This is a genomic window from Streptomyces sp. NPDC127129, assembly GCF_042671585.1.
Lineage (GTDB): Bacteria > Actinomycetota > Actinomycetes > Streptomycetales > Streptomycetaceae > Streptomyces.
In genome coordinates this window covers 281,611-338,361 of sequence record NZ_JBHXTV010000010.1, presented here as the reverse complement: position 1 = coordinate 338,361, position 56,751 = coordinate 281,611, and the positions used below count along the sequence as shown (strand labels likewise).

General features: G+C 73.4%; 46 protein-coding genes (2 of these 46 cut by a window edge). 23 read left to right on the top strand and 23 right to left on the bottom strand.

Features of this window, described 5'->3' with window-relative positions; genetic code table 11:
- On the top strand, positions 1 to 8,476 hold part of the coding region annotated (locus ACFVGW_RS21395; protein WP_385853116.1) for an SDR family NAD(P)-dependent oxidoreductase (this coding region is incomplete at its 5' end). The annotated region extends 3,634 nt beyond the left edge of the window; 8,476 of 12,110 annotated nt are visible.
- Positions 8,477 to 8,684: 208 nt separating this feature from the next.
- Positions 8,685 to 10,052 carry an MFS transporter gene (locus tag ACFVGW_RS21390; RefSeq protein ID WP_385853115.1) on the top strand — a complete coding sequence of 456 codons (1,368 nt, stop codon included), beginning with the start codon at positions 8,685 to 8,687 and terminating at the stop codon, positions 10,050 to 10,052.
- Positions 10,053 to 10,115: 63 nt separating this feature from the next.
- On the opposite strand, the gene ACFVGW_RS21385 is transcribed toward ACFVGW_RS21390, so the two are convergent.
- The 4 genes from ACFVGW_RS21385 to lnt form a co-directional block, all read right to left on the bottom strand.
- Positions 10,116 to 12,008 (bottom strand): helix-turn-helix domain-containing protein, encoded by a 1,893-nt coding sequence (locus tag ACFVGW_RS21385; RefSeq protein WP_385853114.1) that lies wholly within the window; start codon positions 12,006 to 12,008, stop codon positions 10,116 to 10,118.
- A 53-nt stretch (positions 12,009 to 12,061) separates the two neighbouring features.
- On the bottom strand, positions 12,062 to 12,928 hold the full coding sequence (locus tag ACFVGW_RS21380) for a 3-hydroxybutyrate dehydrogenase (protein WP_352187545.1): 867 nt from the start codon (positions 12,926 to 12,928) through the stop codon (positions 12,062 to 12,064).
- Between the two features lie 55 nt (positions 12,929 to 12,983).
- Positions 12,984 to 13,466, bottom strand: a complete 483-nt coding sequence (locus ACFVGW_RS21375) for an NUDIX domain-containing protein (RefSeq protein ID WP_385853113.1) — start codon at positions 13,464 to 13,466, stop codon at positions 12,984 to 12,986.
- 78 nt (positions 13,467 to 13,544) lie between these two features.
- A complete protein-coding gene (gene lnt, locus ACFVGW_RS21370; RefSeq protein WP_385853112.1) occupies positions 13,545 to 15,146 on the bottom strand; it encodes an apolipoprotein N-acyltransferase in 1,602 nt (533 codons plus the stop codon).
- A 229-nt stretch (positions 15,147 to 15,375) separates the two neighbouring features.
- Here lnt and ACFVGW_RS21365 point away from each other — a divergent pair, with 229 nt between their 5' ends.
- The gene (locus ACFVGW_RS21365) at positions 15,376 to 16,452 is read left to right on the top strand and encodes an O-antigen ligase family protein (RefSeq protein ID WP_385853111.1); all 1,077 of its coding nucleotides are present in this window, start codon (positions 15,376 to 15,378) and stop codon (positions 16,450 to 16,452) included.
- A gap of 73 nt (positions 16,453 to 16,525) precedes the next feature.
- On the opposite strand, the gene ACFVGW_RS21360 is transcribed toward ACFVGW_RS21365, so the two are convergent.
- Together ACFVGW_RS21360 and ACFVGW_RS21355 are read right to left on the bottom strand one after the other, a co-directional pair.
- Positions 16,526 to 17,113, bottom strand: a complete 588-nt coding sequence (locus ACFVGW_RS21360) for a hypothetical protein (RefSeq protein WP_385853110.1) — start codon at positions 17,111 to 17,113, stop codon at positions 16,526 to 16,528.
- A 61-nt stretch (positions 17,114 to 17,174) separates the two neighbouring features.
- Positions 17,175 to 17,960 carry a glutamate racemase gene (locus tag ACFVGW_RS21355; protein WP_385853109.1) on the bottom strand — a complete coding sequence of 262 codons (786 nt, stop codon included), beginning with the start codon at positions 17,958 to 17,960 and terminating at the stop codon, positions 17,175 to 17,177.
- A 58-nt stretch (positions 17,961 to 18,018) separates the two neighbouring features.
- Between ACFVGW_RS21355 and ACFVGW_RS21350 the strand changes: the two genes are divergently transcribed.
- Complete coding sequence (locus ACFVGW_RS21350) at positions 18,019 to 19,329, top strand: glycosyltransferase (protein ID WP_385853108.1); 1,311 nt, start codon at positions 18,019 to 18,021, stop codon at positions 19,327 to 19,329.
- Between the two features lie 49 nt (positions 19,330 to 19,378).
- Here ACFVGW_RS21350 and ACFVGW_RS21345 read toward each other — a convergent pair whose 3' ends face one another.
- Positions 19,379 to 20,686: a TerD family protein gene (locus tag ACFVGW_RS21345; protein WP_385853126.1), complete on the bottom strand. Its 1,308-nt coding sequence runs from the start codon at positions 20,684 to 20,686 to the stop codon at positions 19,379 to 19,381.
- Between the two features lie 264 nt (positions 20,687 to 20,950).
- Between ACFVGW_RS21345 and ACFVGW_RS21340 the strand changes: the two genes are divergently transcribed.
- The 4 genes from ACFVGW_RS21340 (at position 20,951) to ACFVGW_RS21325 (ending at position 25,551) form a co-directional block, all read left to right on the top strand.
- Complete coding sequence (locus tag ACFVGW_RS21340) at positions 20,951 to 21,421, top strand: DUF6643 family protein (protein ID WP_385853107.1); 471 nt, start codon at positions 20,951 to 20,953, stop codon at positions 21,419 to 21,421.
- Positions 21,422 to 21,457: 36 nt separating this feature from the next.
- Positions 21,458 to 22,282: an MOSC domain-containing protein gene (locus ACFVGW_RS21335; protein WP_385853106.1), complete on the top strand. Its 825-nt coding sequence runs from the start codon at positions 21,458 to 21,460 to the stop codon at positions 22,280 to 22,282.
- 164 nt (positions 22,283 to 22,446) lie between these two features.
- Entirely contained in the window at positions 22,447 to 23,055 is a 609-nt protein-coding gene (locus tag ACFVGW_RS21330; RefSeq protein ID WP_385853105.1) for a hypothetical protein, read from the top strand.
- Positions 23,056 to 23,136: 81 nt separating this feature from the next.
- Entirely contained in the window at positions 23,137 to 25,551 is a 2,415-nt protein-coding gene (locus tag ACFVGW_RS21325) for a right-handed parallel beta-helix repeat-containing protein (RefSeq protein WP_383223439.1), read from the top strand.
- Here the strand turns inward: ACFVGW_RS21325 and ACFVGW_RS21320 are convergent.
- A complete protein-coding gene (locus ACFVGW_RS21320) occupies positions 25,521 to 28,037 on the bottom strand; it encodes a hypothetical protein (protein ID WP_385853104.1) in 2,517 nt (838 codons plus the stop codon). The two genes, ACFVGW_RS21325 and ACFVGW_RS21320, sit on opposite strands and share 31 nt — an antisense overlap.
- Before the next feature lie 136 nt (positions 28,038 to 28,173).
- Between ACFVGW_RS21320 and ACFVGW_RS21315 the strand changes: the two genes are divergently transcribed.
- The 3 genes from ACFVGW_RS21315 to ACFVGW_RS21305 are packed head-to-tail and all read left to right on the top strand — an operon-like array spanning position 28,174 to position 30,115.
- A complete protein-coding gene (locus ACFVGW_RS21315) occupies positions 28,174 to 29,124 on the top strand; it encodes a DeoR/GlpR family DNA-binding transcription regulator (RefSeq protein WP_385853103.1) in 951 nt (316 codons plus the stop codon).
- A complete protein-coding gene (locus ACFVGW_RS21310; RefSeq protein ID WP_385853102.1) occupies positions 29,121 to 29,558 on the top strand; it encodes an SRPBCC family protein in 438 nt (145 codons plus the stop codon). Before ACFVGW_RS21315 ends, ACFVGW_RS21310 begins: the two co-directional genes overlap by 4 nt.
- Before the next feature lie 56 nt (positions 29,559 to 29,614).
- Positions 29,615 to 30,115 (top strand): SRPBCC family protein, encoded by a 501-nt coding sequence (locus tag ACFVGW_RS21305; protein WP_383288581.1) that lies wholly within the window; start codon positions 29,615 to 29,617, stop codon positions 30,113 to 30,115.
- On the opposite strand, the gene ACFVGW_RS21300 is transcribed toward ACFVGW_RS21305, so the two are convergent.
- Positions 30,075 to 31,211 (bottom strand): PLP-dependent cysteine synthase family protein, encoded by a 1,137-nt coding sequence (locus tag ACFVGW_RS21300; protein WP_385853101.1) that lies wholly within the window; start codon positions 31,209 to 31,211, stop codon positions 30,075 to 30,077. The two genes, ACFVGW_RS21305 and ACFVGW_RS21300, sit on opposite strands and share 41 nt — an antisense overlap.
- Positions 31,212 to 31,387: 176 nt before the next feature.
- Here ACFVGW_RS21300 and ACFVGW_RS21295 point away from each other — a divergent pair, with 176 nt between their 5' ends.
- Positions 31,388 to 31,747 (top strand): hypothetical protein, encoded by a 360-nt coding sequence (locus ACFVGW_RS21295; protein WP_383288575.1) that lies wholly within the window; start codon positions 31,388 to 31,390, stop codon positions 31,745 to 31,747.
- A gap of 206 nt (positions 31,748 to 31,953) precedes the next feature.
- Positions 31,954 to 32,553, top strand: a complete 600-nt coding sequence (locus tag ACFVGW_RS21290; RefSeq protein WP_383223450.1) for an ATP-binding protein — start codon at positions 31,954 to 31,956, stop codon at positions 32,551 to 32,553.
- Positions 32,554 to 32,670: 117 nt separating this feature from the next.
- Here the strand turns inward: ACFVGW_RS21290 and ACFVGW_RS21285 are convergent, their stop codons facing one another.
- Genes ACFVGW_RS21285 through ACFVGW_RS21275 form a run of 3 tightly spaced genes read right to left on the bottom strand, consistent with a single transcriptional unit; the run spans position 32,671 to position 36,295 of the window.
- A complete protein-coding gene (locus tag ACFVGW_RS21285; RefSeq protein ID WP_385853100.1) occupies positions 32,671 to 35,223 on the bottom strand; it encodes an ABC transporter permease in 2,553 nt (850 codons plus the stop codon).
- Entirely contained in the window at positions 35,220 to 36,017 is a 798-nt protein-coding gene (locus ACFVGW_RS21280; protein ID WP_385853099.1) for an ABC transporter ATP-binding protein, read from the bottom strand. Before ACFVGW_RS21280 ends, ACFVGW_RS21285 begins: the two co-directional genes overlap by 4 nt.
- A complete protein-coding gene (locus tag ACFVGW_RS21275; protein ID WP_385853098.1) occupies positions 36,014 to 36,295 on the bottom strand; it encodes an SHOCT domain-containing protein in 282 nt (93 codons plus the stop codon). Before ACFVGW_RS21275 ends, ACFVGW_RS21280 begins: the two co-directional genes overlap by 4 nt.
- 170 nt (positions 36,296 to 36,465) lie before the next feature.
- On the opposite strand from ACFVGW_RS21275, the gene ACFVGW_RS21270 reads away from it, so the two are divergent.
- Positions 36,466 to 37,029 (top strand): TetR/AcrR family transcriptional regulator, encoded by a 564-nt coding sequence (locus tag ACFVGW_RS21270; protein ID WP_385853097.1) that lies wholly within the window; start codon positions 36,466 to 36,468, stop codon positions 37,027 to 37,029.
- 65 nt (positions 37,030 to 37,094) lie between these two features.
- Complete coding sequence (locus tag ACFVGW_RS21265) at positions 37,095 to 37,679, top strand: DUF4865 family protein (protein WP_385853096.1); 585 nt, start codon at positions 37,095 to 37,097, stop codon at positions 37,677 to 37,679.
- A gap of 100 nt (positions 37,680 to 37,779) precedes the next feature.
- On the opposite strand, the gene ACFVGW_RS21260 is transcribed toward ACFVGW_RS21265, so the two are convergent.
- The gene (locus tag ACFVGW_RS21260; RefSeq protein WP_352187568.1) at positions 37,780 to 39,006 is read right to left on the bottom strand and encodes an ROK family protein; all 1,227 of its coding nucleotides are present in this window, start codon (positions 39,004 to 39,006) and stop codon (positions 37,780 to 37,782) included.
- A gap of 84 nt (positions 39,007 to 39,090) precedes the next feature.
- Between ACFVGW_RS21260 and ACFVGW_RS21255 the strand changes: the two genes are divergently transcribed.
- From ACFVGW_RS21255 to ACFVGW_RS21245, 3 genes are read left to right on the top strand one after another with little or no spacing between them, the layout of a single operon-like run.
- The gene (locus ACFVGW_RS21255; protein ID WP_385853095.1) at positions 39,091 to 39,732 is read left to right on the top strand and encodes an endonuclease; all 642 of its coding nucleotides are present in this window, start codon (positions 39,091 to 39,093) and stop codon (positions 39,730 to 39,732) included.
- A 32-nt stretch (positions 39,733 to 39,764) separates the two neighbouring features.
- On the top strand, positions 39,765 to 40,982 hold the full coding sequence (locus tag ACFVGW_RS21250) for an MFS transporter (protein WP_385853094.1): 1,218 nt from the start codon (positions 39,765 to 39,767) through the stop codon (positions 40,980 to 40,982).
- 47 nt (positions 40,983 to 41,029) lie between these two features.
- Positions 41,030 to 41,788 carry a maleylpyruvate isomerase family mycothiol-dependent enzyme gene (locus tag ACFVGW_RS21245; protein WP_385853125.1) on the top strand — a complete coding sequence of 253 codons (759 nt, stop codon included), beginning with the start codon at positions 41,030 to 41,032 and terminating at the stop codon, positions 41,786 to 41,788.
- 34 nt (positions 41,789 to 41,822) lie between these two features.
- Here the strand turns inward: ACFVGW_RS21245 and ACFVGW_RS21240 are convergent, their stop codons facing one another.
- From ACFVGW_RS21240 to ACFVGW_RS21230, 3 genes are all read right to left on the bottom strand, one after another.
- A complete protein-coding gene (locus ACFVGW_RS21240) occupies positions 41,823 to 42,488 on the bottom strand; it encodes a response regulator (RefSeq protein WP_385853093.1) in 666 nt (221 codons plus the stop codon).
- Positions 42,485 to 43,723: a sensor histidine kinase gene (locus ACFVGW_RS21235; protein ID WP_385853092.1), complete on the bottom strand. Its 1,239-nt coding sequence runs from the start codon at positions 43,721 to 43,723 to the stop codon at positions 42,485 to 42,487. The genes ACFVGW_RS21240 and ACFVGW_RS21235 overlap by 4 nt, the downstream gene beginning before the upstream one ends.
- A 99-nt stretch (positions 43,724 to 43,822) precedes the next feature.
- A complete protein-coding gene (locus ACFVGW_RS21230; protein ID WP_385853091.1) occupies positions 43,823 to 44,524 on the bottom strand; it encodes a TetR/AcrR family transcriptional regulator in 702 nt (233 codons plus the stop codon).
- A gap of 146 nt (positions 44,525 to 44,670) precedes the next feature.
- Between ACFVGW_RS21230 and ACFVGW_RS21225 the strand changes: the two genes are divergently transcribed.
- Positions 44,671 to 45,132 (top strand): nitroreductase family deazaflavin-dependent oxidoreductase, encoded by a 462-nt coding sequence (locus ACFVGW_RS21225; RefSeq protein WP_385853090.1) that lies wholly within the window; start codon positions 44,671 to 44,673, stop codon positions 45,130 to 45,132.
- On the opposite strand, the gene ACFVGW_RS21220 is transcribed toward ACFVGW_RS21225, so the two are convergent.
- Positions 45,116 to 46,591 carry a geranylgeranyl reductase family protein gene (locus ACFVGW_RS21220; RefSeq protein ID WP_385853089.1) on the bottom strand — a complete coding sequence of 492 codons (1,476 nt, stop codon included), beginning with the start codon at positions 46,589 to 46,591 and terminating at the stop codon, positions 45,116 to 45,118. The two genes, ACFVGW_RS21225 and ACFVGW_RS21220, sit on opposite strands and share 17 nt — an antisense overlap.
- Before the next feature lie 157 nt (positions 46,592 to 46,748).
- Here ACFVGW_RS21220 and ACFVGW_RS21215 point away from each other — a divergent pair, with 157 nt between their 5' ends.
- On the top strand, positions 46,749 to 48,113 hold the full coding sequence (locus tag ACFVGW_RS21215) for a dipeptidase (protein ID WP_385853088.1): 1,365 nt from the start codon (positions 46,749 to 46,751) through the stop codon (positions 48,111 to 48,113).
- A 69-nt stretch (positions 48,114 to 48,182) separates the two neighbouring features.
- Positions 48,183 to 48,863: an MBL fold metallo-hydrolase gene (locus ACFVGW_RS21210; RefSeq protein ID WP_385853087.1), complete on the top strand. Its 681-nt coding sequence runs from the start codon at positions 48,183 to 48,185 to the stop codon at positions 48,861 to 48,863.
- Between the two features lie 80 nt (positions 48,864 to 48,943).
- Here the strand turns inward: ACFVGW_RS21210 and ACFVGW_RS21205 are convergent, their stop codons facing one another.
- On the bottom strand, positions 48,944 to 49,981 hold the full coding sequence (locus ACFVGW_RS21205) for an NUDIX domain-containing protein (RefSeq protein ID WP_385853086.1): 1,038 nt from the start codon (positions 49,979 to 49,981) through the stop codon (positions 48,944 to 48,946).
- Positions 49,982 to 50,121: 140 nt separating this feature from the next.
- On the opposite strand from ACFVGW_RS21205, the gene ACFVGW_RS21200 reads away from it, so the two are divergent.
- Complete coding sequence (locus ACFVGW_RS21200; RefSeq protein WP_385853128.1) at positions 50,122 to 50,415, top strand: hypothetical protein; 294 nt, start codon at positions 50,122 to 50,124, stop codon at positions 50,413 to 50,415.
- A 165-nt stretch (positions 50,416 to 50,580) separates the two neighbouring features.
- On the opposite strand, the gene ACFVGW_RS21195 is transcribed toward ACFVGW_RS21200, so the two are convergent.
- Entirely contained in the window at positions 50,581 to 51,510 is a 930-nt protein-coding gene (locus tag ACFVGW_RS21195; protein WP_385853085.1) for an ROK family protein, read from the bottom strand.
- Between the two features lie 85 nt (positions 51,511 to 51,595).
- Here ACFVGW_RS21195 and ACFVGW_RS21190 point away from each other — a divergent pair, with 85 nt between their 5' ends.
- Positions 51,596 to 52,675, top strand: coding sequence for a LacI family DNA-binding transcriptional regulator (locus ACFVGW_RS21190; protein ID WP_385853084.1), 1,080 nt, complete (start codon positions 51,596 to 51,598; stop codon positions 52,673 to 52,675).
- Positions 52,676 to 52,863: 188 nt separating this feature from the next.
- On the opposite strand, the gene ACFVGW_RS21185 is transcribed toward ACFVGW_RS21190, so the two are convergent.
- From ACFVGW_RS21185 to ACFVGW_RS21170, 4 genes are all read right to left on the bottom strand, one after another.
- A complete protein-coding gene (locus tag ACFVGW_RS21185; protein ID WP_385853083.1) occupies positions 52,864 to 54,153 on the bottom strand; it encodes a DUF6986 family protein in 1,290 nt (429 codons plus the stop codon).
- Positions 54,154 to 54,305: 152 nt separating this feature from the next.
- Positions 54,306 to 55,268: an electron transfer flavoprotein subunit alpha/FixB family protein gene (locus ACFVGW_RS21180; RefSeq protein ID WP_383288530.1), complete on the bottom strand. Its 963-nt coding sequence runs from the start codon at positions 55,266 to 55,268 to the stop codon at positions 54,306 to 54,308.
- 56 nt (positions 55,269 to 55,324) lie between these two features.
- Positions 55,325 to 56,110: an electron transfer flavoprotein subunit beta/FixA family protein gene (locus ACFVGW_RS21175; RefSeq protein ID WP_352187582.1), complete on the bottom strand. Its 786-nt coding sequence runs from the start codon at positions 56,108 to 56,110 to the stop codon at positions 55,325 to 55,327.
- A 190-nt stretch (positions 56,111 to 56,300) separates the two neighbouring features.
- Positions 56,301 to 56,751, bottom strand: the 3' portion of a protein-coding gene (locus ACFVGW_RS21170) for a flavin reductase family protein (protein WP_383223495.1). Its footprint extends 65 nt past the window's final position; 451 of the gene's 516 nt are visible here — the last part of the coding sequence; the start codon falls outside the window, past its right edge — the gene reads right to left on this strand; it ends in the stop codon at positions 56,301 to 56,303.

Sequence of the window (56,751 nt, the reverse complement as noted above, 5' to 3'; positions counted from 1 at the left end):
CCTCCGCACGCTCGACAGCCAGGGCGTCACCACGTACGTCGAGGTCGGCCCCGACGCCGTCCTCACCTCGCTCACCCACCAGACGCTCGACGGAGCCACCGCGGTGGCGCTCATGCGCTCCGGCCGGCCGGAGGCGGAGACCGTGGCCGAGGGGGTCGCCCGCGCGCACACGGCGGGTGCGCCCCTGGACGCGGCGACGTTCTTCCCCGGCGAGGACCTCGTCGACCTGCCGACGTACGCGTTCGGCCGCGAGCACTTCTGGCTCGCCCCGCTTCCGCAGACCGACGCGCGCAGCCTGGGCCTCGACGCCGCCGGTCATCCCCTGCTCGCCACCGCCGTCGACCTCGCGGAACGCCAGGACACCGTGCTCGCGGGCCGTCTGTCGCTGCACGGTCAGCCGTGGCTGGCCGACCACACCATCGGCGACTCCGTCCTGCTTCCTGCGACGGCGTTCCTCGAACTGGCCGCCGCTGCCGGCGAGCACCTGGGGCTGCCCCGGGTGGAGGATCTCACCCTGGAGGCGCCCCTCGTCCTCACCCGGGGCGAGGCGGTCCGCGTCCAGGTGACCGTCGGCGCGGCCGAGGACCGCGGTATGCGTCCCGTCACCGTTCACGCGGGCCCCGAGGGCGACGGCGAGGGCACGCGCGCGTGGACGAGGCACGCCGTCGGCTCGCTCGCCCCGGCCGCGCCGGACGCCGACGCTTCCGCGCACCCGGCCGAGTGGCCGCCCGCCGGGGCGACCGCCGTGCCGATCGAGGACGTGTACGAGCGGCTGGCCTCGCTCGGCTACGGCTACGGGCCCGCCTTCCAGGGCCTGACCGCGCTCTGGCGCGGCGCGGACGACCATCTGTACGCCGAGGTGTCGCTGCCCGCCGGGGCGGAGGCCGCGGCCGGCTTCGGTCTGCATCCGGCCCTGCTCGACGCGGCTCTGCACCCCCTGGTCCTGGACGCCGCGCCCGAAGGCGACGGCGACGGCGACGGGACCATCCGGCTGCCCTTCTCCCTCTCGGGCGTCACCCTGCACGCTGCGGGGGCCGCCGAACTGCGCGTCGGGATCCACCCGCACGCGCCGGGCTCCGGCACCTACGGCCTGACGCTCGCGGACGCCGCCGGAGCGCCGGTCGCCGAGGTCGAGTCGCTGGCCCTGCGCCCGGTGGAGAGGGAGAAGCTGGCGACCGCGACGCGGACGGAAGGCGGCGCTCTGTACGAGCTGCGCTGGCCCGTGCTCGCCGTCTCGGGACCGGGCACGGAGGTCGTCCGGGCCGAGGCGGGCGAGAGTCTCGCCGACGTGGAGCCGGCCGACCTGATCGTCGTACGCTGCCCGGCGCCCCCTTCCGGGGGCGGCCCCCACACGGCGGACGTACGGCACACGGCAGGTGCACGGCACACGGCAGGCGCGCGTGTTCTGCGCCTGGTGCAGGAGTTCCTGTCCGACGAGCGGTTCGCGGAGGCGCGGCTGGCCGTGGTCACCTCCCAGGCCGTTGCCGCGCTGCCCGGCAAGGACGTCGCCGACCCCGAGTCCGCCCTCGTCTGGGGTCTGATCCGGTCGGTGCAGTCCGAGCACCCCGACCGCCTTGTACTCGTCGACGGGGAGAGCGGCACCGAAGTCGACGAGCTGCTCTCCGCCGCACTCGCCGCCGACGAGCCTCAACTGGCCGTACGTGATGGCAACTTGTTGATCCCCCGGCTCGCGCCGGTCGGCGGCCGGGCTCCGGGGCGGGCGCCGGCCGCGCTCGACCCGGAGGGTACGGTCCTCGTCACCGGCGGCACCGGCGGGCTGGGCGCACTGCTCGCCCGTCACCTGGTGGCCGAACACGGCGTACGCCACCTGCTCCTGACGAGCCGTCGGGGAGCCGGTGCGCCGGGGGCGGCCGAACTGGCGGACCGGCTCGCCGAGGGCGGTGCCACGGTACGGATCGAGGCCGCCGACGTCTCCGACCGGGCGGCTGTGGCCGCCCTCCTCGACGGAGTCGACGCGGCCCATCCGCTGACCGCCGTCGTCCACACCGCGGGTGTCCTCGACGACGCGACCGCGCTGTCGCTGACCGCGGACCGGCTGGAGGGCGTCCTGCGGCCGAAGGCCGACGCCGCGCGTCACCTGCACGAACTCACCCAGGGGCTCGACCTGCGGGCGTTCGTGCTCTTCTCCTCGGTCTCCGGCCTCATCGGCACCGCCGGGCAGGCCAACTACGCCGCCGCCAACGCCTATCTGGACGCCCTCGCCCAGCACCGTCACGCACACGGCCTGCCGGCGACGTCACTGGCCTGGGGTCTGTGGGACGCGAGCCACGGCATGGGCGCGTCCCTCACCGAAGCCGATGTGGCCCGCTGGGAACGCGCCGGCCTGCCGCCTCTCACCCCCGAGCAGGGCCTGGCCCTGTTCGACGCGGCGCTGGGGCGCCCGGAGCCGCTGCTCGCCCCCTTGGTCCTGCGGCCCGCGCGCCTCACCGGCGGGCCGGTGCCGGCGCTCCTGCGTGGCCTGGTTCCCACGCGTGCCCGCAGGACCGCCGGCAGCGCGAAGGCCGTGACCGACCAGTCGGCCTGGGTGCGCCAGATCTCCGCGCTGGACGCCGACAAGCGGAAGGAGGCCGTTCTCGACCTCGTGCGCGGCAAGGTCGCCGCCGTGCTCGGCCACGCGGGAGCCGGATCCGTCGCCCCCGACCGGGCCTTCAACGACATCGGCTTCGACTCGATGGCCGCCGTCGAACTCCGTAACCGGCTGAACACGGCCACGGGCCTGCGCCTGCCGTCCACGCTCGTCTTCGACCACCCCGCGCCCAGCGCGCTCGCATCGTACCTGCTCAGCCGTGTCGTGGCCGAGAAGGCGCCGGCCGCCGCACCGGCCAGGACCGCGGGCCGGGCGGACGAGCCGATCGCGATCGTGGGCATGGCGTGCCGCTATCCCGGCGGGGTGTCCTCGCCGGAGGACCTGTGGCGCCTCGTCTCCGAGGGCGTCGACGCGGTCGGCGAGTTCCCGACGAACCGGGGCTGGGACGTGGAGGGCCTGTACGACCCCGATCCGGAGCAGGCCGGCACGAGCTACACCCGTCACGGCGGATTCCTGTACGACGCCGGGCTGTTCGACGCCGGGTTCTTCGGCATGTCGCCGCGTGAGGCCACCGCCACCGACCCCCAGCAGCGGCTGCTCCTGGAGACGACCTGGGAGGCCTTCGAGAGCGCGGGCATCGACCCGGGAAGCGTCCGCGGCAGCTCCACGGGGGTCTTCACGGGTGCGATGTACGACGACTATCCGGTGCGTGCCAACGCGGCGCCGGGCGAGTTCGAGGGCTTCCTCCTGGCGGGGAACCTCTCCAGTGTGCTGTCGGGCCGGGTCGCGTACACCTACGGTCTGGAGGGCCCCGCCGTCACGGTCGACACCGCGTGCTCGTCGTCCCTGGTCGCGCTGCACCTGGCCGCGAACGCGCTGCGTTCCGGTGAGTGCGATCTGGCTCTGGCCGGCGGTGTGACGGTGATGGCGCAGCCGACGACGTTCGTGGAGTTCTCGCGCCAGCGCGGTCTCTCGGCGGACGGGCGGTGCAAGGCCTTCGCCGCTTCGGCCGACGGCACCGGCTGGTCCGAAGGCGTCGGCGTCCTGCTCGTGGAGCGGCTGTCCGACGCCCGCCGCAAGGGCCACCAGGTGCTGGCCGTCGTACGGGGTACGGCGATCAACCAGGACGGCGCGAGCAACGGCCTGACCGCGCCCAACGGCCCTTCGCAGGAGCGGGTGATACGTCAGGCCCTGGCCAACGCCGGGCTCGGTCCGGCCGAGGTGGACGCGGTCGAGGCCCATGGCACGGGCACCACGCTGGGCGACCCCATCGAGGCGCAGGCGCTGCTCAACACCTACGGGCAGGAGCGCGCGGGCGACGACCGTCCTCTCTGGCTGGGCTCCCTGAAGTCCAACATCGGTCACGCCCAGGCCGCGGCCGGAGTCGGCGGGATCATCAAGATGATCGAGGCGATGCGGCACGAGGTGCTGCCCCGCACCCTGCACGTGGACGAGCCGTCGCGGCACATCGACTGGGAGTCGGGTTCGGTGGAACTGCTCACCGAAGCCCGCCCCTGGCCTCAGGCCGGCCGGCCTCGCCGGGCCGGTGTCTCGTCCTTCGGGATCAGCGGCACCAACGCCCACGTGATCATCGAGCAGGCCCCCGCGACGCCGACGGCGCCGCCCGGGAGCGCACGTGTCTCCGCAGCGGGCGTGGACACCGACGCCGTGGACACCCATGTCGTGGACACCGACGGCGTGGACACCCATGACGTGGGCGACGTCGTGGATGCCCCTCACGTGCACACCGACAGCGTGGTGCCGTGGATCCTGACGGCTCGCGGCGAGGACGCGCTGAAGGCCCAGGCACGCCGACTGCACGGCCACCTGATCCGGCATCCCGAACTCGGCCCCGCCGACGTCGCGTTCTCGCTCACCGGCACCCGGGCCGCCATGGGGCTCGGTGCCGCGGTCGTCGGCTCCGGGCGCGAGGCGCTCCTCGAAGGGCTCGACGTCCTCGCCGAGGGCGGGTCCTCGCCCCGTATCGTGCGGGGCCGCGCGGCCGACGAGGGCAAGACGGCGTTCCTCTTCACCGGGCAGGGCAGCCAACGCCTGTCCATGGGGCGTGAGTTGTACGCTTCGTCGCCGGTGTTCGCCGCCGCTCTCGACGACGTGGCCGCGCACCTGGATGCCGAACTGATGCGCCCGGTCAAGGAGGTGCTGTTCGCCCGCGAGAACACGGCGAACGCCGCGCTCATCGATCAGACCGCCTTCACGCAGGCGGCGCTGTTCGCCGTCGAGGTGGCGCTGTTCCGCTGGTTCGAGCACCACGGAGTGCGCCCCGACTACCTCCTCGGCCACTCGATCGGCGAGGTGACGGCGGCGCACGTCGCCGGCGTCCTGGACCTGGCCGACGCGGCCGTACTGGTCGCCGAGCGGGGACGTCTGATGCAGTCCGCCCCCGAGGGCGGCGCGATGGCCGCGATCGAGGCGCGTGAGGAGGACGTACGCGAAGCCCTGCTCGCCCGCCCGGACGGCAGCGCCGGTACCGTCGACATCGCGGGCGTCAACGGGCCCCGGGCCGTCGTCGTGTCCGGCGACGCCGCGGCGGTCGAGGAACAGCTGGCCCTCTGGCGCGACAGGGGCGTACGGACCAGGCGGCTGACCGTCAGCCACGCCTTCCACTCCGCCCACATGGACGGCGTGCTGGAAGAGTTCCGGGAGATCGCCGCCGGGCTGACGTTCCACCCGCCGCGGATCCCCGTCGTCTCCAACGTGACCGGCGCATTGGCCACGGACGAGGAGCTGACCTCGCCCGACTACTGGGCCCGGCACATCCGCCGGGCCGTGCGCTTCCACGACGGCGTACGGCACCTCGCCGCGCAGGGTGTCACCCGGTTCGTCGAGCTCGGCCCCGACGGCGTCCTGACCTCTCTCGTCCGGAACACGCTGGCGGACGAGGAAGGCGAGGCGGGCGAGGCCGCCGTCGTGGTGCCGGCGCTGCGCAAGGGCCGGCCCGAGACCGAGACCGTCACCGGCGCGCTCGCCCGGCTCCACCTCGCCGGCGCCCGGCCGGACTGGGGGGCCGCCCTGCCCTCCGCGCGGCGCGTGCCGCTGCCCACGTACGCCTTCCAGCACCGGCGCTACTGGCTCGACACACCGGCCTCCGCGTCGGACGCCGACGGGCTGGGGCTGAGCACGGTGCGGCACCCGCTCCTGGGCGCCGCCGTCACCATGGCCGGCCGCGACGAGACGGTACTCACGGGACGTCTGTCCCTGCGTACGCATCCGTGGCTCGCCGACCACGCCGTCGCCGAAACGGTGCTCGTGCCCGCGACCGGACTCCTCGAACTGTGCACCCGGGCAGGCGAACAGACCGGTTGCGCCGTTCTGGAGGAGCTGACGCTCACCGCACCCCTGACGCTGCCCCGGACGGGAGCCGTACAGCTGCAGGTGATCGCCGCCGAACCCGGCCCCACCGGACGGCGCGCCGTCGAGGTCCACTCCCGCGTCGACGACGGTGACTGGCTGCTCAACGCCCACGGCACCATGGCCCCGGAAGCGGACCAAGCCACCGCAGGCGGTGACGCGGACGCGGGGCTGGCGATCTGGCCGCCGACGGACGCGACGGAGGTCGGTCTCGACGGCGTGTACGAGCGGCTGGCGGCCCGGGAGTACGCCTACGGACCGGCGTTCCAGGGGCTGCGCCGGGTGTGGCGCGGTCAGGGCGAACTCTTCGCCGAGGTGGCGCTGCCCGACGGCATGGCCGATCAGGCGGGCCGGTTCCTCCTCCACCCGGCGTTGCTGGACGCGGCGCTGCACCCGTTGCTGCCGGGCGTCGTCGACGACGAGGCCGGGGCCGTCCTCCCGTTCTCCTGGTCGGACGTACGGCTGCACGCCGTGGGCGCGTCGGTCCTGCGTGTGCGCATCGCGCGCTCCGACGACGAGCCTGACGTGGTGTCACTGACGGTGGCGGACCAGCAGGGCGCACCGGTCATGTCGGTGGAGTCCCTGGCGCTGCGACCGCTGTCGCGGGAGGCGCTGCGGGCGGCCGGCCCGGGCCGTGACGGCCTGCTCTCCGTCACCTGGGCCGGGATCCCGTCCCAGGACATCGCCCCGGACACGGCCCCGGAGGACCTCTCGGGGTGGGCCGCCTGGGGAACGTGGCCCGCCGGGCCGGTCCAGGCGTACGCCGATCTGGACGGGCTTGCCCGCGCCGCCGCGCGGACCGTGGTCTGGTCGCTGAGCGCCGAACCGGGGCAGGCCCACGGTGAGGCCATCGCCGCACTGGCCAGGGTCGAGCTGTGCCGGGTGCTGGAGCGCGTACAGCAGTTCCTGGCCGACGACCGCTTGGCCTCCTCGCGGCTGGTCGTCGTCACGCGCGGTGCCGTGGCGGCCGGAGAGGGCGACGGGGTGCCGGATCTGGTGCACGCGGCGCTCTGGGGTCTGCTGCGCGTGGCGCAGACCGAGAACCCGGGGCGGATCGTCCTGGTCGACACCGACCTCGCCCCCGAAGACCCGGCGCAGGCCCGGCTGGTGTCCCGGGCGGTCGGGACGGGGGAGCACCAGGCCGCTCTGCGCGCCGGGCGGATCCTCACGCCGCTCCTGACGCGTGTTCCCGCCCCCGAAGGGGCCGGGGCCGTGGCGGAGGAAGGGCCTGGGCGCTGGGACGACGGCACCGTGCTGATCACCGGCGCGACCGGCACCCTCGGCCGGATCCTGGCCCGGCACCTGGTCACCGAGCACGGGGCCCGCACCCTGCTGCTGCTCAGCCGGCGCGGGGAGCAGGCCCCGGGGGCCGCCGAGCTCCGCGGTGAGCTGGAGGAACTGGGCGCCACGGTCACCTTCGCGGCATGCGACGCGGCCGACCGCCAGGCACTGGCCCGGACGCTGGCGACCCTCGGCACACCCCTACGGGCCGTCGTCCACACGGCGGGCGTGCTCGACGACACCGTCATCGGCAGGCTCACCCCCGAGCGGCTCGACGCCGTCGTCCGCCCGAAGATCGACGCCGCGTGGAACCTCCATGAGCTCACCCGTGGCACCGATCTGACCGCGTTCGTCATGTACTCATCGATCGCCGGGCTGATCGGCAACGCCGGGCAGGCCAACTACGCCGCGGGCAACACGTTCCTCGACGCACTCGCCGCGCACCGCCAGGCCGAGGGACTGCCCGGCACGTCCCTCGCCTGGGGGCTGTGGGAGGAGTCGAGCACCATCAGTGGGGCGCTCGACGACAACGACCTGCGCCGCCTCGCCGGCCTGGGCCTCACCCCGCTGCCCACCGATCACGCCATGACCCTGTTCGACGCGGCCATGGCCGCCGGCCGGCCGCTGCTCGCCGTCACCGGAGTCGACGCCACGGCACTGCGCCGCAAGGCCGACCAGGCCCACCCGCTGCTCCGCGGCCTGGCACCCACCCCCCGGCGGCGCAGGACCGCCGGTACCGCGCAGCAGACGACCGACCTGCCGCAGCGCCTCGCCACTCTCGACCCCGCCGCACGCGAACAGGCGCTCGCCGACCTGATCCACACCCACATCGCCGACGTCCTGGGCCACGACGCCCGGACCACCATCGATCCCGAAAAGTCCTTCCAGGACCTCGGCTTCGACTCGCTGACCGCGGTCGAGCTCCGTAACAAGCTCAACACCGCCACCGGTCTGCGCCTGCCCACCACGCTCGTCTTCGACCACCCCAACCCCCAGGCCCTCGCCCGCCACCTGACCACCCTGGTCAGCCCCCGGCCGGAACCCGGCACGACGTCCACGACACCCGCGCTGGAACCCCTTCTCACGACCCTCGGCGACACCAGGGCGCTCATCGACGCCCTCGCCGCCGACAGCCCGGCCCGCGCCACCATCGCGGAACACCTCAAACAGCTCCTCCACGCGACGGAACACCACACCGCCCCCGAAACCCACCACCTGACGGACCTCGACGACGCCACGGACGAGGAACTCTTCGCGCTCCTCGACCGACCCGAATAACGACCGCAAAGCAGGCGCAGCACTGCAAGGGTGGTCACCCGAGGCATCACACCGCCTCGGGTGACCACCCTTTCCCGTGACCTCATGGTGGTGACGCGCATGCAGACGCCCTGAACTATGGTGTCCCACCACATACGCCGGTGACCTGCGTGTTTCTACGGTGTGGCAACACGAAAACGTCCCCGTTCATCGCCTGGAAGTGGTGCACATGGCCTCCCCCGCGTCGGCTCCACCGGCCGAGTCGAATCTCAAGCGCATCGTCGCCGCGAGTCTCATCGGCACCACCATCGAGTGGTACGACTTCTTCCTCTACGGCTCCGCCGCCGCGCTGGTCTTCAACAAGCTCTTCTTCCCCGAGTCCGACCCGCTCGTCGGCACCCTTCTCTCCTTCCTCACCTACGCCGTCGGGTTCGCCGCGCGGCCCCTCGGCGCCCTCGTGTTCGGGCACTACGGCGACCGGCTCGGGCGGAAGAAGCTGCTCGTCCTCAGCCTGCTGCTGATGGGTGGGGCGACCTTCGCGATCGGTCTGCTGCCGACGCACGCGACCGTCGGGTCGGCCGCTCCCGTGCTGCTCACCGTGCTGCGGCTGGTGCAGGGCTTCGCGCTGGGTGGTGAGTGGGGCGGGGCCGTGCTCCTCGTCTCGGAGCACGGGGACGCGCGACGGCGCGGGTTCTGGGCCTCGTGGCCGCAGACCGGGGCGCCCGCCGGGCAGTTGCTCGCGACCGGTGTGCTGTCCGCGCTGACCGCGCTGCTCTCCGACTCCGCGTTCCTGGCATGGGGCTGGCGCATACCGTTCCTGCTCTCGGGTGTGCTGGTGATCGTGGGTCTGTGGATCCGGCTCTCCGTCGACGAGTCGCCCGTCTTCAAGGCCGCGCTGGCCGCCGCCGAGGAGCGCAAGGCGGCCGCCGCCCAGGTCGAGAAGATGCCGCTGGTCGCCGTGTTGAAGCACCACTGGCGGGACGTGCTGATCGCGATGGGCGCCCGCATGGCCGAGAACATCTCGTACTACGTGATCACGGCGTTCATCCTCGTCTACGCGACGACCCAGGTCGGCCTCTCCAAGCAGACCGCGCTCAACGCCGTCCTCATCGCCTCCGCCGTCCACTTCGCCGTGATCCCCGCCTGGGGCGCGCTCTCGGACCGGATCGGCCGCCGGCCGGTCTATCTGATCGGAGCGGTCGGAGTCGGTGCCTGGATGTTCCCGTTCTTCCTGCTCATCGACTCCGGCACCTTCGGTGCGCTGCTCCTCGCCGTCACCGTCGGCCTGGTCCTGCACGGGGCGATGTACGCGCCGCAGGCCGCGTTCTTCTCCGAGATGTTCGCGACCCGGATGCGTTACTCGGGCGCCTCCATCGGCGCGCAGTTCTCCTCGGTCGCCGCCGGTGCCCCCGCACCGCTGATCGCGACCGCGCTGCTCTCCGACTACGGCTCCTCCACCCCGATCTCCCTCTACGTGATCGCCGCCGCGCTTCTCACGGTCGTCGCGATCGCGTGCGCCCGCGAGACCCGCAACCGGGATCTGTCGGAGGTCGAGGACTCCGCCCAGGCTCCGGCACCCGTGCGCGCCGACGCCTGATCCCCGCACCGCACCACACGTCGAAGGCGCCGGTCCCGGAAGGGGCCGGCGCCTTCGACGTGTTCAGCGGGCGACCGCCGCCGACATCGCGTGGAGCCGCAGGGCCAGCTGGATCTCCAGGGCGCGGGCCGGGGACTGCCAGTCGGGGCCGAGCAGGCGGCCGATCCGCTCGATGCGCTGCGCCACGGTGTTCACATGGACATGCAGGTCGTCCTTCGTACGCGCCGGGCTCATGCCGCTCGCGAAGTACGCGTCCATGGTGCGCACCAGATCCGTACCCCGGCGCCCGTCGTACGCGACGACCTGGCCGATCGTGCGGTCGACGAAGCCCTCGATGTCCCGGGTGTCGGCGAGGAGCAGGCCGAGGAATCCCAGGTCATCCGCCGCCGCGCCCTCGCCCGAGCGGTGCAGCAGGCGCAGGGCGTCCAGGCAACGGCGGGCCTCCTGGTACGCGGTGGCGACCTGGCCGGGCTGGGCGAGCGGCGAGGCCACGGGGGCGGAGGCGCCCACGGTGACGGGCTCGCGCAGCGCGCCGCCGAGGTGCTTGGCGGTCTGGCGGGCCAGCTCGGCGGCGTCCTCGCCGGGGCCGAGGGGCAGCAGCAGGACCGTTCCGCCGTCGCGGGCGGAGGCCAGGCCCTGCCGGGTGGCGGCCAGGTGCGAGGCCGCCGACCAGAGGCGTTGCCGGTCGGCGCTCTCCCGCACGCCGGCGTGGTCCGTCTCTCCTCCCGTTCCGCCGCGGTCCATCCGGGCGGCGAGGACGACATGGGGCGCGTCGACGTCGGTACGGAGTCGGGCGGCGCGCTCGCGCAGCAGCCCGCGGTCGCGGTCGGGGGCGTCGAGGAGGTCGTCGAGCAGCTCGCCCCGTACCCGCTGTTCGGCCTCGCCGGCCGAGCGGCGGGCGAGCAGCAGGAGCGAGGTCACCAGGGCGGCGCGCTCCAGGGTGCGCTGGTCGACGGGGTCGAGATCGGGCTGCCCGTGCAGGACGAGGGCGCCGAAGGATTCGCCGCCGGCCGAGACGGCCACCACCCAGCGGTCTCCCTCACGCAGGGCGTGGCCGTCGGCGAACCTGCCCGGGTCGAGACCGGTGTCGGTGAACTCGACTCTCCCTCCGAGGACTTCGGAGACGGCCTCCGCCACGTCGTGGACGCCTCCGCCGTGCAGCACCAGTTCGGTGAGCCGGTCGTGGACGCCGGAGGCCCGCTCGATGACGCCGCTGTGCTCCCGGATGATGTCGTTGGCCCGCTCCAGCTCGGCCAGCGCCGAGCGTGTCTCGGCGAGCAGGTTCGCGGTGTCGATGGCGACGGCCGCGTGCGCGGCGAGGGAGGCGAGCAGCGCGACCTGTTCCCGCTCGAAGACCCGGGCTCGCCGGTCCGCGGCGAACAGGACGCCGATCACCTGGCTGCCGAGGCTGAGCGGCACGCCGAGGATGGCGACGAGGCCCTCGTCGCGCACGGCGGAGTCGATGGTGGCGGTGTGCTGGAAGCGGGGGTCGTCGAAGTAGTTCTCGGTGACGTACGGCCGGGCGGTCTGGGCGACGAGACCGCCGAGCCCCTCGCCCATGCCGAGCCGGACCTGCTGGAAGCGCGCCGAGACCGAGCCCTCGGTGACGCGCATGTACGTGTCCCCCGCGCTCGGGTCGTTGAGGCTGAGGTAGGCGACCTCGGTGCCGAGGAGGGAGCGGGCGCGCTGGACGATGGCCCGGAGCACCGCGTCGAGGTCGCGCAGTCCCGCGAGGTCGTGGGCGGTCTCGAAGAGGGCGGAGAGCTCCGCCTCGCGGCGCCGCCGCCCCTCCAGCTCGGCGCGGACGCGCAGGGCGTGCTGCTTGGCCCGCTCCAGTTCGGCCAACGCCTCCGGGCCCGCGCCGCTCGCACGGGCGAGCAGCACGGGCCGGTCGTACGCCTCCACCGCGGCGCCTCGTGCGAGGAGCTCCAGGTAGGAGACCTGTTCTTGGGACATGGACACAGGGATACCTGCCGAACGGGTGGGAGCACCACCCCTGTGGAAAACCGTCAGTGCGCGGTCCAGCCGCCGTCGAGGGCCAGGGAGGTGCCGGTGATGAAGGAGGCCTGCGCGGTGCAGAGGTAGAGCACCGCCTCCGCGACCTCCTCCGGCTCGATCAGCCGCTTGACCGCGGAGTCCTTGAGGAGGACCTCGGCCAGGACCCGCTCCGCGGGGATGCCGTGAGCGGTGGCCTGGTCGGTGATCTGGCGCTCGACGAGAGGCGTACGCACATAGCCGGGGTTGACGCAGTTGGAGGTGACCCCGTGCGGGGCGCCTTCGAGGGCGGCGGTCTTGGAGAGCCCTTCGAGGCCGTGCTTGGCGGCCACGTACGCGGACTTGAAGGCGGAGGCGCGCAGTCCGTGGACGGAGGAGAGGTTGACGATCCGGCCCCAGCCCTGGGCGTACATGTGCGGCAGGGCGCCCTTGATCAGCCGGAAGGGCGCCTCCAGCATCACGGTGAGGACGGTGTGGAAGACGTCCGGCGGGAACTCCTCGATGGGGCGGACGAGCTGGATCCCGGCGTTGTTGACGAGGATGTCGGTGCCGGCCGCCGCCTGCTCGGCGGCGTCGAGGTCCGTCAGGTCCAGGGTCTGCGGCTCGACGGCGCCCGGCAGTCCGTCGGCCGCCGCGGCGAGCGCCTCCAGGCCTTCGACGGCCCGGTCGACGGCTCTGACCCGGGCGCCCGCCGCGGCGAGCCGGAGCGCGCAGGCACGGCCGATGCCTCCGGCGGCGCCGGTGACGAGCGCCGTGCGGCCGGCGAGGTCGAGCAGCACGGAGCCGGGCGCGGGGACCGCTGCGGGGCCCTGCGCGGGAGCCTGGACGGGTGGTGCCGGTACCTGTGCCGGTACGGGCCCTGATGTGGTGGGGGCGCTCATGCTCCGCACCTTATGAAGCGCCTCACCCTCAACCGATGTGTTCCGAACCCACACTTCAGCTGCTGGGCATGGGGTCGAACCATGTGGGTTCGTCGAGGAGTGCCTGTTCGATCCGGAAGTGCGCGAACCGCTTCATCTGGGGCAGGTCGTCCACGTCGAACCAGGCGACCTCGGTCGACTCCTCGTCGTTGACCCGGGCCTCGCCGCCGACCGCGCGGCAGCGGAAGGAGACGTCCATGAACTGGCACCGGTCGCCGTTGGGGTAGACGACGGGCTTGCGCAGCGTCTGGACGATCAGGACGCGCTCGACCTCGCAGCGCACGCCCGTCTCCTCGTAGACCTCGCGTACCGCGCAGGCGGCCGGCTGCTCCCCGGGTTCGACGATTCCGCCGATGATCGACCAGAAGCCGTTGTCGGCGCGTCTGCCGAGCAGCACCCGGCCCCGGTCGTCGAAGACGACGGCGCTCGCGCCCGGGAGGAAGAGCAGCCGGTGGCCGATGTAGACCCGGAGTTCGCGGATGAAGTCAGGAGTACCCATGCCTCGACCCTATGTCCCGGTGGATCAAGCTCCGACGGTCGCCGGAATCGGGCCGTCGCGGTTCCGAGGGCGCCGGGCTCAGGCGTCGCGGCTCCGGCGGGCGCGGACCGCACGCAGCAGCGACCAGCCCAGCCCGGCGGCCGCCACGGCCACCAGGAGCGCCTCGGGCAGCGTGCCCATCCGCGTGGCGGGGGTCAGGGAGGAGCGCAGCGGCACCTCCTCGACGAGGACGTCCGGGGTGAACATCCGCGTCTGCTCCACGATCCGGCCGTCCGGGGCGATGATCGCGCTGACCCCGCTGGTCACCGGTACGACGACGGAGCGGCTGTGCTCGACCGCGCGGACCCGCGACATCGCGAGCTGCTGGTACGTCATCTCGCTGCGGCCGAAGGTGGCGTTGTTGCTGGGGACGGAGATCAGCTGGGCGCCGTGGGTGACGGTGTCGCGCACGGCCCAGTCGAAGGCCGCCTCGTAGCAGGTGGCGAGGCCGACCTTCGTACCCGCGAGGTCGAAGACGCCGATCTTGTCGCCGGGGCCGAAGTCGCGGCTGACACGGTCCACGTTGCTGTTGAAGATGCGTACGAAGGACCGCATCGGGATGTACTCGCCGAACGGCTGGACGTGTCGCTTGTCGTAGGTCGTGACGGGGCCCTTCTGCGGGTCCCACTCGATGAGGGTGTTGCGCAGCTTGCCCGTCGGAGGAGCGACGACGGCGCCGATCACGGTCGGCACGCCGATCTTCTTCACCGCCCGGTCGATGGCGTCCGCGGCGTCGGGATTCGCGTACGGGTCGATGTCCGAGGAGTTCTCCGGCCACAGGACGAAGTCCGGCTGCGGCTCCTTCTTCTGCTCGACCGCCTCGGCCAGCTCCTCCGTACGGGCGACGTGGTTGTCGAGGACCGCCCGCCGCTGCGCGTTGAAGTCGAGGCCGAGACGCGGGACGTTCCCCTGGACGGCGGCGACGGTCGCCGTGCCGTCCTCGGCGGAGTCGTCGACGAGCGGCAGGGCGGCGAAGGCGCCGGTGACCGGGACGAGGACGGCGAGGGCCGCCGCGGCGAGCGGGCCGCGGGGGACGGTGCCGGTCGCGCGGTATGCGCGGACCAGGCGGATCACCTCGTACAGCCCGAAGCCGCAGAGGGCGACGGCGAAGCCGAGCACCGGGGTGCCGCCGACCGCGGCGAGGGGCAGGAAGACGCCGTCGGCCTGGCCGAAGGCGATCTTGCCCCAGGGGAAGCCGCCGAACGGGACACGCGCGCGTGCCGCCTCGGCGAGGATCCACACCGCCGCGGCGAACACCGGCCACGCGGGCAGCCGGGAGACGGCCGCGATCCCGAGTCCGGCCGCGGCGATGAACAGCGCCTCGACGGCCGACAGCGCGATCCACGGGAACCGGCCGACCTCGGCTCCGGTCCAGATCAGCAGCGGCAGCAGGAAGCCGAGTCCGGCGAGGTAGCCGAGGCCGAAGCCGGCGCGCGCCCGGCGGTCGCGCAGGACCCAGCCGAGAAGGGCGAAGCCCGGGAGCGCGAGCCACCACAGCGGGCGGGGCGGGAAGCTCAGGAAGAGCAGGACTCCGGCCAGCACGGCGGCGCCGGGCCGCACCAGGCGTCGCAGCCGGGCGGGGCCGTGCTCGGGGGTGGCGGCGGGCCCGGAGGCGTCGACGGGCGTCATGGTGGTGCTCACCTTGCGGAGTCTACGGCGCGCGCCCACGCCCCCAGCATGCCGGGCGCAGGCCCGGGCGGCGCGGCCCGTACGGCGGGGCGGGGCGGCCGTGGGGCTCCTTTTCCCGTCGCGCCCGTACCTGCGGCCCTCACGCGTTCTTCACTCCTGCCGCATCGTTTCTGCGCAGGTGCTCCCCAAATCGCCGCCCCGCCGTTAGCGTGTCCGCCAGACGGAGCGGGGGTCCAGGGGGATGGCGGCAACTGCGGCTCAGGTGGCCGTCGTGCGCGAGCGCGGCCGCGCCGCGGACGTGGCCGGGGCGCTGGTCCTCGGCGCCTGCGTGCTCTGGTCGCTCGTCAGCGCCACGGGGCGGGACGCGCGCCCCGAGGGCGTGCTGCTCGCCGTCCTGGCGCTCAGCGCCGGGTACGCCTGCGGGCGGATCTCCGGCACGCTGCTTCCGGTGTCCGCCGCCGCGGTGGCGTCCCTCGCCGCCCTCGGCCTCGCTTTGGCCTCCGGGCCCGGTGTCCCCGGTGCCACGCCGTTCGGCTCCGTACGCCCCGGAGACACCGGAGCGACCGTGGCCCTGCTCGTGCTCGCCGCCGGAGCGGCCTGCTGTGCGGCCTCGGCGGCGAGGCCGGGCTCCGGCCGGCTCGCGCTCCGGGCGCTCGCCCTGGCCGTGGCGGGGGCGGCGCTGGTGCTGGGCTCGGTGGCCGGTTTCGTGGCCGCGATCGGCGTACTGCTCTGCTCGCTCGCGGCGGTACGGATGCGGCGCCGGCTCCTGGGGCTCGCAGGGCTCGCCCTGGCGACCGGACTGGTCGCCGGCGCCACATGGGCCGTGGCGGAGGAGAGGCTGCCCGAGGGACTCGCGGTCTCGCTGGAGGGGCAGCTGACCCCGCACCGGGTCCTGCTGTGGCAGGACGCGGTCGCGCTCACGAAGGAGAACCCGGTGCTGGGGGTCGGCCCCGACCGGTTCGGCGCGCTGAGCCCCACGGCACGGGAGACGTACTCCTCCGACGGCAAGCCCCACTCGGCCGTGCTCCAGCAGGCGGCCGAGCAGGGGGTGCCGGGGGTGGTCCTGCTGGGGGCGGCGTACGGCTGGCTGCTCTGGGGCCTGTGGTCCTCGCCCCGCACGACGGCGGTCGTTCTCACGGCGGGTGCCGGTCTGGCCGCGCTCGCCGCGGTGGCCACGGTCGGCAACGCGCTGAGCTTCACCCCGGTGACGGCAGGCGCGGGGCTCCTCGCGGGTCTCGCGGCGGCCCGCGGCGCCCCGGCCCAGGCTCCTGCGGAGGCGGACCCGGCGGAAGCGGATCTGGCGGACTGGAGGGACTGACCCGAACGGGACGGACCGGGGGGCCGACCTGGACGGGGCGGACCGGGGACCGACGTCCGGGGGCGGGTCGGCCTCAGGCGCTCGTCGGCTCGGTCGGTGTCCCGGGGTGGAGGAGCCGGTCACGGATGACCCGTACGCCGGACTCGGCGTCGTCGACGGTCACCGTGAACGTACGGCCGTCCGCCATCCGGAGGATCAGGGCCTCGCCTCGGCGGACGATGACCCCCTTGCCCTTGTCGGGCCGCCAGCGGTACCCCCAGCCGCCCCACTCGTGCGGGGTGACCCTCGGGATGTAGTCGGCGCCGACCACCTGGGCGAGGAGGATGCGACAGCGCGGTACGCCGATGTGGCCGCAGCGGACCTCCATGGCCTCGTCGTCCACCTTCACCTCGACATGGACGAAGGCGAGCGTGCCGAAGAGCACGAGCAGCCCCGCCGCCACACAGCCGATCACGGCCATGAGCAGGGCGGCGATGCCGGAGGTCCACGCCGAGTCGACCGCGATGGTGATGCCCAGGGCCATGCAGGCGGCGCCTGCGACGGCCGCGACCCATTGCATGCGGTTGGTGGCGCGGCCGATCCACACCTTCTGAACCGGGGCGCCCGTGGCCGGGCGCCGACGGTGTCGCTGATGCCGTGGATGTCGGGAATCGTCCCTCATGCGTCGCAGCCTACTCACCATCCGCTCGTACGGCGCCTCTTCGGCGCCGTCCCGGGCGCCGTCAGCGGGCGGCGGCCGCGGCCCGGAGGAGGCGCCCTTCGGCGTACTCCAGAGCGGCGGTCGTCAGTTCCCCGGTCCGGCCGCTGAGCAGGACCGTCAGGCCGCCGGACGGGGCCGCATCGGGCTTGGGCTCCGCGCCGATCCGACGCAGCGCCTGTGCTGCGACTGCCCCGGCGGAGCCGTGGAAAACCACCGGCGGCAGGCCGGCGGACTGCACGGCCGCGCGGATCTGCTCTCCGACGAGTTCGTAGTGGGTGCAGCCGAGGACCAGGGCGCGCACATCGCGCGGGGTGAGCTCCGCGGCGGCCTCCACGGCCCGCCGCACGGCGTCCGCGTCCGCGTGCTCCACCGCGTCGGCGAGGCCGGGGCAGGGCACCTCGGTGACCTCGGCGCCGTCGGCGAAGTCGCGGATCAGTCCGCGCTGGTACGGACTCCCGGTGGTGGCCGGGGTCGCCCAGATGGCGACCTTGCCGCCGCCCGAGGCGGCGGGCTTGATCGCGGGCACGGTACCGATGACCGGCACACGGGGCTCCAGCGCCGCGCGCAGGGCGGGGAGGGCGTGCACGGTGGCGGTGTTGCAGCCGACGATCAGCGCGTCGGGCTCCAGGGCGGCGGCCGCGCGGGCGACGGCGAGGGCACGCTCGGTGAGGTCCTCGGGGGTACGGGGACCCCAGGGCATCCCGTCGGGGTCGCTGGAGAGGACCAGATCCGCGTCCGGCCGCAGTCGGCGAACCGCGGCCGCTGCCGGGAGCAGGCCGATTCCGGAGTCCATGAGCGCGATCTTCACCCGGTCACCCTAGCCGACCACCCTTGCGTCTCCGCCGATCTGGGGCAGACTGCGGCGAATGAGCGCCATTGCCTGGATCGCCATGGGTTCGCTGGCCGCCTGGGGGTGGCTGCTGCTGGGTCAGGGGTTCTTCTGGCGTACCGACCAGCGCCTGCCGTCACCGCCCCGCCACGCGCGCGTGGAGCCGGAGGCGTGGCCCCGGGTCGCCGTCGTCGTACCGGCGCGGGACGAGGCGGAGGTGCTGCCGCTGAGTCTGCCGTCGCTCCTCTCCCAGGACTATCCGGGCGAGGCGGAGATCCTGCTCGTGGACGACGGCAGCACGGACGGCACGGGGAAGCTGGCCGAGGAGCTGGCCCAGCGGTACGGCGGGCTGCCGCTGACGGTCACCTCCCCGGGCGAGCCGGAGCCGGGCTGGACGGGCAAGCTGTGGGCCCTGCACCACGGGATCGACCTGGCCCGCACCCGCGGCCCGGCAGCCGCCGCACCGGGGACCCCGGGGCCGGAGTACGACGGCGGTCCCCGCACGGAGGAGCTAAGCACCCCTGCGGCCGACAGCCCGGAAGGCCGTCGCCCGGCCGGGCCGTGCCGGCCGGAGTTCCTGCTCCTGACGGACGCGGACATCGCTCACGAGCCGGACAGTCTGCGCCGATTGGTGGAGGCCGCGCTCGCGTGCGAGCTGGATCTGGTGTCCCAGATGGCCAGGCTGCGGGTCGCGAGCGTCTGGGAGCGGCTCGTCGTACCCGCCTTCGTCTACTTCTTCGCCCAGCTCTATCCGTTCCGCTGGATCAACCGCCGCCGCCGTCCGCGCGCGACCGCCGCGGCCGGAGGCTGTGTGCTTCTGCGCACCGGGACGGCCGAGCGGGCGCGGGTGCCCGAGTCGATCCGGCAGGCCGTGATCGACGACGTGTCCCTGGCTCGTGCAGTGCGGCGGGCAGGCGGACGGATCTGGCTGGGGCTCGCCGAGCGGGTGGACTCCGTCCGCCCCTACCCGCACCTCTCCGACCTGTGGCGGATGGTCTCGCGCAGCGCGTACGCCCAGCTCCGGCACAACCCGCTCGTGCTCGCCGGAACGGTCGTCGGGCTCACCGTCGTCTACCTGGTCCCCCCGGTCGCCCTGGCGGTCGGGCTGTTCGGCGGGGACGCGGCCGCGGGCTGGGCGGGCGGGATCGCGTGGGCGGTGATGGCGGGGACGTACCTGCCCATGCTCCGCTACTACCGGCAGCCCCTCTGGCTCGCGCCCACGCTCCCCCTCACCGCCCTGCTCTACCTCTTCATGACCGTGGATTCGGCGGTGCAGCACTACCGGGGCCGGGGCGCCGCCTGGAAGGGACGGACCTATGCCCGCCCCGAGGCGGCACCCGACCGCTGACGCGCGGGGAGCGGACGCCCCCACGGCTGACGCGCGGCAAGCGGACGCCTCACTTGACGGCGGGGGTCCAGGTGAGTCCCCAGCCGTACGCCTCGTCCGCCGTCTGCTGCATGGAGATCCCGGGTGCGTGGACCAGGAACCGGGCCTCGCGCCGTACGACCAGGTCGCCGTCCTCCCGGGTGATGAGCGCGAGTGCGCACGTCCGCGCCGGGACGGTGCACTCGTCGAGGGCGAACTCGATGGGGGCGCCGTCGTGCGGCTGGAGGGTCACGGTCGCGTGCAGGCCGCTGAAGTCGCTCGCGCCCTGGTAGATGACGACGAAGAAGAGGAGCCGGCGGAACTGGTCCTTGTGGTCGAGGTTGACGGTGAGGTTCTCGCCCTCGGCGCGGGCGCCCGTGCGGTCGTCCGCGTCGAGCTGGATGTACGGGGGCTCATGGAGGGCGCCGAACCCTTCGAGCGCCTGCACCACGCCCTTCCTGCCGTCCGCCAGCTCGTAGAGCACGCACAGGTCGAGATCGAGGCCGCCCGCCGCCGGCGCCCCCGCCGCCCGGCGGCGGCCCAGGCCCCAGCGCCGGGCGGGAGCGTCGTCCGTCTTCTCCGCGCGCAGCTCCCAGTTGAGGTTCACCCGCATCACGCCGCCGGTCGTGCCGACGTCCTTCGTGAGGGAGACCGTCGGGGATTCTTTCGTGAGGGTGACCTTGGTGAGCCGTACGGGCTGCCCGGCGGTGGCGGGCACGGGCGCCGTCGGAGTCGCGGCGGCCGGCGCCACGACCACCGCCGCCGGTGCCGGTCCCTGCGGCGGCGCCTCGACGGCGGGTTCCACGGTGTCCGGTTCGTCGACCGATATCCCGTAGTCGGTGGCCAGTCCCGCGAGGCCGGAGTCGTAACCCTGCCCCACCGCCCGGAACTTCCAGCCGCCGTCGCGGCGGTAGAGGTCCCCGAGGACGAAGGCGGTCTCGACGGTCGCGTCCGTACTGTCGTAGCGGGCCAGCTCCGCCCCGCCGTCCGCGTCGAGCACCCGGACGAACAGTCCCGGCACGCGTCCGAAGTCGCCGCCGTCCGCCGAGGCCGCGACGACGATCCGCTCGACCTCCGGCTCCACGGCTTCCAGGTCCACGGCGAGCACGTCCGTGACGAGGCCGTCGGGGCCCTCGGCGGAGGACTTCCCTTCGTGCCGTACCGCCCCCGAGACATGGGCCGGCTGGTTGTAGAAAACGAAGTCGGCGTCGGAGCGCACTTTTCCCGACACGAGGAGTAGCGCCGACGCGTCCACGTCCGGCACACCGTTCCCTGAACGCCAGCCCAATTCCACGCGCACCCCGCGCGCCGACACCGGAACATTGGCCCCTTTAAGCATGAACATGCTCGCCCCCCAACCCGGCTTCCGCGTATCAAGATTTCTTTACGTCAAGCTAATGCCGGACACGTCGACCCGTCGGGGCGACCCGTGGGTAACCCCTCCCCAGCTCGCCTTTTCAAGATCGACGGCCCTTCGGGCCTTCTGGGCGCGACCGTTTTTGTCACGTTCGCTCGCATTGTGGATCGGCAGTCACTCAGAACCCGTCAAACAACCCTCTTATCGGTCTCCCCAACCAGCACATCGTGGGCTTAACTTATGGCCATGACCTCCCCCCGCTCCACCTACGGAGGCGGTTACTACACCGCGCCGTCGTTCCCCGACACCCCGATCTACGACTCCCTGGTCGCGGAGCGGGGCACGCCTCAGATCGCCCCGATCCGAGTCCCTGCCGCGTACGACACCGGCAACAGCTACCTGCCGGTGTTGCCCGCGGCTCTGCCCGCCCTCCCGGCGGCACCCAGCCCCTCCCCCAGCTACGGCGGCGGCGGTTCGTACGGCTACCCCCAGCCGGCGCCGCAGATGGCCCCCGTGCCTCTGCAGCACGCTCCCGCGCCGTACATCCCGCAGCAGCCCGCCGCGCCGCGCGGCTACCCCGGTATGCAGCAGCCGCAGCCGCAGCGGCCGATGTCCACGGGGTACGAGGCGATGCGCCCGGCGGCCGCACGGCCCGCCCCGGCACCCGCGCCGTACCAGGACCCCTACAACCGTCCCTACCAGGGCCAGGGGTACTGACAGACGCGTGCGCGGAGCGTTTGGCAGGATGGCCGCATGCCCAATCCTCGTCTGCGCTCCGTCCACATCCACCCGGTCAAGGCGCTGCGCGGCATCGCGCCCGCCGAGGCGGAGGTCGAGCCATGGGGACTGGCCGGTGACCGCCGCTGGACCGTCGTGGACACGTCGGGCAAGGTCGTGACCCAACGCCGTCACGCTCGGATGACGTTGGCCTCGGCCGAGCCGCTGCCCGGCGGTGGCATCACGGTGTCGGCGCCCGGCCTGGCCGCGCTGGCGGTCGAGGTGCCACGGCCGTCCTCCACGATCCGTGTGGAGGTCTTCGACACTCCGGTGGAGGCGGTCCCGGCCGGACCGGCGGCCGACGCGTGGTTCAGGGCGTTCCTGGGGGCGGAGGTCCGTCTCGTCCACATGGACGACCCGGCACACCGGCGCCCGATCGATCCGGACCACGCCCTGCCCGGCGAGACGGTGAGCTTCGCGGACGGCTATCCGCTCCTGGCCACCACCACCGCCTCGCTCGACGCCCTCAACTCGCTGATCGCCCAGGGGGATCACGCCGACGAGGGGCCGCTGCCGATGAACCGCTTCCGGCCGAACGTGGTCATCGAGGGGACCGCGCCGTGGGCCGAGGACGGCTGGACCCGGCTCGCCATCGGTGAGGTCATGTTCCGGGCGGCCAAGGCCTCCGGCCGCTGCGTCGTGACGACCACCGACCAGCTCACCGGCGAGCGTGGCAAGGAGCCCCTGCGTACGCTCGCGGAGCACCGCAGACAGGGAAGCAAGCTGATCTTCGGCCAGAACCTGGTCCCGGAACACCCCGGCACGATCCGCGTCGGCGACGAGGTCAAGTTCCTCGACTGACCGCACCCGCGCGGTGCCCGGCGCCCCGCGCCTCCGCCTCCCTCACGCAGCGTCACGCACACGTACGCATGCGCGATCGCGTCACACTTCCGCGTCCCGACAGGCGGGGAACCCGCCCCCGGGGCAGACTCGTTGGGAGACCGGGAACGACAAGGGGGTGTGGCATGCGGGCAGCCATCGGAGTCTGGCGCTGGCGGCGCAACCCCCTGTGCCGGACCACGGACCGCGTGGAGGCCTGGGTCGCGCTTGTCGCGGTCGCGCTCCTCGTGCTCGCCGTCCCCGCCGCGGGCTGGATCTCCGGCACCCGGACCGACGACTCCCTCCAGCGCGCGGCCCAGGCCCAGACCCGGCAGCGGCCCGCCACGACGGCCCGGGTGCTCCGGCTCGCCGACACCCCGGCCCCGGGCATGCAGAGCCCCGATTCCGCGGGCGAGCAGCCCGCCCGGCGCGCCGTCGTGGCGACCTGGACCGCTCCGGACGGCACGTCCCGTACGGGCACGGTGGCCACCCGGCGTGAACTGTCCGATCCGGGCGACACCTTCCGGCTCTGGACCGACCTCGACGGGAGGCCGGTGACGGCGCCCATGCGGCCCGAGACCGCCCGCGCCCACGCGACCATCGTCGGGCTGCTCGCGGCGGCCCTGGCGGCGGTCTTCGTGGAGGCGGCGAGGAGACTGGTCGTACGGCGGCTCACGCACCGGCGGTACCGACGTCTCGACCGCGCGTGGGCCAAGGCCGGTTCCGACTGGGGCCGTACGGGCGCGGGCAGCTGACCCGTCAACCCGGCGGCGCCGCGCGCGCTACGGTGGGGCATCGGATCAGCAGCAGGCATGAGGCGGGGGCAGAACACACCCATGGCACAGGGCACGGTCCAGGTGACGCACACCGGCACATCGCGGTGGCGACGCCGCACGGGCGAGTACGCCTCCCTCGCCGCGGCCCTGGAGGCGGCCGGCGACGGCGACGTCCTCACCATCGCCCCCGGCACGTACCGGGAGAACCTCGTCATCGAACGTGCCGTCACCCTGCGGGGCCCCGAGGGCGGGATCGGCTCGGTCCGCATCGCGCCCGTGGACGGCGTACCGCTGACCGTAAGGGCGTCGGCGACGGTCCAGGATCTGCATGTGGAGGGCCAGGACTCCGCCGCGCCGGCCCTGCTCGTCGAGGACGGCACCCCCGAACTGCTCGACCTGCGGATCGTGACCCGGTCGGCCGCCGGACTGGAGGTCCGCGGCGCTGCCCGCCCCACGGTCCGCCGCTGCACCGTCGACAACCCGGCGGGCGTCGGCATCGCCGTACTCGACGGCGCGGGCGGGGTGTTCGAGGAGTGCGAGATCGTCGCGGCCGGCCAGTCCGGGGTCTCCGTGCGCGGCGGCGGCCATCCGCGCCTAGAGCGCTGCCGGGTCCACCACGCCTCCGGCGCGGGGATCTCCGTGACCGGCGAGGGCAGCGGCCTGGAGGGCATCGGCTGCGAGGTGTACGAGATCAAGGGCACCGGGCTCCAGATCGCGTCGCGTGCCACCGCGCACCTCACCGACTCCTCGGTGCACCGCACCTCGGCCGACGGCATCACGCTCGACACGGACGCCGTGCTCACCCTCTCCGACTGCGACATCCACGACATTCCCGAGAACGCGGTCGATCTGCGCTCCCGCTCGGTGCTGACGCTGACCCGCTCGACCGTGCGCCGCTTCGGCCGCAACGGGCTCTCGGTATGGGACCCGGGGACGCGCGTGGACGCCAACCAGTGCGAGATCCACGACAGTACGGGCGACTATCCGGCGGTCTGGATCAGCGACGGAGCGACCGGCGTCCTCGACGCGTGCCGGGTGCACGACGTGCCGGACGCGCTCTTCGTCCTCGACCGCGGCTCGCGCGTGGACGTCGTCGACAGCGATCTGTCGCAGGTGCGGAACACAGCGGTGTCGGTCAGCGACGGCGCGACGGCTCAGCTCGACGACTGCCGGATCCGCGAGGCGTCGACCGGCGCCTGGTTCCGGGACCACGGCAGCGGCGGCACGCTCGGGGGGTGCACGATCGACTCCGTGCAGACCGGTGTGATCGTCACCAAGGGCGCGGACCCGACGATCGAGCGATGCACGGTCACCTCGCCCGCCGAGGCCGGGTTCTACGTGTCCGCGGAGGGGCGGGGCTCCTTCCACGGCTGCCGGGTGACCGGGAGCGGCGGCTACGGCTTCCATGTGATGGACGGCTGCCGCACCACCCTGCGCAAGTGCCGTACGGAGCGGTGTGCGCGCGGCGGGTACGAGTTCCCGGACGACGGCCCGGTCGCGGAGGACTGCACGAGCGACGAGAGCGCGGTGCGTACGCCAGCGGCCGCCGACACCGGCGCCGTACTGACGGCGACGCAGTCGGCGGGCCTGCTCGGCACGGTGCCCCCGCCGCGCTCGCCGGCCGTGCCGCCGGTCGCGCCGACGCCCGAGCCGGCTCCCGAGGCACGCTCCTCGCAGGACGTGCTCGGCGAACTGGACGCGCTGGTGGGCCTGGAGAGCGTCAAGCACGAGGTACGGACGCTCACGAACATGATCGAGGTCGGGCGCAGACGGCAGGAGGCCGGGCTGAAGGCGGCCTCGGTCCGCCGCCATCTGGTCTTCACCGGCAATCCGGGCACGGGCAAGACGACGGTCGCCCGGTTGTACGGCGAGATCCTCGCCTCGCTCGGGGTCCTGGAGCGGGGCCATCTGGTCGAGGTCTCCCGGGTCGACCTGGTCGGCGAGCACATCGGCTCGACCGCGATCCGTACGCAGGAGGCCTTCGACCGGGCGCGCGGGGGCGTGCTCTTCGTCGACGAGGCGTACGCGCTGTCGCCGGAGGACTCCGGCCGGGACTTCGGGCGGGAGGCGATCGACACGCTGGTGAAGCTGATGGAGGACCACCGGGACGCGGTGGTGGTCATCGTCGCCGGGTACACCGCGGAGATGGAACGCTTCCTGACGGTCAACCCCGGTGTGGCGTCCCGTTTCTCACGGACCATCACCTTCAGCGACTACGTACCGGACGAGCTGCTGCGGATCGTGGGGCAGCAGGCGGACGAGCACGAGTACCGGCTCGCCGACGGCACGGGCGAGGCCCTGCGGAAGTACTTCACCGAGCTGCCGAAGGGACCGGCGTTCGGCAACGGCCGTACCGCCCGGCAGACGTTCGAGTCGATGGTGGAGCGGCACGCGGGCCGGGTCGCCGTGCTCGCCGACGCGAGCACGGACGACCTGACGCTCCTCTATCCGGAGGACCTGCCGGAACTCCCCTGATCCGCCTGCTCGTTCGCGTCGTCCGTTCCGTCGCCGCCGCGCTGGCGCGGCAGTGCGGGCGGCAACCGGTCGAGGAGGAGGGAGCGCTGGGCGGCGAACGCGGGGTCGGCCTGGTAGTCGGAGTGCCCCAGAATCGGTTCGGGCAGCGGGTGTTGGGGCGTGCGGCCGTAGGCGACCGGGTCGAGCAGCGGGGCGTTGTCGACGGCCGGCTTCTCCCCGGAGGCGGGTACCCGTACGGGCCCGCCTATCGGGTCGGTGGCCCGGTAGAGGTTGCTCCAGCAGTGGATCGTTCCGTACAGGGCGCGCAGCGGGCCGGGGCCGAAGTAGGCGGGGAACCAGCGTCCGTACAGCCGCTCCAGCGGCGATCCGTACGTCAGCAGCGCGACGCGGCTCCGGGTCGCGGGCGGCAGCTGCCAGACGGCGGCCGCGGCGAGCACACTGCCCTGAGAGTGGCCGGAGATGACGAGCCGGCCGCCGGTGTGCCGGGTCCAGGAGCTCATGCGCCAGGTGAGGTCGGGGACCGCCCGTTCGGCGTAACAGGGTGGGGCGAAGGGGTGGGCGGCGCGCGGCCAGAAGGTGCCGACGTCCCAGAGGATGCCGATCGTACGGCGGGCGGAGGCGTCCTTGTACGCGCGGCGGCCCCACGTGACGAAGAGGAGGAAGCCGAAACCGATCATCCAGGAGCCGAGGGCCTGGGCGGTGGCGGCGGTGGAGGCGAGCGCGGGGTGGGCGCCGTCGAACGCCCGGCCGGGGACGTTGCCGCTGGCCCACGCGCCCGCGACGGAGCCCGCGCCGAGCAGCAGGGTGGCGCCGGACACGGTCCCGACGAGCGCGGGGGCGGCGTCGGTGAGGGAGGCGGTGGCACGGGTGGCGGCGATCCGTCCCGTACGGACCGGGTCCGGGTCCCGCGTGCCGTAGTCGGCCTCGACGACGGGTCCGAGGCGGCGGGCGGCGCGGGCGGTCCGGAGGACGAGGAGGACGACGGGGGCGAGGAGCAGCAGGAGCAGGACGGGGATCACGGACGCCTGCCAGCTGAGGAGCACCGGCGGGGCGACGGTCGAGCCCGCGCCCATGCCGGGGGTGGGCTTGCCGTCCAGCCAGTCGGCGACGCGCTGGGCGACGCCGCCGGACATCACACCCCCCAGCGCGCAGGCGAGCATGGCGACCGCGGGGCCGCCGAGACCGTGCAGCGCGGTGCGCGGATCGTGCCGGCGGCGGTGCAGGAGGAGGGCGACCGCGCCCAGGGCCACGACCAGGCCGCCCTGGGCGAGCGTCAGGACGCCGAAGGTGGCGTTGCCGGGCAGGGTGCCGCTGGAGCGCCAGCCGGGCCGGGACCAGCCGGCGTGCACGAAGGCGAGGGCGAGCAGAGTCAAGGACGTGCAGGGGAGCCAGGACACCAGGGCCCGTTCGAGGCGCAGGTCGAGACGCTTCTCGCTGCGGCCCCGGCGGCAGACGACCCAGAGGACGACGGCGGCGAGGACGACGTAGGCCGCCTGGAGGGACCGGCCGAAGGCGTCGAGCAGGACGCCGGTGGTTTCGCGGTCGTGGCGGGCGGCGGCTCCGGTGACGGCGGCGGCGACGGTCAGGAACCCGGCGGCGGTGTGCGCGGCACGGAGCCGGGCGACGAGGCGCCGGCCGAACCAGAACCCGGGCCGGCCGAGGGCGGGGCGGACTTCGGGGGCGGGAGCGTCGGCTTCCACGTCCTCGGACCCGGCTTCCGCGTCGTCGGACCCCGTGTCCGCTTCCGCGCCGTCGGACCCCCTGTCCGCTTCCGCGCCGTCGGACCCCGTGTCGCCTTCCGCGTCCTCGTGCTTGGGCGCTTCGGCCGGGTCCGGGTAGGCGTCCTCGTCGTAGCCGGTGGGCGGGCGCTGGGCCTCGTACGCGCTCCAGGTCCGGTTGGAGAGGTACCAGAGCAGTCCGACCAGCGCGGCCGGGATCACGGCGGCGAGCGCGAGCCTGCGGCCGGGCTGCGACCACCAGCCGCCCCGCTCGGCCGAGAGGAAGCCGAGCCACGAGCGGTCCTCCGAGCAGGCGGCCGAGCCCGCGCACTGCCAGGCCGTCAGATCGAGCGCGACCTCGCAGGCGGCGGCCGTGAGCAGCACCGTGAGGGTGAGTGCCACGAGCCGCACCAGCATCCCGTACGCCCGGACCAGCCGGGGGTGGCCCTTCGCCGGCGGGCGCATCCAGTGGGCGAGGTTGGCGACCATGAACGGCAGGAGCAGCAGCCACAGGGCGCGCGCGCCGTTTCCGGAGGTGAGGTTGGACCAGACGTACGCCTCCGCGACCGGCCGTTCGGCGTAGCGCTCGGGGTGGTCCTCGGCGTCGGCGTCGTCGGTGCGGCGGTGCACGGCGGCGGTCGTGTCGCCGGTGACCCGTACCGTGCGCGGATCGCCCAGCATGTCCTGGGGCGTGGCTCCGCCGACCCCGTGGACGAGGAGTTCCAGCGCCGCGCCACCGCTCTTCGGGGCGGGTGTGGCAGGGGGCACTTCGGTGTCTCACTCTCTGGGTGGGAGGATTCGACGGCAGGCAACCAGGATCGCGGAAGGCCGTGCACCGGTGCACGGGCTCTCACGGAATCCGCCCTCCATCCCCCAGTTCCCTTCGGAAGGACCGGCCCCTGTGGTGAGCGACCATCAGAATCTTCTCGCTGAGCAGCGGCGCGCACTCATTCTGGACGAGGTGCGGCGGCGCGGCGGTGTACGCGTCAATGAGCTGACGCGGCGGCTCAACGTCTCGGACATGACGATCCGCCGGGACCTGGACGCGCTGGCCCGCCAGGGTGTGGTCGAGAAGGTGCACGGCGGTGCGGTGCCGTTGGTCGAAACCAGTTCGCACGAGCCGGGGTTCGAGGCCAAGTCGGCGCTCGAGCTGGGGGCGAAGGAGGAGATCGCCCGGACGGCGGCGCGGATGGTGGCACCGGGTTCGGCGATCGCGCTCTCGGGCGGTACGACGACGTTCGCGCTGGCCCAGCACCTGCTCGACGTGCCGGACCTGACGGTGGTGACCAACTCGGTCCGGGTCGCGGACGTGTTCCACACCGCGCAGCCGGTCGGCGCGGCGGGCGAGGCGGGACGGCCGGGCGCGGCGACGGTGGTCCTCACGGGCGGGATGCGGACCCCGTCGGACGCGCTGGTGGGGCCGGTGGCCGATCAGGCGATCCGCTCGCTCCACTTCGACGTGCTGTTCCTGGGGGTGCACGGGATCTCGGTGGAGGCGGGACTCTCGACGCCGAATCTCGCGGAGGCGGAGACGAACCGGCGTCTGATGCGCTCGGCCCGCCGGGTGGTGGTGGTCGCGGACCACACGAAGTGGGGGACGGTGGGGCTCAGTTCGTTCGCGCGGCTCGACGAGGTGGGCACGCTGGTGACGGACGCGGGCCTGTCGCCGCAGACCCGGGCCGAGATGGCCGAGCATCTGCCGGACCTGGTGGTGGCCGGTGAGGACCCGGACGAGCACGAGGACGGCGACGGCGACCGTGGCGACGGCGACCGTGGCGGGGACGCCGGGGAACGGGCCGGGGGCCGGGCCGGGGGACGAGTCGGGGACGGGGACTCGGCGGGCGGCCGGGCATGAGCCGCTTCCGCGTCGAGCGCTTCTCGGAGCTGCCGGTGGAGGAGGCGTGGCGGCGGCTCACCGACTTCGCGGCGCACGGCCGGCTGGTTCCGCTCACCCGGAGCAGGGTGCTCTCCCCCGGGCCTACGGGGGTGGGGACACGGTTCGTCGCTCGTACCGGCATCGGACGTCTCTCCTTCGACGACCCGATGGAGGTCGTGGCCTGGGAGCCCCCCGGGCCCAGCCGGCCGGGGAGGTGCCGGCTGGAGAAGCGCGGGCGGGTGGTGCTCGGCCGGGCGGTGATCGAGGTGTACGAGAACCCTGGCGGCGGCGCCCGCGCGGTGTGGGTGGAGGAGCTGCGCCTCCGCGGAGTGCCCGGCGCGCTCGATCCCGTACTGGCGTCGGCCGGGCGCCGGGTGTTCGGCCGGGCGCTGGACGGACTGCTGGGCAACTGACGGTACGTCAGTTAGGGTGTGCGGGCCTCAGATCCCCGCTCCGGGAGGGACGGTCCATGACACACCGACTCAGGCTCGTGGAGCTCGACTTCGCCGCGACCGCGCCCGTACGGCTGGTGTTCACGGCCGATCTGGCGGCGCCGCCCTCCGCCGTGTTCCGCTCGCTCGCGGTGGAACTGGGCTCCATGCCCTCCTGGTTCAGGGCGGTCGCCTCCGCGGCCCCGACCGGCGGCGGCACGGGTCGCTCGGTCCGGCTGCGGGGCGGGGTCGTGTTCCAGGAGACGATCCTCGCCCACGACCCGGACACGCGCTACGCGTACCGCATCGACGAGACCAACGCACCGGGCGTCGCCGCCATGGTGGAGGACTGGGCCCTCTCCCCCGCCGGCCCGGGGACCCGGGTCCGCTGGACGATGGCGGTCGACGGCACGGCGCCGTACCTGTTCGCGATGCGACTGGCCCGCCCGGGCGTGGGCAGGTCCTTCCGCGACGCGATGCGCCGCCTCGACGTGCGGCTCACTCCGGCCAGACACCCGTCTCCAGGAACCGGTCGATAGCGGCGGCGTACGGCGCGATGTCCAGGCCCTGTCCGGCCAGCCAGGCGTCGGAGTAGTACTTGTCGAGGTAGCGGTCGCCCGGGTCGCAGATCAGCGTCACGACGCTGCCGGTGCGGCCCTGTTCGACCATCTCGGCGACGATCTTCAGCGCGCTCCACAGGCCCGTGCCGGTGGAGCCGCCCGCCTTGCGGCCGATGGCGCCCTCCAGGGCGCGGACGGCGGCCACGCTCGCGGCGTCCGGGACCTTCATCATCCGGTCGATGGCGCCGGGCACGAAGCTGGGCTCCATCCGGGGTCTGCCGATGCCCTCGATGCGCGAGCCGCAGTCGGAGGTCGCGTCGGGGTCGTTCTTCGTCCAGCCGTCGAAGAAGCAGGAGTTCTCCGGGTCGGCGACGCAGATACGGGTGTCGTGCTGCATGTAGTGCACGTACCGGGCGATCGTGGCGGACGTGCCGCCGGTGCCGGCCGTGGCGACGATCCACGCGGGCTCGGGGTAGCGCTCCAGCCTGAGCTGCTGGTACATCGATTCGGCGATGTTGTTGTTCCCGCGCCAGTCGGTGGCCCGCTCGGCGTACGTGAACTGGTCCATGTAGTGCCCGCCGGTCCGCTCGGCGAGGGCCGCGGACTCCTCGTACATCGTGCGGGAGTCGTCGACGAAGTGACACTGCCCGCCGTGGAACTCGATCAGCCGGCACTTCTCGGCGCTCGTCGTGCGGGGCATCACGGCGATGAAGGGCACGCCGATCAGCTTGGCGAAGTACGCCTCGGAGACGGCGGTCGAACCACTGGAGGCCTCGATGACGGGCTTGCCGGGCCTGATCCAGCCGTTGCACAGACCGTAGAGGAAGAGGGAGCGGGCGAGGCGGTGCTTGAGGCTGCCCGTGGGGTGGGTCGACTCGTCCTTGAGGTAGAGGTCGATGCCCCACGAGTCGGGCAGCGGGAAGCGCAGCAGATGGGTGTCGGCGGAGCGGTTGGCGTCGGCCTGCACCTTCCGTACCGCGTCTTTCAGCCAGGCGCGGTACGCCGGGTCGCTGTGGTCGATGTCGACGGTCGCGACCGCGACCGAGGCTCGCGTCGTCTTCTCCGTGGTGCTCACAGGTGCTTCTCCTCGTCCGGCCCAGCAGATCCCCCACTCCCGACGATAACTCCCTCACCTGCACAAACGTTCGCTTTGGGGGTCCATAGGAGTCCCTTGCAGCAGGGGGCTCTGGTGCCGTCGCGGCCCGCCCGGCACACTGGAGGGAACAACCGGTGCGAAGGGGGCGGATCGAGATGGCGGAGCGCGAGGCGTCCTGGCCCGAGGCGACGGAGCCCGGGACGGCGAAGCCTGAGTTCACGGCCACGGGCGTACGGATCGAGCGCTGGCCGCGGTCGTTGACCCGGGCCGGCGAGGTCCGGATCGAGGACGGCCGACTGTCCCTCTTGACGAGTTACGGCAGCGAGATCGACAGCGCCCCCGTGACGTCGGTGCGGGCCGGGCGCCCCTGGTTCGCGAAGCCTGACGAGACGGTCGCGACCGTGAACGGCACGCGCTACCGGCTGACCATGGACGGCCCCGCCCGCGGGCCGCGCGACCGGGCGTCCGGGCCGGGGGGCTTCCTCGAAGCCCTGAAGCGGGCGGCCAGGCGTTGACGACGGCGCCTTCGAGGCACCGAGACGCCGGTGACCTGCGGAAGGTCTCCGCGAGTTGCGGGCCCGTCACCACTGGTTCACCCTGGAAACCACCTCACTGAGGGTTCACCGGCGGTGACGCTGTGATCCAGCCCGCCGCCCTGCTGTACGCATGTCAGATCCGAATCTCGTCTTCTTCCGGACCTCAACTTCGGGGAGTCGCAGCCGTGATCAGCGAGCCAAGCAGGCACTGCACGGTGGAGCTCCAGGCCCTGCCGTCGCGGATCGGTCAGGTCCGCAGGATCGTATCGGCGCATCTGCGCTACTGGCATCTCGATGCCTTGATCGACCATGCGGCGCTCGGCGTCACCGAGCTGCTGACCAATGTTCACCGGCACGCACAGCCGGACAAGATGTGCACCGTCGAGATCGAGCTGCTGCTCGATCGTCTCACCGTCTCGGTCCATGACCACGACCCGCGGATACCGGACGTCGACTGCCGCTCGGGGCGCACGAACCCCGACAACGTCGAGGAGTTCGCCACCTCGGGGCGCGGCCTGGCCATCATCGAGGCCGTCAGCGAGAGCTGGGGCATCCGTCCGCACGACAGCGGCAAGATCGTCTGGTTCACCCTGCCGGCGCCCCTGCCCGCGGTCGCCGTGCCGGCGCGCTCGCACGCCGTGTACGGCGCGACCACCGACGGCCCGTTCGCCGGCCACACCCGCTTCCGCGGTGCGCACGCCACGAGTCTGGAGGGCGTCCCCTTCGGCGCGTCCCAGGCGCCGGTCCGTACCCCGGCGGCCGCCCGTTCGGCCCTGGCGGGCTGAGCGGACGACCGCGGGGCGGAGATCGGATTCTGGATATCAGATCCTGGATATCGGATCATGGATCATGGATATTGGATCCGATAGGCGCGAACGGGTGTACCGGATCCGACCTCGGTGTCACTCGGTCGCGATCGCCCGCAGCACGTCCAGGCGGGCCGCCCGCCGCGCCGGGCGCCAGGCAGCCACCACGCCCGCGGCCAGGCCGACCAGGGCGACGATCACGAGCTGTGCCGGAGGTACGGCGAAGGCGAACGCGCTGTCGCTCGCCCCGTCGGAGGCCTTGACCAGGACCCAGCCGAGGAAGCCCCCGAGCGCGAGGCCACCGACCGTACCGAAGGCCGCGACCAGGACGGACTCCCAGCGCACCATGGCCTTGAGCTGGGCCCGGGTCTGGCCGACCGCGCGCAGCAGGCCCAGTTCGCGGGTGCGCTCGTGGACCGCGAGGGTCAGGGTGTTGGCGATCCCGAGCAGCGCGATCAGGACGGCGAGCGCGAGCAGTGCGTAGACGAGGGTGAGCATCATGTCGATGCCGCCGGCCGAGGATTCGGCGTACTCGTCCCGCGTCTGCACCTCCGGGTTGCCGTACGCCGCGGTGACGTCCTCCACCGCAGCCCTGCCGTCCTCCGCGGAGACACCGTCCGCGAAGGTGACGGCGACGAGCGTGTCGGAGTCCTGGGTGCGGTGCGGCGCCCATGCCTCCCGCGTGACGACGTAGTCCCCGGCCAGTTCGGACTGCCCGTAGACGGCCTTGACCGTGAAGGTGTGCCGGCTGCCGTCGGTGAAGGCGAGTTCGGTCGTGCTGCCAGGCGCGAGACCGGACTTGTCCGCCTCCGCGTCGGCGACGGCGATGCCGTCCGCGCCGAGTCCGTCCAGCGAGCCCTGGACGTCTCCGAGGTCGAAGGAGCGGGCGAGGGCGGTCGGGTCGGTGACGGTCAGGGCCCGGCCCTCGCCGTCCACCTCCGCCACGCCCTGGCCGAGCCCGACGGCCGTCTCCACCTGGGGCAGTTCGGCGAGCGCCGGGGCGAGCCGCGGGCTGAGCCCGCTGCCACCGGCGCCGAAGGCGGGCGTGCTGACGGCGACGTCACCGGCGAACGACCGCGAGACCGTCTGGTCCATGGTCGCCTTCAGCGAGGCACCGAAGACCGTGAAGAGCGAGACGACGGCGACGCCGATCATCAGCGCGGTGGCGGTCGCGGCGGTCCGCCTGGGGCTGCGGAGGGCGTTGCGCCGCGCGAGCGCCCGGTTGACCCCGCGGAGCGGCCCGCCGAGGATCCGTACGGCGTACGAGGCGGCCACCGGGCCGAGGACGACGAACGCGGCGAGCGCGAGCACGGCGCCGGCGGAGGCGAGCCAGAGGGACGGGGCGGCGAGGACTCCGGTGAGCACCACGGCGACGGCGGCGAGCAGCAGCCCGACGCCGGACAGCGCCCGGGCGCGCGAGGCGCCCGACTCGTCCACGGCGGTCTCACGCAGCGCGGCGAGCGGCGCCGTCCGCCCCGCCTTCACGGCGGGCAGCAGGGCGGAGCCGACGCAGACCACCAGGCCGACCACGAACGGCAGCACCAGCGAGAGGCCGCTGATGACCAGGGCTCCTTCGGGGAAGGGGAAGCCGATCGCCGGGAAGAGTCCCTGGAGTCCGGCCGCCACGCCGATGCCGCCGAGGAGCCCGGCCGCGGAGGCGGCGATGCCGACGGCCACGGCCTCGACGAGGGTCGATCCGACGACCTGACGGCGGGAGGCGCCGAGCGCGCGCAGCAGCGCGTTCTCACGCGTTCGCTGGGCGACGACGATGGCGAAGGTGTTGTGGATGGAGAAGACGGAGACCAGCAGCGCCACCCCGCTGAACACCAGCAGGAACGTGGTGAAGAGGGTGAGGAACTGACCGGAGATCATGTCGGTGTTCTCCTGCGCCGACCGCTCTCCGGTGATCGCCTCGGTGCCGTCGGGGAGTACGGGCGCGAGCGCGTCGACGAGTTCCTGCTGCGAGGTGCCGGGAGCGGCCCGTACGAGGACGGCGGACGCGTCGCCGGGCTTGGGCGTCAGGTACTTGTCCGCGTCGGCGCGGGTCATGCCGGTGTACGTGACCTGACCCATCCCGTCCTCACCGCCGAAGGTGGCCAGACCCACGACGGTGACCTTCACCGGGTCGGGGGTGCGCAGCACCGTCGAGTCACCTACGGCCAGATCGCCCGTCCTCGCGGCGCCCCGGTTCACGACGACCTCGCCGGACCTCTCGGGCGCCCGGCCTTCGGCCAGGGTGTACGGATTGAGTTCTGGATCCTGGATCCAATATCCGGCGAGGGTGGGCGGGCCCTGACCGCCGACCGGCTCACCGTCGGCACCGACCAGCTGGCCCGCGCCCTCGATCCGGGGAACGGCCGCGGCGACGCCGGGCACCTGGGTGATCCGGTCGGCGAGCGTGGCCTCGACGGAGCGGCGGGTGCCCTGGCTCTCCCCCTCGACCGTCACGACGCTCGTACTGCGCACCACGGCGTCCGTGCCACTGGTGGCGTTGCCGAAGAGCGAGTCGAAACTCGCTCGCAGCGTGTCGCCCATGACGAGGGTGCCGGTCAGGAAGGCGACGCCGAGCAGGATCGCGGTGAAGGTGCCGACGAACCGCCGCTTGTGGGCGCGCAGCCCGGAGAGGCTGAGTCTGAGGGAGGCGTTCATGACGGCACCGGTCCCTCGGTCCGTGTCCGTGGCCTGCCGTCGAAGGCCTTCATCCGGTCGAGGACGCGTTCGGTGGTCGGCTCCGCCATACGGTCGACGAGCCGTCCGTCGGCGAGGAAGACCACTTCGTCGGCGTGGGCCGCGGCGACCGGGTCGTGCGTGACCATGACGACCGTGCGGCCGGTCTGCCGGACGGTCCGGCCGAGCAGCCGAAGCACCTCCTCGCCGGAGCGCGAGTCGAGGTTGCCGGTCGGTTCGTCGGCGAAGACGACGTCGGGGGTGCCGGCGAAGGCACGGGCGACGGCGACGCGCTGCTGCTGGCCGCCGGAGAGCTGACCGGGCCGGTGGTGCAGCCGGTCGCGCAGCCCGACGGTGTCGATGAGGGCGTCCAGCCACGCCCGGTCCGCGGCGCTTCCGGCGAGGTCGAGAGGAAGGGTGATGTTCTCGGCGACGGTGAGTGTGGGCAGCAGGTTGTAGGCCTGGAAGACGAATCCGATCCGCTCACGGCGCAGCAGCGTCAGCCTCCGGTCGTCGAGCGTGGACAGATCGGTGTCGCCGATGAGCGCGGAGCCGGAGGTGAGGGTGTCGAGGCCGGCGGCGCAGTGCATGAGCGTGGACTTGCCGGACCCCGAGGGGCCCATGATCGCGGTGAAACGGCCGGCCGGGAAGGCGACGCTCACCCCGTCCAGGGCCCTGACCTCGGTGTCCCCGCCGCCGTAGATCTTGACGGCGTCCACGACCCGGGCGGCGGTACGGGCGGTACGCGGGAGGGTACCGGGGGCAGTGCCCGTCATGACGCACGCCCCTTGGGTCCGGTGGCGCGGCCGAACTGCTCCTCCAGGACCGTCAGCCGGCGCCAGTACTCGTCCTCGTCGATCTCGCCCGCCGCGAACCGGTGGCCGAGGAGCGTGATCGGCGACTGCTCGTCGTGGGCGGGACGGGGCCGGGGGCCGCGCCTGCCGCGCCATCCGGTGCGGCGCACCACGGTGACCACGGTGAGGATCACGGCCGCCCAGACGAGGGGGAAGAACAGGACCCACGGTCCGGGGCCCGCGTGGGCGAGTGTGTTCATGGCTCTCAGCTCCTCGTGCGTGTGTATCGCGTGTCGATGCTTCGAGCCTCGCCCGCGAGGGGGGTCCGGGTCGTCGTACAGCCAGCGGCTTCGTCCGTACGACGTGGGGAGTACGGAGCCTCCCACCGGGCACTCGGGATTCTGTACCTACTGGTATGTACACTCGCCGTATGACGACGTCCGAGCGACTGATCGAGGCCACCCGGGAGCTGCTCTGGGAGCGCGGATACGTGGGGACGAGCCCCAAGGCGATCCAGCAGGCCGCCGGCGCGGGCCAGGGCAGCATGTACCACCACTTCGCCGGGAAGCCGGATCTGGCGCTGGCCGCGATCCGTCGCACGGCGGAGGAGATGCGGGCGACGGCCGAGTCGGTCCTGAGCGGCGGCGGAACGGCGTACGCGCGCGTGGAGGCGTATCTGCTGCGCGAGCGCGAGGTGTTGCGCGGCTGCCCGGTCGGCCGTCTGACGATGGACCCGGACGTCATGGGGAGCGGGGAACTGCGCGTCCCGGTCGACGAGACCCTCGACTGGCTGCGAGGCCGACTGGCCGGGATCGTGCAGGAGGGTCTGGACAGCGGCGAGTTGACGGGCCCCCTGGACCCGGCCGAGCTGGCGGCCACGATCGTGGCGACGGTCCAGGGCGGCTACGTCCTCGCCCGCGCCTCCGGCTCCCCCGCCGCTTTCGACGCGGCGGCGCGGGGCATGCTCGCGCTGCTGTCGTCCCGTACGGCCTGAGCACGTCCCTCCTCCGCGCCCGCGCCCACCCCCTTCCGAGCGGACCAGAGAACCGGAGACTCCCGATGCATGCCATGCAGTACGAGATCACCCTCCCCGCCGACTACGACATGGAGATCATCCGCAGGCGGGTCGCGACCAGGGGACATCTGCTGGACGACTTCCCCGGGCTCGGCCTCAAGGCGTACCTGATCCGCGAGCGCGCGGACGGGTCGCCGGTGGACCAGTACGCGCCGTTCTACCTCTGGGCGGCGCCGGAAGGCATGAACTCCTTCCTCTGGGGCCCCGGATTCCAGGGCATCGTGAACGACTTCGGCCGGCCCGTGGTGCAGCACTGGACAGGACTCGCGTACGACGAGGGGCCGGCGGCCACGGCGGTGCCACGCACCGCGACGCGCCGCAAGGAGCGGCTCGGGGACTCCGACGCGCCGGGCGACGCCGTGGCGGAGGCGCGCGCCCGCCACGCGCGCGTGGCGGGCCTGGACGGCGTGGTGGCGAGTGCGCTCGCGATCGACCCCCGCCTCTGGGAACTGCTCTTCTTCACGCTCTGGGCGGAGGGCGCCGAGCCGCCGGCGGGAGCGGACGACCGTTTCCAGGTGCTGCACGTGTCCGCGCCGGAGAGGGCGTCACTGGCCGGCCGACCGGAATGAGGGTCGGCCGGGCCGGCGAGGGTCGGCCGGGCCGGCGAGGGTCGGCCGGGCCGGCGAGGGTCGGCCGGGCGGGCGAGGGTCGGCCGGGCCGGCTCGTGCGTCAGATCACCGGCCGGCCCAGGGCCGCCAGGGGGTCGTCCAGGACCGGCTGCCAGGCCAGCTCCGCCGCGCCCACCAGGCTGTTGTGGTCGAGAGTGCAGGCGAGGATCGGTACACCGCCGCTGCGCCCCCACAGGCTGCGGTCGGCGACGACCGCGCGCAGGCGGTCCGGGTCGGCGTCGAGCAGTTCGCGGTGCAGACCGCCGAGGATGATCCGGTCGGGGTTGAGGATGTTCACCAGGCCCGCGAGGCCGAGGCCCAGACGGTCGATCAGCTCCTCCGTCGCGACGCGCACCCCCGGGTCGTCGGGGCTGGTGCGGAGCAGGTCGCGGGACTGCTGCAGCAGCGACACCTCCGGCCCCGGGTCCCGGCCCGCCACGGTGAGGAAGGCGAGCGGGTCGGTCTCCACGTCGAGGCAGCCGCGGCTGCCGCAGTGACAGGGGCGGCCCTCGGGGTTGACCGTGACGTGCCCGACCTCCAGGGCGAGGCCCGAACTGCCCGTGTGCAGGCGCCCGTCGAGGACGAGGGCGCCGCCGACGCCCCGGTGGCCGGTGGCCACGCACAGCAGGTCCCTGGCGCCGCGGCCGGCGCCGTGGCGGTGCTCGGCGAGGGCGGCGAGGTTGACGTCGTTGCCGGTGAAGGCGGGGCCTTCGATGCCCGCGGCCCGTACGCGCTCGGCGAAGATCTCCCGTACGGGCGCTCCGGCCGGCCAGGCGAGGTGGAGCGGGTTGAGGGCGGTGCCTTCGGGCTCGGCGACCGCCGAGGGGGCGGCGAGACCGGCTCCCACGCAGCGGCGCCCGCTCTCACGGAGCAGGGCGGCGCCGGCGTCGACGACGGCGCCGAGGACCTGCGCGGGGTCGGCGGAGACGGTGACGCAGCCGGGTGCGGTGGCGACGATCGTGCCGCCGAGCCCGACGAGCGCCGCGCGGAAGCCGTCGGCGTGGACCTGGGCGGCGAGGGCGACGGGGCCCTTCTCGTCGACGGCGAGCCGGTGCGAGGGGCGGCCCTGGGACCCGGCTGCGGCGCCGGGGTTGGAGTCGACGCGGATGAGGCCGAGCGCTTCGAGTTCGGCGGCGACGGCACCGGCCGTGGCGCGGGTGACGCCCAGTTCGGCGGTGAGCACGGCACGGGTCGGCGCACGGCCCGTGTGCACCAGTTCCAGCGCGGGCCCGAGCGCGCCGCGCCCTCTGTCCAGCCGTGTCTTGGTCGTGGTCGCCTTGCCGTTCATGTGGGCGAGTCTCCCATGATCGGGCGGTGCACCCGTTTGCGCGGTCCGAGGGCGGGTAGCGGCGCGGCGGAATCGGGAGGTGCCATGACGCGCACCGCGACGACGGCCCGTGTGCGGGAGCTCCTGGAGGACGGGAGTTCCCGGACGTACGCGCAGGAGGCCGGCATACGGCTGAAGGACACCCCGCAGCCGTTGTACCAGCTGCTGGTCCTGGCCCATCTGCTGAGCGCCAGGATCCGTGCGGCGACGGCCGTCGCGGCGGCCCGAGCGCTGTTCGAGGCCGGGATGCGCACCCCGCGGAGGATGCGCGAGGCGACCTGGCAGCAGCGTGTGGACGCTTTGGGCGAGGGCGGCTACCGCCGCTACGACGAGCGGACGGCGACGCAGCTCGGCCAGGAGGCGGAGCTGGTCCTGGGGAAGTACGGCGGTGATCTGCGCCGGATGCGGGAGTCGGCGCACGGCGACGCGGAGGCGATGCGCGAGGCGCTCCAGGAGATGCCCGGTATCGGTCCCGCGGGTGCCGACATCTTCCTCCGCGAAGCGCAGGGAATCTGGCCGGAACTGGCCCCCTACCTCGACGATCGCGTCCTGGAGGGCGCCCGCCGCACCGGCCTGCCCACCGATCCCGTCGCGCTCGCCCGGCTGGTGCCCCGTGACGAGCTTCCGGCCGTGACGGCGGCCCTGGTCCGTGCCTCGGTGGGCCGGGCTCGCACGGACTCCGGTTGAAATCCGTACCGGCGGACCCCTATCCTGAGTTTGTGCCGCTACTAAACAAAGTACGGACGGCCGTTCCGGGGGGACCTGGCGGAGACACCGCCCCCTCCCTGTCCCGCCTCCGCACCGCCCTCACCCTCTTCTTCGCCCTCGACGGCTTCCTCTTCGCCGGCTGGGTGGTCCGCATCCCGGCCATCAAGCAGCAGACCGGCGCCTCCGCAAGCGACCTCGGCCTCGCGCTTCTCGGCGTGTCCGCGGGAGCCGTGGTCACCATGACCCTGACCGGGCGGCTCTGCCGGCGCCACGGCAGCCACGCCGTCACCGTCGCCACCGCCGTCCTGCTCTCCCTCTCCATCGCCCTGCCCGCGCTCACCCGCTCCCCGCTCGCCCTGGGCCTCGTGCTGCTCGTCTTCGGCGCGGCGTACGGCGGTATCAACGTGGCCATGAACAGCGCCGCCGTCGACCTCGTCGCGGCACTGCGCCGCCCCGTGATGCCCTCCTTCCACGCGGCGTTCAGCCTCGGCGGGATGCTCGGCGCGGGTCTCGGCGGGCTCGTGGCCGGGAGCCTCTCCCCCACGGCGCATCTCCTCGGCCTGACGGTCGCCGGGCTTCTGCTGACGGCCGCGGCCGGCCCCGTACTGCTCCGGCACCCGTCCCCCGCACCGCCGGAGGCGGCCCCGGCCGCCGGCCGGACCCGGAGCAGGGCCGGCTCGCGCGGGCTCGTCGTCGTCTTCGGGGTGATCGCGCTCTGCACGGCGTACGGCGAGGGCGCTCTGGCCGACTGGGGAGCGCTCCACCTGGAGCAGGACCTCGACGCACACCCCGGCATCGCCGCCTCCGGCTACGCGCTCTTCGCGCTGACGATGACCGCCGGCAGGCTGTCGGGCACGGCGCTGCTCGAACGGCTCGGCCAAACCCGCACCCTCGTCGCGGGCGGGGCGACGGCCGCCGCCGGCATGCTGCTCGGCGCCCTCGCCCCGAACGTCTGGGCCGCCCTGCTCGGCTTCGCGGTGACCGGGCTCGGCCTGGCCAACATCTTCCCCGTCGCCGTGGCCCGGGCGGGCGCGCTCGCCGGACCCAGCGGGGTCGCCACGGCCTCCACCCTCGGCTACGGGGGCATGCTGCTCGGCCCGCCGTCGATCGGCTTCCTGGCCGACTGGTTCTCGCTGCCCGTCGCCCTCACCACGGTCGCCGTCCTCGCCGCGGGCGCCGCGGTGATCGGTTACGCCGCCCGGAACGTCCAGGCCCCGACGTCCGGCTGACGGGACGGGAGTCCGGAGTACGGGGCAGAATCCGCCTCATGGGGACCATGACGATCGACGAGCACATCAGGGAACTGGACGCGGCGGGCCGGATGCTGGCGGACGCCGCGGCCGAGGCGGGTACGGACGCGGAGGTGCCGACCTGCCCGGGCTGGCGGGTACGGGACCTCCTGAGGCACACGACGATGGTGCACCGCTGGGCGACGGGTTTCGTCGCCGAGGGCCACACCTCCTACCGCCCCGACGGCGGCGAGCCCGATCTCGACGGCGAGGCGCTCCTCGCCCATTTCCGTGAGGGCCACACCCGCCTCGTCGACGCCTTGCGGGCGGCGCCCGGGTCCCTGGAGTGCTGGACGTTCCTGCCCGCTCCCTCCCCACTGGCCTTCTGGGCGCGGCGGCAGGCGCACGAGACGGCCGTGCACCGCGCGGACGCCGAGTCCGCCCTGCGGCCGTCCGGGCGCCCCGGGCCGGTGCACCCGGCACTCGCCGCGGACGGGATCGACGAGCTGCTGTTCTCCTTCCACTCCCGTGAGCGCAGCCGGGTGAGGACTCCGGAGCCGCGGATCCTGGGCGTCCGGGCCACGGACACCGGTGACGTGTGGACCGTACGGCTGTCACCGGAGCCGCCGCGCGCGGAGCGGGGCAAGGAGGAGCCGGGGGTCACCACCGACTGCGAGCTGAGCGGCCCCGCCGACCGGCTGTACCTGACGCTCTGGAACCGCCTCCCCGAGGGGGACGTGACCGTGGCGGGCGACGCGTCGCTCGCCAGGCTCTGGCGCGAGCAGTCGGCGATCTCCTGGTCGTGACGGCGGCGCCGCGGCCGGCCCCGGTACGGCGGCGTCAGCCCAGCCAGCCGGGGCGCACCAGGCCCGACTCGTAGGCGAGGACGACCAGTTGGGCGCGGTCGCGGGCTCCGAGCTTCACCATGGCGCGGCTCACGTGCGTCTTCGCGGTCAGCGGGCTGACCACGAGGCGCCGGGCGATCTCCTCGTTCGACAGGCCGATGCCGACCAGGGCCATCACCTCCCGCTCCCGCTCGGTGAGTCCGTCGAGGCCGGCGAGCTCCGCCGGGGGCTTCGAGCGCGCCGCGAACTCCGCGATGAGCCGCCGCGTCACACCCGGCGAGAGCAGGGCGTCGCCGTGGACGACGGCCCGGACGGCCCGCAGCAGCTCCTCCGGTTCGGTGTCCTTGACGAGGAACCCCGAGGCACCCGAGCGGATGGCTTCAAAGACGTACTCGTCGAGCTCGAACGTCGTCAGCATCACCACCTTCACCGCTCCGAGGCCGGGATCGCCGGTGATCCTGCGGGTGGCGGCGAGGCCGTCGAGCAGCGGCATCCGGATGTCCATGAGGACGACGTCCGGGCGCAGTTCACGGGTCATGGCCGCCGCCGCCTCGCCGTCGGCCGCCTCGCCCGCCACCTCGATGTCCGGCTGCGCGTCGAGGAGCGCACGGAACCCCGCCCGTACCAGCGACTGGTCGTCTGCGAGCAGCACACGGATCACGGGGTCTCCTTCGGCCGGGCGGGAAGGACGGCGCGTACCCGGAATCCGCCGTCCTGGCGGGTGCCCGCCTCGATCGTGCCACCGAGCGCCCCGGCCCGCTCCCGCATTCCGGCGAGTCCGTTGCCGCTGCCGCCCGCATCGCCGCCGGTCGCCGGTCCGTCGTCGTCGACACGGAGCTCCACGGCGCCGGGCCGGTACAGGACGAGGACACGCGCGGCGCGCGACCCCGAGTGGCGGACCACGTTGGTCAACGCCTCCTGCACGATCCGGAAGGCGGCGAGATCGGCGCCGGGCGGCAGCGCCACGGGCTCGCCCTCGGTCGAGGTCTCCACGGCCAGACCCGCGGACGCCGCCTGGTCGACGAGCTCCGGGAGCCGGTCGAGGCCGGGTGCGGGCGTGCGCGGGGCCTCGCCCGGGGCGCGCAGGGTGTCGAGCACCTGGCGAACCTCGCCCAGCGCTTCCTTGCTGGCCGCCTTGATGGTGGTGAGAGCGGTGCGGGCCTGCTCGGGGTCGGTGTCGAGCAGGGCGAGGCCGACGCCTGCCTGCACGTTGATGACGGAGATCGAGTGGGCGAGGACGTCGTGCAGTTCACGGGCGATCCGCAGGCGTTCCTCGTCGGCGCGGCGCCGTTCGGCCGCGGCGCGTTCGGCGCGCTGCTGCGCCCACTGCTCGCGACGGACGCGGACCGTCTCGGAGACGGCGAGGATCGCGACGACGAAGCAGGCGACGGGGATCTCCTGGCCCCAGGGCGCGGCGGAGTCGCCGTCGGGCGGGAGGTGGGCGTACAGCCAGTGGGCGAACAGCAGATGCCCCAGCCAGAGCAGCCCCAGCGCCCACCAGGCGGCGCGCCGGTGCCCCTGGACGATCGCCGCGTAGCAGGCGACGGCGATGAGGAGGAAGACCGGGCCGTACGGGTATCCGGCGGCGAAGTAGCCGAGGGTGACCGCCGCCGTCCCGAAGACGACGGGAACGGGGTGGCGGTGGCGCAGAAGGAGCAGCGCGGCGCCGAGGAGGAGCAGCGCGCGGCCGAGGGCGTCCAGCGACTCCCGGTCGGGCTGGTTGCGCGCCGCGAAACCGGAACCGACCGTCACGAAGACCGCGAGGAGGAGGGTCGACCGCCAGGGCAGGCCGGCGGCCGGGTCGCGGTCGGCCCAGCGCAGCGCCCAGGGCGGCCCGCCGGACGCGCCCCGCTCCCGGGGCGGACCGCCGTACCCGTCTCTGCGCTGTTCGTCCATGCTCGCCACGCTAGACGCGCCGGGGCCGCGGGGTCGTCAGCCGGGCGGGGCGATCCCGCCTACTCCCGCGGGAGTACGTGCTGCCCGGCGCCGGGGCCGCTACGGGCGGGGCAGGAGGCCGACGTCGCGGCCCAGACGACCGGCGGCCGCGGTGAAGAAGGGCTCACGGTCCTCGACGACCCGGTTGAACTGGCCGAACACCTCGAAGGAGACCAGCCCGAAGAGCTGCGACCAGACGGCGACCATCGCGACGGCGAGGGCGGGCGGCAGATCGGGGGCGAAGTCGGCGGCCATCCGCTCCGCCTCGGGTCGCAGGCCCTCGGGGACCGGCGGCGGGGCGACGCCGTCGGCGGCGTAGGCGTCGCGGACGATACCGATCAGGACGAGGGCGACGCGTGAGGCGGGGCCGATGGTGTCCTGCGGGGCGGAGTAGCCGGGGACCGGGGAGCCGTAGATCAGGGCGTACTCGTGGGGGTGGGCGAGGGCCCAGGCACGAACGGCTCGGCAGACGGCCGTCCAGCGGGCGAGGTGGTCCGCCCTTCCTGGGCCCGGAGCGCCGAGCGCCTGCTCGGCGGCCGTGCCGACCGCGTCGTACGCGTCGACGATGAGGGCGGTGAGCAGGTCGTCGCGGCTGGGGAAGTAGCGGTAGAGCGCGGACGACACCATGCCGACCTCGCGGGCGACGGCACGCAGGGACAGCTTGGCGGCGCCTTCGGCGGCGAGCTGCCTGCGGGCCTCGTCCTTGATGGCGGCGGTGATCTCGATCCGGGCGCGGGCGCGGGCTCCTTGGACGCTGGTCATGGAGTTCAGTGTGCCACCTTTCGGAGCACTGCACTGAAACGAGAGCGGTGGAGAGAAAAGAGAGCAGTGCTCTTGCTTTGGAACGCCGACACGTGCACACTGATCTCAAGCGAGAGCAGTGCTCACAGTTTCACTTGGAGGATGCGATGTCCGCTCAGCCCCACGCCCACGTCATGAAGCCCGGCTGGTTCACGGTGAACGTGATGAACCGGAGCGTCGCCTGGCTGACCCGCCGGGGCATCAGCATCTGGGGCTCCCGCGTCCTCGCCGTCCGGGGCCGCAAGAGCGGCGAGTGGCGCACCACCCCCGTCAACCTGCTGACCCTGGACGGCGCCGAGTACCTGGTGGCGCCGCGCGGCCACGTCCAGTGGACCCACAACATGCGCGCGGCCGGCGGCGGCGAGCTGCGCCTGGGCAAGCACGTGCAGCCCTTCACCGCCGTCGAGCTGTCCGACGACGAGAAGCCCGCGCTGCTCCGCGCCTACCTGAAGCGGTGGAAGGCGGAGGTCGGCATCTTCTTCGGCGGGGTCGGCCCCGACTCGACGGACGCCGAACTGCGCGCGATCGCCCCCAAGCACCCGGTCTTCCGGATCACTCGGACCGCGTGACCCCGGAGTCCGTCGCGTCCGTCGTGTCTGTCGCGTCCGTCGCGTCCGTCGCGTCCGTCGCGTCCGTCGTCTCCGCCGTGCCCGTCGCGGCCGCCGCGTCCGTCGCGTCCCGGGAGCCCGGCACGTCGGCGCTGCCCGGCTCACCCGTCCCGTCCGGCAGCTCGGCCGGCGCCGGTGACGGCACGGACCGTGCGACTCCCCGCAGCGTCGTCCCGTCCATCGGTCCCATCCGGCGGTCCAGGACGTCCAGCGTCCGTCGCGCGATCCCGTTCGAGCGGACCAGACCGGCCAGTGTGGTCGAGCCCCGGGTGATGTCCGCGAACGCGTTCCAGGCCGGGCGGAGACCCGTGATCGTCGCGTGCAGCAGCCCCGGCCGGCGCTCGAACAGCGCGAGCATCCGCCGCCCGACCGCCATCTCGACGCCCAGCCCCGCCTTGATGGCGAAGGCGTAGTTCAGCGCCTGCCGCCGCGCGTCGACCGCGTCGTTCGCCTCGGCGATCCGTACCGCCCACTCTCCCGCGAGCCGGCCCGAGCGCAGCGCGAAGGAGATGCCCTCCCGCGTCCACGGCTCCAGCAGGCCGGCGGCGTCACCGCAGACGAGCACGCGGCCGCGCGAGAGCGGCGAGTCGTCGCTCCGGCAGCGCGTCAGATGCCCGGAGGAGATCTCCGGCTCGAAGCCCGCGAGCCCGAGCCGCGCGATGAAGTCCTCCAGATAGCGCTTGGTGGCCGCGCCCTCGCCGCGCGCCGAGATGACGCCGACGGTGAGGGTCTCGCCCTTGGGGAAGACCCAGCCGTAGCTGCCGGGCATCGGGCCCCAGTCGATCAGGACCCGCCCCTTCCAGTCCTCGGCCACCGACGCCGGAACCGGGATCTCCGCCTCCAGGCCGAGGTCCACCTGGTCGAGCTTCACCCCGACATGGGCTCCTATCCGGCCCGCGCTGCCGTCGGCGCCGACGACCGCCCTGGCCAGCACCGTCTCGCCGTCCGCGAGCACGACGGCGACCGTGCGCCGGTCGGGCACGGCCGGACCGTGCTGCTCGACCCGGGAGACGGTGACACCCGTACGGAGCTCCGCTCCCGCCTTCTGCGCCTGCTCGACGAGACCGGCGTCGAACTCGGGCCGGTTGATCAGGCCGAAGAGCATCCGGCGCGAACGGCGCGTCCGCGCGAACCGGCCGTTCAGGGAGAAGGTGACGGCGTGCACCCGGTCCTGCAGGGGCAGTTCGAAGCCGGGCGGCAGCGCGTCCCGCGAGGGGCCGATGATGCCGCCGCCGCAGGTCTTGTACCGCGGCAGTTCGGCCTTCTCCAGGAGCAGCACCCGGCGGCCGGCGACCGCGGCCGCGTACGCCGCCGAAGCGCCCGCCGGGCCGGCACCGACGACCACCACGTCCCACACGGTCGCGGCCTCCTCCGACTCTTCCGCACGTACCTCTTCGGCGTCTGCGTTCTCGCTGCTCACGATGGGCTTCTGCTCCTGATCCGGACGTTGATCCAACTCTTCGGGCATCCTACGGCGCCGCCCTCGGGGGCCCGCGCCGTAGGATCGGCGATACGTTCGCCGTACCACCGACATACGGCAACATCCTGACAACGTCGCACCCACCAGGAGCGTGCCCATGACCGCGAATCCGATCGCCGAGACCGTCGCAGAGCTGATGCCCCGCGCCAAGGCGGAGCTCACGGAGCTCGTGGCCTTCGAGTCGGTGGCGGACGAGGCCGTGGCTCCGCGGAGCGAGTGCGAGGGCGCGGCGAACTGGGTGGCGGACGCGCTGCGCGGCGAGGGCTTCCAGGACGTGGCGCTGCTCGACACCCCCGACGGTTCGCAGTCGGTGTACGGCGTACTGCCGGGCCCGGCCGGGGCGCCGACCGTCCTCCTCTACGCGCACTACGACGTGCAGCCGAAGCTGGACGAGTCGGCCTGGATCACCCCGCCGTTCGTCCTGACGGAGCGGGACGGCCGCTGGTACGGGCGGGGCGCGGCCGACTGCAAGGGCGGGTTCATCATGCACCTGCTCGCGCTGCGCGCCCTGAAGGCGAACGGCGGTGTGCCCGTCACGGTCAAGATGATCGTGGAGGGTTCGGAGGAGCAGGGCACGGGCGGTCTGGAGCGGTACGCGGAGGCGCACCCCGAACTCCTCACCTCCGACGCCATCGTGATCGGCGACACCGGCAACTTCCGGCTCGGTCTGCCGACGGTCACCGCGACCCTGCGCGGCATGACCATGATTCGCGTCCAGATCGACACGCTCGAAGGCAACCTGCACTCCGGCATGTTCGGCGGCGCCGCTCCGGACGCGCTGGCGGCGCTGATCCGCGTTCTGGACACCCTGCGCGCGGAGGACGGTTCGACGGTCATCGACGGTCTGCCCGCGGACGCGGTGTGGGAGGGCCTGCAGTACCCGGAAGACGACTTCCGCGCGGACGCGAAGGTTCTGGCGGGCGTCGGGCTGCCGGGCACCGGCACGGTTGCCGACCGTCTCTGGGCCCGTCCGGCCGTCACCGTCATCGGCATCGACTGCCACCCGGTGGCGGGCGCGACGCCGTCGATCCCGTCTACGGCGCGGGCGCAGATCAGCCTGCGCGTGCCGCCGGGCCAGGACGCGGCCGAGGCGACGAAGCTGCTGTACGCGCACATCGAGAAGCGTGTGCCGTGGAACGCCCGGGTCTCCTTCGAGCAGGTCGGCCAGGGCCAGGCGTTCCGGGCGGACGTGACCAGCCCGGCGTACGTCTCGATGGCGGAGGCGATGGCGGTGGCGTACCCCGGGCAGGAGATGCAGACCTCCGGCATGGGCGGCTCGATTCCGCTCTGCAACACGCTGGCCTCGCTCTACCCCGAGGCGGAGATCCTGCTCATCGGTCTGAGCGAGCCGGAGGCACAGATCCACGCGGTGAACGAGTCGGTGTCGCCGGAGGAGCTGGAGCGCCTCGCGGTGGCGGAGGCGCACTTCCTCGTGAACTACGCCCGCTCGAAGCAGGGTTAAGCGTTCGGCGAAGCTCGCCGAGAGCGTAGAACCGTACGGCGGACCTGCGTGGATACGTAGGTTCGCCGTATGGACTTCATCGAGATCACGCCTCGGCTGCACATGCTCCACTTCTCCATCGGCCAGGCCTATCTGTGGCGGGACGACGAGGAGTTGACCCTGATCGACGCCGGATGGGCGGGCTCGGCGGACGAGATCGGGACGGCGATACGGGGAGCGGGCCTGGACCCGGCCCGTATCCGCCGGATCGTGCTCACCCACGGCCACCGCGACCACGTGGGCTCGGCACAGGAGGTGGCCGACCGCTTCGGCGCGCGGATCCTGGCCCACCGCCTCGACGCGCCGCTGATCCGGGGCGAGGTCCCCGTTCCCGAACCCGACCTGCTCGACTGGGAGATCCCGCTGCACGAGAACGGTCTGACCGTGCCGGAGGCGCCGCCCACGCGGGTCGACCACGAGGTGGAGGACGGCGAGGAGCTGGGATTCGGCGACGGGGCGGTGGCTGTCCACATCCCGGGGCACACGCCCGGTTCGATCGCGGTCCATCTGCCGGAGCACGGAGTCCTGTTCGCCGGCGACACGGTGGCCTCGGTGCAGGGTGTGACCTTCGGTGTGATGCATGTGGACCGCGAGCGGGCCATGGAGTCGATGCGCCGTCTCGCCGAACTGAAGCCGTCGGTCCTGTGCTGCGGCCACGGCGCCCCGGTGACGAGCGACACCGCCCGCCAGTTGGCGGAAGCGGCCCGCTAGCGGCGCCCGGCGAGGGCCGGGCCACCTGGGGCCCGGGCCTCGCCGGAACCGGGCCACCTGGAGCCCGGACGTTGTTCGCGTCAGCCGACGGGGACGCCCGCCTCCAGGTTGAGCACCGTGCCTCTCTCCCGGGCGCGGAGGGCCCAGCGGAGGCGGCGGTAGCGGACCGGCGGCAGCAGTTCGGCGGCCTCGTCCTCCGTCACGAACCGCCAGCCGCGCAGCTCGGCGCCGGGCAGCAGGAGCCGGTCCGCCTCGGCCGTGGGCAGCAGGCCGCCGTCGAAGAGGAGACGCAGGCCGCCGTAGCCGGGCGGCTGCGGGCGTTCCCAGTCGACCAGCAACAGCCGTGGTACGACGTCGAGTTCTATGCCTATCTCCTCGGCGACCTCGCGCATTCCCGCGCGGGCGGGCGGCTCGCCGGGTTCGACGACGCCGCCGGGGAACTCCCAGCCCGGCTTGTAGGTGGGGTCGACGAGAAGGAAGCGGTCGTGTTCGTCGAAGAGGAGCACCCCCGCGGCCAGCGTCTCACCGGTGGGTTCGGGGGTCTGCACGATGCCGCAGGGAGCGGCGAGGCCGGCGCGCATGGCCTCGACGACGGCGGCCGCGGTCCCGGCGGGCGTGAGGGTCGTGTTGTCGACGGTGAAGGCGTCGGCGGAGAGCCAGTCGAGGGCGGCGCGGAAAGGTTCGACGTGGTCGTGGCACCACTGGCGGGCGCGCTCGGCCCCCTCCAGGTCCTCGTCGTGCGCCGCGCGACCGTCGATCCGGGTCCGCAGGATCGTTTCATCTTGGACGAGCACCACATGGCGCACCTCGATCCGCCGCGCCGCGAGACCGCCGAAGATCTCGTCGCGGTACTCCTGTCGCGTCAGCGTCATGGGGACGACGAGGACTCCGCCGACCTCGGCGAGCAGGGCGGCGGCCGTGTCGACCACCAGGCGGCGCCAGATCGGCAGGTCCTGGAAGTCGTCGACCTCGTCGAGCCGCTTCCGCGGCAGCAGGCAGTACAGCCCTCCGCCGGTGAGCTCGGGGTCGTACAGCGTGCTGTTCGGGATCAGCTCGACCAGCTCGCGCGCGGTGCTGGACTTGCCCGCGCCGAACGCACCGTTGATCCAGACGATCACGATTCCCCCTCTTCGGTAGCCCACAGTGGCTTGCCCGCAACACCCTGCCATGGAAACCCCCGCGCGAACGGGCGTGCGGGGGTCTGCGTAACACTTCGGCACGGACTCTCGTTGGACCGGCGAGGCAAGGGGGTGCGGAGATGAGCCGTACGGTATTGCAGAGGTTTCCCGCCGGAGGGCCACGGGGCAGCTGGCCCGCCGAGGAGTTCGCGAGCGCGCGCCGCGACGAGGGGCTCCCCGCGGAGGTCGTGATGGACCTCGATTCGGACGCGTTTCTGGTCATCGTGGAGCAGAGGACGCCGGAGAGGGTGAGAGCGGCGCACTCGGTGGAGGCCGTGGTGAGGGCGGGGACGCCGACCAGGGCCGTACCCTCGCCGACACCGCCGCCGGCTGCCGGGCATGCGGCGAGAACGACGACGGTGGCGAGGATCTGACGGCGCGTGGAGCGCGGCCACCGGCTGCCCGCCTGGCTCGGAGGCGCCGCCCCCGGCACGCGAACCCGGCTGCGGGGCGCGGAACCGAGCGCGGGGCCCGAACCTGCCTGCGGGGCGCGGAATCGAGCGCGGGGCGCGGAATCGAGCGCGGCACGCGGCCGCGCGTCAGGCCACCTTGCGGGCCGCCGCCGCCGCGCCGAGCAGGCCGGCATCCGTTCCGGTGAGCGCGGGGACGACGGCGAGGTCGCGGACGAAGGACAGCGTCGCGTACTCCCGCAGGCTGCGCCGCAGCGGCGCGAAGAGCACGTCGCCCGCGCCCGCCACACCGCCGCCCACGACGGCGATGTCGATCTCGACCAGGGTCGCCGTGGCGGCGATTCCCGCGGCCAGCGCCCGCGCGGCACGCTCGAACGACGCGACGGCGACCGACTCCCCCGCCTGCGCGGCCGCCGCGACCGCCGCGGCGGAGGTGTCACCGTCCGGGCCCGGCCGCCAGCCGTTCTCGAGGGCGCGGCGGGCGATCTGCGGCCCGCTGGCGATGCGTTCGACGCAGCCGCGGCCGCCACAGGCGCACGGGTCGCCGTCCAAGTCGACACTGATGTGACCGATGTGGCCCGCGTTGCCGGTGGGGCCGGGGTGCACCCGACCGCCGAGCACCAGACCGCCGCCGACACCCGTCGAGACGACCAGGCAGAGCGCGTTGTCGTGGCCGCGGGCGGCGCCCTGCCAGTGCTCGGCGGCCGTCATGGCGACGCCGTCGCCGACGAGTGTCACGGGTCGCCCACCAGCCGCCCGGTGAACGCGCTCGACCAGCGGAAAGCCGCGCCAGCCGGGGACGTTGACCGGGCTGACCGTGCCCGCCGAGGCGTCCACGGGGCCCGCGCTGCCGATGCCGACCGTGTGCGCCGCGTCCCACAGGGGCGAGGCCGCCAGGTCCGCGAGCACCGCCTCGACCGCCCGCATCACCGTCTCGCCGTCCTCCCGTGCGGGAGTGGGCCGCTGCGCCCGTACGAGAATGCCGCCGGCGCCGTCCACCAGCGCGCCGGCGATCTTGGTGCCGCCGAAGTCCAGGGCGGCAACGAGGTCAGTCTGCATGTGCGCGGTGTCTCCAGAGGGGCGAGAGCGTGTAGATCGCTGTGACGTACAGTCTCTCCCGCCCTGACAACGTTGTCCAGGGCCTATGCTCGGACGAGACAGAGACGAGACCCGAGGAGATTCGCGCACTGTGGCCGACACCGCCCGCCGCCCCGAGCACCGTTACGGCAATCGGCCCACGATGAAGGACGTCGCCGCGCTGGCCGGCGTCGGGCTCAAGACGGTCTCCCGCGTCGTCAACGGTGAACCGGGAGTCACTCCCGACACCGAGCGCCGCGTGCAGGAGGCCATCGACTCGCTCGGCTTCCGCCGCAACGACAGCGCGCGCGTACTGCGCAAGGGCCGTACGGCATCCGTGGGTCTGGTCCTCGAAGACCTCGCCGACCCGTTCTACGGTCCGCTCAGCCGCGCCGTGGAGGAGGTCGCCCGCGCCCACGGGGCCCTGCTCATCAACGGTTCCAGCGCGGAGGACCCGGAGCGCGAGCAGGAGCTGGCCCTCGCACTGTGCGCCCGGCGGGTGGACGGACTGATCGTCATCCCCGCCGGTACGGACCACCGTTACCTCGAACCCGAGATCAAGGCGGGTGTCGCCACGGTCTTCGTGGACCGCCCCGCCGGAAGCATCGACGCCGACGTCGTCCTGTCGGACAGTTTCGGGGGCTCGCGCGACGGCGTGGCCCATCTGATCGCGCACGGGCACCGCCGGATCGGCTTCATCGGCGACCAGCCCCGCATCCACACGGCGACGGAGCGCCTGCGCGGATACCGGGCGGCGATGGAGGACGCGGGGCTCGACGTCGACCCCTCGTGGGTCTCGCTGGGGCCGACGGCCCCCGACCGGGTCCGGGAGGCGGTGACCGCCATGGTCTCCGGCCCGGAGCCGGTGACGGCGCTCCTCGCGGGCAACAACCGGGTCACGGTCACGGCGGTCCGCACCCTGGCCGGCCGTGAGCGTCCGGTGGCCCTGGTGGGCTTCGACGACATCGAGCTGGCCGATCTCCTCGGCATCACCGTGATCGCCCAGGACGCGGCGGCCCTGGGCCGCACGGCGGCGGAGCGGCTCTTCCGCCGCCTGGACGGCTTCGACGACGAGCCGGCCCGTGTCGTCCTGGACACCCGGCTGATCCCGCGCGGCTCGGGCGAGATCCCGCCGCCGCCCGCGTAGCCGGGTCCCGGACCGTAGCCGGGACCCGGGACCCGGGACCCGGACCGTAGCCGGGCGCGCCGGGTTCCCTCCAGGCCGCCCGACCCCAGGCCGCCCGTAGACTCCGCCGCCCCGTTCTCCGTACACGAACGGAGAACGGGGCGGGGTGGCGCTCGTCGCCGGCTGGGTGCGCCTACGGCTCGGGGCCGTTACTGCGCCGTCGCCGTGAGGTCGCCGCGGCGCGGGGCCGCGAAGCGGTCGAGGTCGGCGCGGGACAGGCCGGTGAGGGCGTCGACCTCGGCGGTGTCCAGGGCGCCGCAGTCGATGCCGCGCAGGAGGTAGGAGCTGAGCGCCTTGGCCGTGGCGGGCTCGTCCATGACGTCGCCGCCCGCGTGGTTGGCGTAGGCCGAGAGGCGCTTGGCGGCGGCCTCGAAGCCCTCGCGGTAGAAGGCGAAGACGGCGGCGTACCGGGTCGGGATGTGGCCCGGGTGCATGTCCCAGCCCTGGTAGTAGGCGCGGGCGAGCGCGCGGCGCGTGAGGCCGTAGTGCAGGCGCCAGGCCTCGTGCACGTGCTCGGTGGAGCCGACCGGGAGGACGTTGGTGGAGCCGTCGGAGACCCGTACGCCCGTGCCGGCGGCGGCGACCTGCATGATCGCCTTGGCGTGGTCGGCCGCCGGGTGGTCGCTGGCCTGGTAGGCGGCGGAGACGCCGAGGCAGGCGCTGTAGTCGAAGGTGCCGTAGTGCAGACCGGTCGCGCGGCCCTCGGCGGCGCCGATCATGCGGGCGACGGCGGCGGTGCCGTCGGTGGCGAGGATGGACTGGCTGGTCTCGATCTGGATCTCGAAGCCCAGACGGCCCTCGTCCAGGCCGTGGGCCTTCTCGAAGGCCTCCAGGAGGCGGACGAAGGCGGAGACCTGCTCGGGGTAGGTCACCTTGGGAAGCGTGAGGACGAGGCCGTCGGGAAGGCCGCCGTTCTCGAGGAGGCCGGTGAGGAAGACGTCGGTGGTGCGGATGCCGCGGTCGCGTACGGCCGCCTCCATGCACTTCATCCGGATGCCCATGTACGGAGCGGCTGTGCCGTTCGCGTACGCCTCCGAGATCAGCCGCGCGGAGCGGGCGGCATCCTGGTCCTCGTCCTGACCGGCGTACCCGTCCTCGAAGTCGACCCGGAGGTCCTCGATCGGCTCGCGCTCCAGCTTGGCGCGTACGCGGCCGTAGACGTCCTCGGCGAGGTCGTGGGAGAGGCCGAGCACCTCGGCGAAGGAGTGGGCGTCCCGGGCGTGCTCGTCGAGGGCGGCGAGGGCCTGGTCACCCCAGGAGCTGATGGTTCCGGCGTCGAAGACGTTGCCGGGGACGTAGACGGTGTGGACCGGCTGGCGGGTGCCCGGGTCGCCCGGGTAGCGCCGGTCGAGCTCGGCGTCCACCGCTGCGAGGGAGGCGCTGATGCCCTCGCTGACCGCTCCGGCGAGGCTCGTCGACACCTTCTCCTGCTGACCCATCCCACATCCTCCTGTTTTCCGCTTCACGGAATCAACAATCCGTATAGCGAAGTTAGTAGTCGGTCGGGACCTGCGTCAATGGGTGTCCGAAACGGCCGGGGGCCGCGCGGTGATCATCACCACGCGGCCCCCGGACCGAACAGAACCGCAGGTCAGCCCTTACGGGTCTGAATCTCCTCGGTCAGCTGCGGGACGACGTCGAAGAGGTCGCCGACCACGCCGTAGTCGACGAGGTCGAAGATCGGGGCCTCGGCGTCCTTGTTGATGGCCACGATGGTCTTCGAGGTCTGCATACCCGCGCGGTGCTGGATCGCACCGGAGATGCCGGAGGCGATGTACAGCTGCGGCGAGACCGACTTGCCGGTCTGGCCGACCTGGTTGGAGTGCGGGTACCAGCCGGCGTCGACGGCGGCACGCGAGGCGCCGACGGCGGCACCGAGCGAGTCGGCAAGCTTCTCGATGACCGAGAAGTTCTCGGCGCCGTTGACGCCACGGCCGCCGGAGACCACGATCGCGGCCTCGGTCAGCTCCGGGCGGCCGGTCGACTCGCGCGGGGTGCGCGCGGTGACCTTGGTGCCGGTGGCCAGCTCGCCGAAGGAGACCGCGAGGGTCTCGACGGCGCCGGCGGCCGGGGCGGCCTCGACGGGGGCCGAGTTCGGCTTGACCGTGATGACCGGGGTGCCCTTGGAGACGCGGGACTTGGTGGTGAAGGAGGCGGCGAACGCGGACTGCGTCGCGACCGGGCCCTCGTCACCGGCCTCCAGGTCGACGGCGTCGGTGATGATGCCGGAGCCGATGCGGACCGCGAGGCGGGCCGCGATCTCCTTGCCCTCGGCAGAGGACGGGACGAGCACGGCGGCCGGGGAGACGGCCTCGTACGCGGCCTGCAGCGCGTCGACCTTCGGGACGACGAGGTACTCGGCGAACTCCGGGGCGTCGGCGGTCAGGACCTTCACGGCACCGTGCTCGGCGAGCGCGGCGGCGGTGTCGGCCGCACCGGCGCCGAGGGCGACGGCGACCGGGTCGCCCAGGCGGCGGGCGAGCGTCAGCAGCTCCAGGGTGGGCTTGCGGACGGCTCCGTCGACGTGGTCGACGTAGACGAGAATCTCAGCCATGGGGATTCAATCTCCTGCGAACGAAAAGGGGGCGGGTCAGGTGGCTCGCGCGAGCCCTAGATGAACTTCTGGCTCGCGAGGTACTCGGCCAGCTGCTTGCCGCCCTCGCCCTCGTCCTTGACGATCGTGCCGGCCGTGCGGGCCGGACGCTCGGAGGCGGAGTCGACCGCGGTCCAGGAGCCCTCCAGGCCGACCTCGTCGGCCTCGATCTCGAGGTCCTCCAGGTCCAGGGACTCCACCGGCTTCTTCTTGGCGGCCATGATGCCCTTGAAGGACGGGTAGCGGGCCTCGCCGGACTGGTCGGTCACCGACACGACGGCCGGAAGCGACGCCTCCAGCTGCTCAGACGCGGTGTCGCCGTCGCGGCGGCCGGTCACCTTGCCGTCCTCGATCTTCACCTCGGAGAGCAGCGTGACCTGCGGAACGCCCAGGCGCTCGGCCAGGATCGCCGGGAGGACGCCCATGGTGCCGTCGGTGGAGGCCATACCGGCGATGACGACGTCGTAGCCGGTCTTCTCGATCGCCTTCGCCAGGACCAGCGAGGTGCCCATGACGTCGGAGCCGTGCAGGTCGTCGTCCTCGACGTGGACGGCCTTGTCGGCGCCCATCGACAGCGCCTTGCGGAGCGCGTCCTTCGCGTCCTCGGGGCCGACGGTGAGGACGGTGACCTCGGCGTCGTCGGCCTCCTCGGCGATCTGGAGCGCCTGCTCGACCGCGTACTCGTCGAGCTCCGACAGCAGGCCGTCGACGTCGTCGCGGTCGACGGTCAGGTCATCGGCGAAGTGCCGGTCGCCGGTGGCGTCGGGCACGTACTTCACACAGACAACGATCCTCAAGCTCACGCCGGCTCTCCTACTGCATCGTCATAACTGGGCTGCCTTGTTGCTCGCAGCATAGGCGCCTGAAGGGCGGGTTTCCGGTCGGGGCGTCCGACCGCTCCCACCGGAATATTACTCGTCAGTACACCCAGTCCGTTACCAGTGAGCAAGCGCTCAGCCGTGTGACGTTGCCAACGCCGAAGGAAGGGAACCCTCAGTCGCGCAGGGCGTTGAAGCGCCCCTGGTGGTACAGCAGCGGCCGACCCGCTCCGGCCGGGTCTCCGGCGACGGCCTGGGCGATCACGATCCGATGATCCCCGGCCGGGACACGCGCCACAACGCGGCACACCAGCCAGGCGAGGACGCCGTCCAGGACCGGGACGCCCTCGGGACCCTCGCTCCAGCGCGTCGGGTGCCCGAACCGGTCGGCCCCGCTGCGGGCGAAGGTGTCGGCCAGCTCGCGCTGGTGCTCGCCGAGTATGTGGACGCCGACGTGCTCCGCCTCGGCGAGCACCGGCCAGCTGGACGAGGAGGTGCCGACACCGAAGGAGAGGAGCGGAGGGTCCGCGGCGACGGAGCTGAGGGAGGTGGCGGTGAAGCCGACCGGGCGCTCGCCCTGGGCGGTGATGACCGCGACACCCGCCGCGTGCTGCCGGAAGACGGAG

Excerpts from the sequence above, each read along its gene's own strand:
- ACFVGW_RS21390 (WP_385853115.1), top strand. The coding sequence starts at position 8,685 with ATGGCCTCCCCCGCGTCGGCTCCACCGGCCGAGTCGAATCTCAAGCGC.
- ACFVGW_RS21385 (WP_385853114.1), bottom strand. The coding sequence starts at position 12,008 with ATGTCCCAAGAACAGGTCTCCTACCTGGAGCTCCTCGCACGAGGCGCC.
- ACFVGW_RS21380 (WP_352187545.1), bottom strand. The coding sequence starts at position 12,928 with ATGAGCGCCCCCACCACATCAGGGCCCGTACCGGCACAGGTACCGGCA.
- ACFVGW_RS21375 (WP_385853113.1), bottom strand. The coding sequence starts at position 13,466 with ATGGGTACTCCTGACTTCATCCGCGAACTCCGGGTCTACATCGGCCAC.
- ACFVGW_RS21365 (WP_385853111.1), top strand. The coding sequence starts at position 15,376 with ATGGCGGCAACTGCGGCTCAGGTGGCCGTCGTGCGCGAGCGCGGCCGC.
- ACFVGW_RS21360 (WP_385853110.1), bottom strand. The coding sequence starts at position 17,113 with ATGAGGGACGATTCCCGACATCCACGGCATCAGCGACACCGTCGGCGC.
- ACFVGW_RS21350 (WP_385853108.1), top strand. The coding sequence starts at position 18,019 with ATGAGCGCCATTGCCTGGATCGCCATGGGTTCGCTGGCCGCCTGGGGG.
- ACFVGW_RS21345 (WP_385853126.1), bottom strand. The coding sequence starts at position 20,686 with ATGCTTAAAGGGGCCAATGTTCCGGTGTCGGCGCGCGGGGTGCGCGTG.
- ACFVGW_RS21340 (WP_385853107.1), top strand. The coding sequence starts at position 20,951 with ATGACCTCCCCCCGCTCCACCTACGGAGGCGGTTACTACACCGCGCCG.
- ACFVGW_RS21335 (WP_385853106.1), top strand. The coding sequence starts at position 21,458 with ATGCCCAATCCTCGTCTGCGCTCCGTCCACATCCACCCGGTCAAGGCG.
- ACFVGW_RS21330 (WP_385853105.1), top strand. The coding sequence starts at position 22,447 with ATGCGGGCAGCCATCGGAGTCTGGCGCTGGCGGCGCAACCCCCTGTGC.
- ACFVGW_RS21325 (WP_383223439.1), top strand. The coding sequence starts at position 23,137 with ATGGCACAGGGCACGGTCCAGGTGACGCACACCGGCACATCGCGGTGG.
- ACFVGW_RS21310 (WP_385853102.1), top strand. The coding sequence starts at position 29,121 with ATGAGCCGCTTCCGCGTCGAGCGCTTCTCGGAGCTGCCGGTGGAGGAG.
- ACFVGW_RS21305 (WP_383288581.1), top strand. The coding sequence starts at position 29,615 with ATGACACACCGACTCAGGCTCGTGGAGCTCGACTTCGCCGCGACCGCG.
- ACFVGW_RS21295 (WP_383288575.1), top strand. The coding sequence starts at position 31,388 with ATGGCGGAGCGCGAGGCGTCCTGGCCCGAGGCGACGGAGCCCGGGACG.
- ACFVGW_RS21285 (WP_385853100.1), bottom strand. The coding sequence starts at position 35,223 with ATGAACGCCTCCCTCAGACTCAGCCTCTCCGGGCTGCGCGCCCACAAG.
- ACFVGW_RS21280 (WP_385853099.1), bottom strand. The coding sequence starts at position 36,017 with ATGACGGGCACTGCCCCCGGTACCCTCCCGCGTACCGCCCGTACCGCC.
- ACFVGW_RS21275 (WP_385853098.1), bottom strand. The coding sequence starts at position 36,295 with ATGAACACACTCGCCCACGCGGGCCCCGGACCGTGGGTCCTGTTCTTC.
- ACFVGW_RS21270 (WP_385853097.1), top strand. The coding sequence starts at position 36,466 with ATGACGACGTCCGAGCGACTGATCGAGGCCACCCGGGAGCTGCTCTGG.
- ACFVGW_RS21265 (WP_385853096.1), top strand. The coding sequence starts at position 37,095 with ATGCATGCCATGCAGTACGAGATCACCCTCCCCGCCGACTACGACATG.
- ACFVGW_RS21260 (WP_352187568.1), bottom strand. The coding sequence starts at position 39,006 with ATGAACGGCAAGGCGACCACGACCAAGACACGGCTGGACAGAGGGCGC.
- ACFVGW_RS21255 (WP_385853095.1), top strand. The coding sequence starts at position 39,091 with ATGACGCGCACCGCGACGACGGCCCGTGTGCGGGAGCTCCTGGAGGAC.
- ACFVGW_RS21245 (WP_385853125.1), top strand. The coding sequence starts at position 41,030 with ATGACGATCGACGAGCACATCAGGGAACTGGACGCGGCGGGCCGGATG.
- ACFVGW_RS21235 (WP_385853092.1), bottom strand. The coding sequence starts at position 43,723 with ATGGACGAACAGCGCAGAGACGGGTACGGCGGTCCGCCCCGGGAGCGG.
- ACFVGW_RS21230 (WP_385853091.1), bottom strand. The coding sequence starts at position 44,524 with ATGACCAGCGTCCAAGGAGCCCGCGCCCGCGCCCGGATCGAGATCACC.
- ACFVGW_RS21225 (WP_385853090.1), top strand. The coding sequence starts at position 44,671 with ATGTCCGCTCAGCCCCACGCCCACGTCATGAAGCCCGGCTGGTTCACG.
- ACFVGW_RS21215 (WP_385853088.1), top strand. The coding sequence starts at position 46,749 with ATGACCGCGAATCCGATCGCCGAGACCGTCGCAGAGCTGATGCCCCGC.
- ACFVGW_RS21210 (WP_385853087.1), top strand. The coding sequence starts at position 48,183 with ATGGACTTCATCGAGATCACGCCTCGGCTGCACATGCTCCACTTCTCC.
- ACFVGW_RS21200 (WP_385853128.1), top strand. The coding sequence starts at position 50,122 with ATGAGCCGTACGGTATTGCAGAGGTTTCCCGCCGGAGGGCCACGGGGC.
- ACFVGW_RS21195 (WP_385853085.1), bottom strand. The coding sequence starts at position 51,510 with ATGCAGACTGACCTCGTTGCCGCCCTGGACTTCGGCGGCACCAAGATC.
- ACFVGW_RS21190 (WP_385853084.1), top strand. The coding sequence starts at position 51,596 with ATGCTCGGACGAGACAGAGACGAGACCCGAGGAGATTCGCGCACTGTG.
- ACFVGW_RS21185 (WP_385853083.1), bottom strand. The coding sequence starts at position 54,153 with ATGGGTCAGCAGGAGAAGGTGTCGACGAGCCTCGCCGGAGCGGTCAGC.
- ACFVGW_RS21180 (WP_383288530.1), bottom strand. The coding sequence starts at position 55,268 with ATGGCTGAGATTCTCGTCTACGTCGACCACGTCGACGGAGCCGTCCGC.